The following is a 47,817-nucleotide window of genomic DNA, read 5'->3' as shown; positions in this document are numbered from 1 at the left end:
TAAAATGGTGGCTATGACGAGACTTGAACTTGTGACCCCCGCATTATGAGTGCGGTGCTCTAACCAACTGAGCTACATAGCCGAAAACTGTGGGCGCATTATCTTAACTTTCGCTACACACGTCAAGCACAATTTTCAAAAAAACTTAGAAGTGGGCCTATAAGCCGGGTTCTGTCTAGGACGATCATTCCTCTAGGCGTACAATCACTCATACACTCAAGCGACCTACCCGAATCCAGTACGGGCCGTACCTCAGGATTCCTATTTGGTCTTGCTTCTGGTGGGGTTTACCTTGCCGTGAACTGTTACCAGACACGCGGTGCGCTCTTACCGCACCCTTTCACCCTTACCTCACGAATGAGGCGGTCTACTCTCTGCTGCACTTGCCGTCGGCTTTCGCCGCCCAGGCGTTACCTGGCACCCTGCCCTATGAAGCCCGGACTTTCCTCCCCTGCTTCAGTCACGGAGACCTCCACAGCAGCGACCGTCCAGCCCACTTCGTGGCGCATCTTATCAAAGATCGAAGTTAATTGCTCGCATTTTTTTGTGCAGTTAATTTTTTATATTTTGCCATCAACTCATCTTGTGACTCGACATGCTGAGGATCAAGCGGAATACAATCAACTGGACAAAATAACTGACACTGTGGCTGATCATGATGCCCAATGCACTCTGTACAAAGTGCAGGGTTAATTTCATAAATCAATTCCCCCATATAAATGGCTTCATTGGGGCATACTGGTTCACAAACATCACAGTTAATGCATTCATCAGTAATATAAAGAGACATCTACCAACCTTGCTGATGTTTACGTTCAAATGCCTCAACAACAACAGCGGGCACAAACTTATTCACATCACCTTTCAATCGAGCAATTTCTCTTACTAATGTTGATGAAATAAATGAATATTGCTCTGATGGGGTTAAAAATACTGATTCGAAATGAGGATCAAGTTGGCGGTTCATATTTGCCAACTGAAATTCATATTCAAAATCTGAAATTGCTCTTAAACCGCGCAGTACCGCTGTTGCACGTTGTTCTCGAAAGAAATTGACCAACAAACCATCAAAACCAACAAACTCTACATTAGACAAATGGCTTAATGAAGCTTTTGCTAATTCTACACGCTCTTCTAAACTAAACACTGGATTTTTATGATGACCAATTGCAATTGCAACCACCACTTCATCAAACATTTTTGATGCTCTTGCAACCAAATCAACGTGCCCGTTGGTAATTGGATCGAAAGTCCCCGGATAAATCACACGTGTTTTAGACATGCGTTGTACTCTAGTTAATGAGATAAGGTACATATTTTAACAAATTTAGCTCTAAACGCGAAATTGCTAAACGATGGAAAAAGATTGCATTTTACGGCACAATATATGTAATTGTGGAAGTTTGAATTATGGCGCAAGCAACAGTAGTAAAAAATAATAATGGTTGATGTTTTTTATAGTTCCTTACAGTTCTCTTAAATAACATAAGCAATTGAAATAAAATAAATACTATTTTCATTAGTTCTTTTTAGTCTCTTTTAATTCCTTATAAAAACGGGTAATAATACGGGTAACATTTCATTCAAAGTACTTGCAATGGCTACTACAAAACTTTCAGATGCCAAAATCAAAAGTTTAAAACCAAAAGATAAATTATATCGATTACTAGACTCTGATCGGCTATATATAGAAATTAGACCGACTGGAGCTAAGGTATGGCGATTCAAGTTTATTTTTCAGGGCAAAGAATCATCAATGAGCTTGGGTGAATACCCTTCTATTAGTTTAGCTGAGGCTCGTTCTTTAAAAGAACAAATGAGAGCAAAGCTAGCAAAAGGGATACACCCTGTTGAAGATCGTAAAAATATTAAAGCCCAAGCATTAGCTGAAACAACCAATACCTTTGATACAATTGCTGCTGAATTTAAGCTGAAACGAATGTGTTCAAAGTCTGAAACCTATCAAGGGAAGTTTGATATTGCTTTAGAAAAAGATATTTCACCTGTGATTGGGAAGAAGAATGTAAACGAGGTAACAGCAGCCGATGTGCTTAAAATACTTGATAACACTGTAGATCGTGTTGTAAAAGAATCAAATGGAAGATTTACTGGTGCTTCTGCGGCACTTGAGAACAGAAGATTTGTTGGTGGTGTTATTCGATATGCTATAGCAACGCTTCGTGCTGAGAATGATCCTACTTATGCAGTACGTGATGTAATTAAACGTCCTCGTGTCAATCATGCAAGAGCATTAACGAAAGAAGAGCGATATAAAGCAAGAACAAGTCTACCTAAATACAATGGCACACAAACTGTGAAGAATGCAGGCTTTATTCTCCTATACACAATGCTGCGCGCTGTAGAAATCAGGAAGATGCAATGGTCATGGGTAGACTTTGAATCAAAATTAATTACATTTCCAATTGAAGTGATGAAGAAAGCTAGAATCCATGTACTACCAATTTCAGATCAAGCATATAAAGTTTTACGACAGCAGCATGAAATATCAGGTGATAGCATTCTGGTGTTCCCTGCTATTTTTAGCAAAAAGAGTAGCGGGATGCTTTCACCATCAACTTTAAATAGCATGCTGGAGTATATCGGTCTTAAAGATGTAACTACTCATGATTTTAGAGCCACAGCATCAACCTTACTATATGAAAAGGATTATGAGGAAGCGTGGATAGAGAAACAATTAGCACATGCTGAATCCAATAAAACTAAAGCATCTTATGATCATTCTAAACATCTAAAACAAAGACGGAAAATGATGCAAGACTGGGCTGACATTGTTGACAGTTGGAAAGACTGAGCCTGTAAATAAAACTGGTACAAGATAGTATTCAAGAAATGAGGGCATTTTCTGATGAAATTCTGTGCATTGCTATTCGACAGGCGTTAGAGAACTGAACAATGCCTGTCACCAACAAACAGGGGGACAGACAATCGTCTATAACTGTCTTTAAATCCGTAAATAGGTGCCCACTTATTGGTGAGTGGACACTATCGGGGAATTGTATCTTGAGCGAAAATGGTGGTTCACTGGAGGCTTACCCTTGATGATAACTAACCAAGTCATCACCGTAGGTATAGATCGCTGTCGGTTACTGATTTTGTAGTTCCACCAACCCATACAACCCATTGTAATAGTTTAAAGACCAAGAAATTTTTTATTAAATCGGTTGAGTTCTTTATAGGAAAAATAAAATCCTGTAGGGAATCCTGAACGAAATAAAAGAACAAAAGCTCCCATTAAACTAATTTTTTGAAATTCTTGTCCTGCTTTCATTTTGGACAGAAAACCTCGTTGAGTTTGATATTCTGCATCTTTAGAAAAATAATCTGATACGATTTCCAGAAATTTATCTATCGAAGTTGGCAAGTTATCTAACACATCATTACCTATTTTATTAAGAATACTTAAATAGACAAGTGTAGGCGTTAAGTTTGCAGGAATTCTATAAAGGTCTCGATGCAAATGTTCAAATGTCATAGGCATATCACAACTTTCAATAAAAATTTCTTTCCCAATCAATGGTTTTAAGTAAAACTCATAACATACTTTCTTATATTTATCATTTAAGTAAATCAAGCAAGAGATATTGTTTTCAGTATGCTTAAGAAACATGACATAAGTGTTATCTAAAAATGAATATCCAATTACAGAAAAGCCAGTATTTACTAATTCTTCTTCCAACTTTTGGGCTTCTTTATTTATTGGAAATGGCGTCTGATCTCTTCCAATAGAGTTCAATGCTATTTTGCTAGGATAATTTCCCTTATAAAACTTAAAAAGTAATATAAGGTTAAAACCAATTATACATATAGTAATAAAATCTAAAAAAAAACCAAGCACAAACCACCCTTAACATTGATTAATTTTAATACACTAGATTTACCAGCTCGGCATGTCTACGAACATTTTTGATAAACTTCCATGATATAAATTTTTCATTCCTTGCTGACTTAAAACTCTATCACAACCACCTAACAAATCAATAACATACATTTCTGCAAATGATTTACAGCGATAAAAGTTTCCATCCTCAAAAAACCAGGCTTCATACTCCCCATCTTGCGTTTTTTCAAATGGTAATAAAATTCGACTTAAATAATCCGTTAAATTAATCACACTCTTCTTAAAATGCTCATGTTCTGGTAAAGTTCCTCGACTAAAATAACCTATATCATCGGTATTTCGTAGATGAAAAGCATCTAAAATACCTGTTTCAGCATCTGTATATTTAAATAAATTAAAATAGTTTGGATATTTGTAATAATTTTCATAAGCCTTTTCCAATTCTTTTGGATTTTCTCTATATTCTTCATTATTTATTTCAATTATATCCTGATAAGAACTATATCCATCTCTATCTTTATACAAAAAATCTATGTTGTTTAAGGAGAAAAAATCACTATAAGTCAAAAACTTATAAATAAATTTTTTGGATATCTCAATACCACCTGCCAATATAAAATCTTTATATGACTTTGGTAGCACTAAACCTAATTTTTTCTCAGTCTTATCTACAAATTTACTAATTTCTGAACTATTAGAACTCTTAATGAAATCTAAATACTCTGACTTCAACTGACTGAAATCACTCTTTTCAAAAAGAATACACTCATCTTTATAATGCTCATAATTTTCAATAAATTCTATAAAAAATTCTTTCCATACGTCAGGTGTACCAGAATACCCTGAGTGAATATCATTTAATGGTGTTCTTGGAAATTCCATTTCTTTTTTCCATATTTTGGGTAGTTTCATCTTTTACTCCATATCTGGGTCAATACCCTTAGTCATTCTAATTTTTCCTTTACGAGTCCAATAAAAACTTAAGGGAACCATTGAGTGCGCCAATACAATATAAGAATCTCTACCAGCAACAGTCCTATCAGCTTTTAACATACCACCTAATAATCGCCCACCACTTCGATTATCAACCTAAACTTACACTCAAAATTGTAATAATTACTTTATATAAAAATTAATATTGAATTATTTTCAGCAATTCTTTAGAAAAATCATTTCTATTATTTTTAAAAAAATAAGTATAAACGATTTCTTGCATTACCATTTCTGCTATATTAGGGTATCTTTTTACTGTACTTTCCGATATGCTCCATAAAGCAACTTCATATTCCTTATTTCTAACATAACTATCAGTATTTATAAAAATTAAGGAACCATTAACTTCAACTTCCCCCTCAGCAATTAAATACATTCTTTTTAGAGAATCTAAGCTTGGTGCTACTAGCCCATATTCGTCATTAGGATATAAATAATATTCTTGTGATGATTTATCTTCAAATATTTCTTCCATATAAGATCTTGCATTAGTAAGCTTTTCATATATACCACAAGACTTTTTATAATCAAACACTTTACATGGAAGATAGAATACCTCTCCATAGTGACTACTATCTTTTGGTTGAAAACCATTTTTATGCCTATATTTTAATCTAATAAAAACTTCAATAAAATCAACCATCCCTGATAACCATAAATCAGAAAATGCTTTAGTTAATTTAAATGGATATTTAGATATTAAACTTTCATACCGCCCTCTATTAGCATTAAAATTATCTATTATTTTTAAAATATCCATTTTTAATTCAGATAATTCATCCTCATCAAAAAAATCTAACAAACTCCTATACCTCTCAACCTGAGATAGTTCCATCATAAGAGAAAGCCAAGTATCAATATTCCCAATATATATAGATTCAGCCATATTTATCTCCCAAATTTACCTTTCCGTGTAATATAAAAACTTATCGGATATAGATTACTTGCTAGAACCAAATAATTATCTCCATGTGATGTTCCATCTTTTCTGTACATTCGACCTAATAATCGACCTCCTGACTCATTAGTAGAGCCATCTATCAATTTTAAAGATACCTCTCCTAATAAGTAATTGCTTTCCCCTCCTTGTTGAGCTGATGCAAAAGGATATTCATCACATTGCTTACTTTCAGGGCGAGGAGATGGGCAAATATCTTTAACTAACTTTGTTGATAACCATCCTCTTTCATGGGGTTTATACTGTCTCTTCAATAAAGCACTAATAGGAGAACTATTACTACCATCTCCAAATTGAGCATCACTAATATGACTAGTTAATGCATAATGCTCCAAACCATAAAATATAATAGGGATTTGTGGTTTGCAGTCTTCATTCTTCTGACAATAATTTATTGCAGTGTTATAAACCAGACCTGCTAATGCGGCACCACTAACATGTGACATTGCCGAACTACCCAATAATGGCTTAGTCAAACCTCCTAACATTGTTCTACCAATGGAGACTGCACCATAACGCATAGTTGCCAAACCTGCTTGCATACTAATACCACTCATTACTCCTGACAGACTAAACATATACCCACTCGGATCGGTATACATCACAGGGTTGGCATTAGCATACAGATACTTATGCAAGGTAATCGGATTGTTGCTTTGCCCCATATAGCTGTCCATTTGGGTAAAGCGTCCAATGTTCGGATTGTAGTATCTCGCTCTTAAGTAGTAGTTGCCTGTACTGTCTTTCTGTTCTCCTGCATACTGGTATTTGTTATTACTACTACCCTGATGTTCGGTGTTTGCACCAAACGCATCGTAGTTATAGCTATCCGTCATCTGTCCATTTTCATTGGTCAGTCCTCTAGTACTGCCCAGCGCATCGTATAGATAGTATTGACTGCCTGTGCCTTGATGGTAACTGATCAAGTCATCACCATAGGTATAAGTCGCTGTCGGTTGCTGGTTTTGCAGTTCCATCAATACTGACGCATACGGCATGTTGTGGTCATTCAGATAATGGGTTTTGAATCCATTATTGTCCTGCTCTGTGCGTATACCGTTAAAGTCATAGTTGTACTGGATCTGCTGTCCTGCCTGCTGGGTTTGCGTTAGTTCATTTTCCGCATTGTACTGGTAAGAGGTCGTTTGTCCCTGTTTGGTTTCACTCAGTAGATTGCCTTGTGGGTCATAACTGTATTCAGTCAGACTGCCTGCCTTGTCTTCGGTTATAAGTCGGTCATTGCCATCGTATTGGTACGTGGTTTTGATGTTGTTCACGGTTTGTTCAATACGGTTGCCTACAGCATCGTACTGGTACTGGGTACTCTGTGGGTTTTGTCCGTTCTGGATGTTTTCCTCAAGTAAACGCCCTGCCGCATCATAGCTCCATATCGTGCTGCGTCCTGTATGTTCAATCATGCTGAGGCGTTGTCCTGCCGCATCCAGAACATAGGCATAGCTGGCAATTACTTGTCCTGCCTTGGCATGGGCAATCGCAGTCAGGCGGTTACGTTCATCATAGGCATAGCCTGTGATGATACCGTTCGGCTTAACTTCGTTCAGGCGGTTACCCACGGCATTGTAGTTGTAACTGGTTGTGCCTAAATGGTCTGTGGTGCTGATCAGTCGGTTCAACGCATCGTATTGATAGGTCGTGATCTTTTCATGTTGTCCATTTTTGGCTTTCACAAATAGCTTGTTACCTGCCAGATCGTAGCCATAGCTGAGGATATCGCCTGTGCTACGGTTTTCCTGTAATAGATTACCCATTGCATCGTATTGGTAGCTGGTGCTGGTGGTACCATCTGCTTTACGTTGTTGGCTTTGTAGTAATTGTCCTTCGACATCATAGCTATAGCTTTCGGTTTCTCCATCAGCAAAGCTTTTTTGTTTAAGGCGTTGGTTGCTGTCATAGCTGTAACGGGTCACCTGTCCATTAAAGTCGGTACTTTGACTCAGTAAGCCATTGCTGTCATAGCTTTGGCTGCTACTTTGCCCAAGTGGTAGTATGCGTTTAATTTCTCGTCCTAAAGCATCGTATTCCCAACGGGTTACTCGTCCCAGTGCATCGGTCTGACTGAGTTTATGTCCTGCATTGTCATAGCTGTATCGGGTGCTTTGTCCCATTGGATCAGTCACCTGAATTAAGCGCCCACCGAGGTCATATTGGTACTGGGTTCTGCGACTGAGTTCATCAGTGACCGCAATTTTTTGTCCCAAGGTATTGTATTCAGTTTGAATGCTGTTGCCATTGGCATAGGTGGTTTTGGTGCGTTGGTTTAAAGCATTGTATTGATGTTGGGTGATTTGTCCCAAAGCATCAGTTTCCTTGCTGACTCGTCCTAGTTCGTCATAGCTTGTTGTATAGACATTACCCAAACTATCCGTGGTTTTAACTTTACGGTTTAAGCCATCGTATTCATAGCGTGTGCTTTGTCCCAGTGCATTAGTTTCACTCAGGATATTGCCCACTGCATCGTATTGGGTGGTCAAAACTGCACCATTGGCAAACGTTGTTTTGGTTTTTCGTCCCGCAAGGTCGTATTGGTATTGTGTTACTCGTCCTAAACGGTCTGTTTCCTGTAACACCTGTTCTTCGGCATCGTAAACTGTTTTACTGCTTGTGCCATCTGCATAGGTCGTCTGGATTAGCTTTTTATTGACATCATACTGGTAAGTCGTAGTTTGTCCAAAGCGATTGGTTTCACTGAGAAGTTCATCAGCTATCCCGTAGGTTTTGGTGCTAATACCCCCATCAGCATCAATTTGTTTGACCAGTCTGCCTTTGCTGTCATATTCAAATCGAGTTTGCAGTTGGCGTTCCGCCCCTGAACCATCGATATAAATTACGGTCTCACTGAGTTTGCGTTTGTTGGCATCATAGCTGTAACGGGTTTTTCTGCCTGTTGGGTCAGTGGTTTCCGTCAGGTTATCACCTGTATACACATAGCTTGTAGTATGACCTGCCACATCAGTCAGTCCTGTCAAACCACTGCTGCCATAACTCATACTGGTGGTCTGTCCTGCCGCATTTTTCAGTTCAGTCAGTTGTCCTGAACTGTCGTAACGGTTGTCGCTAACAATTCGTCCTGTATGGTCGGTTTCGGTGAGCATTTTGCCATTGCTGTCATAGCTGTAACTGGTCATTTGCCCTAAATGGTTGGTCTCTGTCAGTTTATTGTGTTTGTCATCATAGGTCCATGTGATGGTATGTCCTAACGCATCGGTTTCGCTCAACTGATCATAGCGGTCATTAAAGGTACGTGTTGTGATATGACCAAGTGCATCGACTTCCTTGGTAATATTGCCGTAGTCATCGTAGGTATAAGTGGTCACTCGCCCTAATCGATCTTTGACCTGTTCGGTGCTTTGTTCAAGCTGATGAGTTAATTCAATGCGTTGTCCTTTACTATCTAACATCGCAATCAAGCGTCCATCGGCATCATACTCATAACCAGCAAGTAAGTTACTATCCTTGTCAGTAATCTTGAGTAAACGATGTTGTCCGTTATAGACATAAAGATTCTCTACACCATTTGGTGCAATCGCCTTGACTAAGTCACCTGCTGAATCGTACTCATATTTCCACGTTGTGTTATCTGGCAGGGTTGTAGTTGTAATTCGCCCTGAACTATCTCGTACAAATTGAATTGCAGTACCTGTACTGTGGAAAATGCCATTACGGTTAATGGTCAGGGTATTTCCTGTTGGTTCAACAATTTTAGTAATGCCCTGAGTTTTACTAAAGTAATAGCTCACCTGATCTTGGGTGGTAATACTAAATTCACTCGGGATATACCAGAGGTAGTCAACATTGCCATTGTCATCAATTTCTTGGACTGATGATGATGACCAACGTCCATTAATCACTGAAACTGTGGTTTCTCCTGTGATGTTAAAACGACTTTGGGTATCACCCACTGGCTTAAATGTCACAGGGAATGAATTGCCCTGAATGATCTCGCCTGTGTTGCGGTCTCGAAGTCCTGATGCACAACCCAATTCGACTTGGAATGTTTCAACATCACCGTTAGGTAAAGTCACAGTGACTGTTGGCAATGGTCTGCTATTACGTTGACGTAAGCAAATCGTACCCAACTGTGTACCCGAAGTTTGTAGCAATATACTTTTCATATAGGTTTCCCAACCTGTATGAATCGGACGGCTTTGGCGCATCTGCATTTGCTGGATGCCCAAACTCCATGCGTGACCAAAATCACCCACTCGATGTCCTAAACGGCTGTCATAACTTCGTTGTAAACTAATATCTAGACCTGGCATCGGGATCACAGCATCTTCCAAGGTAAATGCCAGTTCACCTACTTTCATCTTGCCATCGATAATAATGTCACGAACTACTTCTGTGACATTACCCCCAATATCAACCACACGAACCACAACTGTGTATACCCCATTGACCAATAAGGTTGGATCAATTACAGCAAGTTCGCCATTGATATTCCCCTGTCCCTCTTTGGTCCAAACGCTTCGCCCCTCACCATCAACATCATATAAGCTCACTGTCCAATGGCTTAGGTTCTGGTCAGAAATCTGTCCCATAATTGAGGTTGGTTTCGTAATCGTAGCTAGATTATCCAAACCATTTAATGTGACTTGTGGTGCTGTTGTATCAGAGGTATCCGTCACCCAAATATTGATGGTTTTGGTTTGAGTTTCAGTTCCATCTTTAGCAATCACGGTAACAGTATGCTGTCCCGATTGAGACAGGGTTAATGTCGTTTGATAATTATTATCTAAGGCAACCTCCACGCCATCAACCCAGAGTTGAACTGTGGTATTACTACTCGAACCACCGACTTGTGCCTTGATACTAAAGGCTTCATTGAGCTTGATTTGATCAGGTACAACGATTTCAACTGAAAGTGGTTGTGGTGGCGTTACAGTCAATGTATAGCTCTGAGATACAATCCAGCGACCATCACTGACTTTGACCACAATATTGTATTGCCCCTCAACCGCCTGTTCCCATGTCAACAATCCTGTTTCAGCATTGATCTTCATTCCTACAGGTGCGTGGTCAAGGCTATAAGTTAATTTATCCTGATTCGCGTCATCAGCCACCAACTGGTATTTGTACGGCTTAGCGGCAGTAGTGCTATAGCTCGGTTTTGAATGAATCACAGGTGCAACATTTCGTGCTTGTACTGTTAATTTCACAGTTTGAACTGTTGAACCATTTTCAGTATCTGTTGCAACAACTTGGAACTCAACATTGCCCTCTTGCCCTTCCTGTGGTGTCCATGACACTACATTGCCATTAAGGCTCATTCCTTGAGGGGCATTCGCTGCTAAATGATAGGCAATTGGGTCTTGATCTGGGTCTGTCGCCTGTAAGCTATATTGATACAATGTCCCCACTTCTGCCTGCGTAGGCGGTACAGATTGCCATTCAGGCAAGCGGTTTGGTGTATCCACCACCTGAATCTGAACTCGTCCAGTACCCACTGAGGTTCCATCACTCACTGTAAACTGGAACTCATCTGCTCCCACATAACCAGTCGCTGGGGTATAAACGAAATTCGGCGCTGTTCCTGTAATCGTACCATGACTTGGTGCTGAACTTAGCTGATAAGTTAGGTTGGCACTATCAACATCTGTAGCAGTCAGTACAATTGAACCCGTTTTATTTTTACGAACTTCAATCTCTTGATTATTGGCTACAGGTGCATCATTCACTGGACGAACAACAATTGTCACGATGGCTTTATGTACTAATTTGCCATCACTGACCGCATACTCAAAAGTGTCTGTACCACTAAAATTGGCATTCGGTGTGTAAACATAATCCTGTCCCTGACCTGTCACAACACCAGAAGCAGGAGGTCTGATAATACTGTAACTGAGCGTATCACCATCCACATCTGTGCCTTGCAGTTTTATTGCAACGAATTGATCTTCATCTACAGATATATTCAAAGCCTGAGCAACTGGGCTATCATTCACTGCCGCAACATTAAAGCTAATGGTTCCAACACTGGTTTCCTGACCATCACTGACTGTATATTGAATGGAGTCTGTGCCATTAAAATCTGGATTTGGTTTATATGTCCAACGTCTGCCCGATCCCTCTAACGTACCAGATGTTGGTTGTTGCGTGATCTTAAATACAAGTTGGTCAGTACTTGTTTCCTTATCCGTTCCAAGCAAATCGAAACCTACACTCGCATCTTCATTTAAACTATAGCTGCTGTCCTCTACGATTGGAGCATCATTTACAGGTGTTACACGAATAATGATTTTGCCCGAAACATATTGACCTGTTGCATGGTCATAAGCTTTATAGTAAATCGTTTCTGTACCATTGAAATCTAAAGCAGGTTTATAGACAAAATTCGGCAAAGTCCCTTCGATACCACCAATCAACTTAGAGGTATAGCTTTTTAGGAAATAACCTGTCATATCACTATAGTTATAGGGATTTACACCTACAGGGAAACTTTGAATTTGAGTTGAGCCTGCTGCATTAAACTGAATACGTGACACACTATTGCCATAATAATTAGACGCCCAAACTGCACCATTTTTATCAATAGCCACACCTGTCGGACCCGCTCCAACAACATAATTTGCAATAAATTTAAGGTCAAAGCTGCCATCCGCTTTGATTTGTTTTTTATAATGCCCAACAACATTTGAATTCAAACAACCTGCAATATAAATATCTCCACTGGTATTCAATACCATGCCCTGTGCATAACATGAACCAGATCGATTTTGCTGATAAAAAATCTTGGTTTGTGATGGATTTTTAGGATCATACGCAACAATTGCAGGTGAACTTAAAGAATCCGCCCAAACAATTCCTTCTTTATCCAGTGCAATCCCATAAAGATCTTGCCCTAAGTCAACCAGTTCTGATTGTTCAAAAGCAGCATCCACTCGAATAATGACACCACGACCTGAGTAACGTGAAATTGCCCATGTACGACCATACTGATCAACAAACCCACCATAAAAAGAACCAGCCGTATTCAACCCTTTAATGACTTCGCCTGTCTGACCATTGATCTTAAATACAGACCGAATATTTGTACCACCCACAATGACATTATTGTCTTTGTCAACTGCAACCATACGGATATCTGTTGGGGTTGCAATATTTTGTTTTTGTACCTGCACATGCAATAAAATACATTCATCTGAGGCATTGTTCACACCTTGACCATCACCAAAATAGCCGCCCCATGCCTTAATATCTTGAGATCCAGTAGATGTATCAATCACACCATTATGATTGCGATCAATACACTGTCCCTTTTCCTTTAAACCAATTTTAGTAATGGTATTATTGGCACGATTACCTACCCAAGCATGACCATCTAAGTCAACTGCAATTCTAGATGGATTTCCAGCAGTTGTTGGACCAGTACGGTAACGGGCAAGCTCTACACCACTATCTACATTGATTTTTGATATTGTTCCTTCACCTGAATTTGAAATCCAAATAAAATCATCAATTTGATTACGTGGATCGTCAAATTCATATTTAACAGGCTCTCCATCAACATCAAGCTCAGGCAATGGGAGTTTCACTTCTCCATCTTCATTGACGGTCAATTCGATATCTGGTGCAACAGGCATATCATTGACTGGTAATACATTGATTTTGACAATCGCCGTACTAGTGAGCTGCCCATCATTGACTGTATAGGTAAATTCATCTTTACCAAAATAGTTTGGGTGTGGAATATATTGAAGATTTTGTCCAAAACCCACCAAAATACCGTGTTGTGGTCTATTTGTTATTGTATAAGTCAAAATATCATTGTCAGGATCGGTGCCTTTAAGCTGAATTTCAACTGTTGTATCTTCTGCTGTCTCAATATCAAATGCCTGTGCTACAGGCGCATCATTGACAGGTGTCACCGTGATCTGAATCAAACCACTCGCTGATAATTCACCATCAGACACTGAAAATCTAAAACTATCCTCTCCAACATAATCAGGGTCGGGAATATATTGATATTGACCACCTACTTGAACCACCTTTCCATGTAAAGGCTGACTCTCAATGGCATAACTCAAATTAGGGCTATCAATATCTGTACCTGTTAAAACCAGATTAAGTGGATGATCTTCTGCCACTGTTAATTGTTGATTTTGGGCAATAGGCGCATCGTTCACTGGTTTGACTGTAATGGTTACTTTTGCTGTCGTACTTTCAGAACCATCATTTACCGTATAAAAAAATTCATCCTGACCTACAAAATTTGGGTCAGGAATATAGCTTAGGTTTGGCACACTGCCTTCTAATTTTCCATGTTTTGGTGGTGTACTCACGGTATAGGACAATGGATTATTGTCAGCATCACTTCCTTTAAGCTGAACTGCGACAGCTTGATCTTCATTCGTTACAACATCAATATCTGTTGCATCTGGTGGGGTATTAAAACAGTGTTTAAAACCTTTAAAGACGACTTTAATCCAAGGTATTTTTTTATTATTTTGATAAGTAAATCCAACATCTATTATATCAATAACGGCATAACCACCGATTTGATAGACTAATCGGTCTTCACAATGTCCTAAACCAATTTTGCAAGTTACATTACTTACCCATCCTACAATTTTATTCCACCCCCATTCTTCTTGTTCCTGCAAAGTAGATTGAGCTTTCCATAGTGGAACCCAAACTTCTTTCTTTTGATGGAAGAGTTTAAATTTTAGTGCAACGTCAATATTTTCAATATCACTTAATGATGCTGAATACATCCAATCATTTACATTCGGTGTTTTATCTTTTTGGTCAAAGGGATTATGGTAACTTTGAGATGGATTATTTTGCGCTAACTCGCTTAATACAGGTAATAGACCTTTTTCACCTTGCCAGTTGATCCATGAAAAACCTGTCTGGTTAATACTTGGAACATGCTGTGTTAAGGTAAATACTTGATTAATTGAAGCATCATTAAATTGATCAATTGGCAGTGCAATTGATTTAAATATGCACTCTTTTTTATGTTGATTTACGTGACATGAATGATGATTATGATGGTGATCATGTTTAGGAGTTAAAAATAAGCTGGCATTTGCGAGTGATTGTAACGTTAAGCTAATAACCAATAAAAAAAAGGCAACACAAAACTGCAATACACTTTTAGATCGCATTGAAACCACCCCTAAATACCCAAGTAAACTAAAATTTAAAAATAAAAACACATTGTTAACATTTACTTAACTATATGTTTTAAAAGATATATATTGCATTACAAATGTTAACAAAGTCAATAAAATAATTAAAATCATTTCTATTACTTAGAATAAAAATTGGCTTTGTTGCATAAATAAAAATAAAGATGAGTCAGTCTATCTTCCCGATATTTATGCAACAAAGCCATTTTAAATATATTGTAGCTTCTAAGTTAAAACTGACATATAAGAGTAAAATATGTATTTTTCTAAAAAAAATAAGGAGGCATAAGCCTCCTAGCTATTGATTGACTTCCCTAGCTGACCAAGTGACGCGATTAACAAATAATCCCATTAGTTTTGCTGTTACCAAATCAATTCAAAGCCTGCACCGACTGCTGTAAACCTTTCTGAATATCCTGTACATGAGTCAAATCATAGGCTTGCTGATGCTGTTCTGGTCTTGATTCATCCGTATAAAACTCCTCAACAATATCTAGACCCTCGTCACCGCCCACCTCAAAACTGGCATTGCCGTAACCCTGCCGTGCCACATGATCCAACGCCTCCTGATAAAAGCCTGCTGCCTTGCTCTGTCCATCAATTTGCTTGGCCGAGCTAATTGCCTCCTGCAAATTCACACCATCCCTTAAAGTTAAATCCACGTAATAGATCGGGGTACGGTAACTTTGTGTGGTGCTTTTACCTCTTAAAGTCAGTTGTAATGGCAAACACGAAAGCAAGTCACCCGATGCTGCATGATAGTAACGAAGCCGTGCCGCCAAAGTCCGTATGCTGTTAAAACCTGTGGTTCTAAAGATGAATGTGCCAAATTCATCTGATTCATCTAAATTGACGTAGAGTCTGCCATAAGGCTTACACAGCCCGCCCTGTGCCAATGGACATAAATCAGGGGATGGGCATAGATGCTGTTCAATGCCATTTTGCCCAAGTCGCTGACAGGTTTCCCCATTGCCTGAACAGATCAAGCGTCCAGTCTGGCGGTCAAATAGGCTGTACTCTGCCCGCAAGTTTAGTTCAGGATCATTAAAGATCATACGCACAGGAATGCTTCTTAACTTTTGGTGTTGGTTCGGTGCTTTAGCTCTAAGTTGTTCATCTAGTGGATGTTTGACCCAGCCATCCTTATTCTGGATTTGGCTGGTAATGGTAAATTGGTCATCCTTTTCAGGGATGCGTTTGCCGTTCTTTTCGACAATCTTGCCGATGCTAATACGACCTAAAACAGGTGGTGTAATTGCGAGACCTTTAATCATGGTGATGTCCTCTATATAGATGTTGAAATGGTGTTTAAATACGGGTAAATAAATTTTGGGCATAAAAAATCCCATACCTGTTGGGGTATGGGATCGGTTGGTTTGGATTTTGGATAATGGCTGAATTATCCACCGTTGGGATAAATCTGAAATCTTCGTGTCCCAGCCCTGGTTTGTGGAAACTGCTTGAGATATTCAGGGTGCTGTTTCAGTAAGGACTTACTATCTAAACTGATTGAATCCTGTGACTTTTTCCACGTAACTGATCCTCCTATAAATATAGCCCGCTCCGCATCTTTCATCATCATTTGTAGTTGATGTTTCAGCTCATCAAAATACTGTTGGTGCTGTTCAACCTTATGTCGCTCCTCTAACAATTGATTGAATAGATAGTTGGCTTGTTCATTTTGGGTCAGGTCTTCCACCAATAATGGAATCTGTTCAGGATAAAGTTGTTGTAAGGCTTTAGCTGCTGAGTCAGAGGCATCGACGCTCGGTGGAATCCCTGTTTCAACACATTGCCAGAAGTGACGTTCGGCATTAATGAGGTGTTGAATCACGGTTTCATTGCGTGTGACTTTGAAGATTTTAGTTTCATGCCCACAGATCAGGGCACAGATATGTGCTGCCTGTTTGCCTGTTACTGCCAGTTGGTGCTGCACTTGGCACAAAACATAAAGCGGCACACCATCTCGCCAAAGCTTAGAGCCGTGCTCACCTACGGTTTTACACTCTAAGATTTGCACTTCTTCATTGCCCACCACGGCATAATCCAAATTAGCCAACATAAAGTGTTTGTCGTCATCAGGATGTTGCAGCACCGCATTGACCCGTCGTACCTTGTTATTGGTGTGCATGCTGTAGTATTCGGCAACAAGTGGTTCAAGCTGTTTGCCCCAGTACAGGGGTGCATAGCCTGCACTTTCGTCCTCGGTGTTCTGTTGCATCCGACCTGTTTTTATCATCCACAGTTCCAGCATGCTCATGTAAGGATTAAGTCCACAGGCGGTGGCGGCATCACTGCTGCCAATACCCTGTTTCCGAACTTCCAGCCATTGCTGGTAGTTCATCTGTTTGGTGTTGGCAAGACGTTTGGCTGTGGGTATTTTTGCTTTTCGGGGTAGACGTTTGCTTCGTGTTCCAACTTCAATCTGCTGACTCTGTTGGTTTAGGTTCGGTAAATAAGGTTGTAGTGGTGGATGGTTTAGGGTGTTTTGAATCTGGGTATTGATATTCATTGGACTGTCCTAGTGGGTAAAATGGAAATTTGCGGCATAAAAAAGCCGCATCCGAAGATGCAGCTTTAGAAAATAAATTTGAGTTAAGTTTGCTTAGGCTAATTTAGGCAATCATTCTTAAGGCCTGTTCCAGTCCACGCTGTTTAATAGCTGCACCCGTACCGAACCAAGCCGAATCAAGACGGTAGTCCTGACTCATGGCTCGACGCTCGTGGTCAACAAATTCCGTGATACTGCACAACAAACCGTAGGCGGTATCCTTGGCTGAGCTAAGTTCAGCCCCTCGCCCATGTCCATTAAACATGGTCATGACTTTCGACATGGCACGCCCGTTGGGTTCAGTTTTATTGTCTGCTTTGGATGAGTTTGTTTGATTCGGCATGGCTGCATTTCGATAAAACTGAATAATGCTTTCATCTTGTTCAGCCATACTGAGATTGGTATTGTTAAATACCGCATCAAAGTAAGCTGCGGCTTCCTGCTGTGTCACTTTACGCTGGCTCAGTTGCTTCATTTCATACATGTGCTCATCCCATGCACGAACAGAGATGCCGAGTTGCTGTTTTACTTTTTCAGCATCAAATCGGGTACTGTGGGGAACCTTGACCACACCAGCATTGTTCGCTGTGCTGTTGTGTGCTTTGAGTGCAATCGCTAAAGTGTTGTTGCATACCACACGAATCGAAGTAAATTGTGCTGTGGTGGCAAGCGTGCCATCACAGGCAGTTGCCAATAAAATGTAGCCATTACTGATATCCTTGCCTTTTAAAGCTGAGCTTTGTCCTGTTTTAGCTAGTGCCCAGAATTTCTTGCCACCTTTCAGTACCCCTGCGGTTTCCAGTTCAAAGCCTGATTGTTCAGTCAGGTCTTTGTAGAAATGCAGGATTTCCATCGGCTGGACTTCCTGAAAACGCTGGCTAACCACAGATAAAGGAGCATGGGTATCAGATCGGTAAAGTACACGTTGCTCCTCAAACGGCATGATGATGCTCTGCCCTTTTTCATTCTGGGCCATGTAATTGACATCAGAGGATTCAATTCGCCAGTCCATGCCTGCCTGTTGTGCCCAGATTTCTAAAGGTTGATTAGGTGTAAGTTCATTGCCTAGGCCATGCCAAGGGGTTTGTCCTACAAATGCCATAGTTTCAACTAAATGTGCCATACGGTTTTCCTTTTAAAAGATTGAAATTGCATGATGCAAATTCAGATTTTGTGCATAAAAAAAGGCCTGCTGGGGGAGCAGGCCAAAGTGGGAAGACATCAAAATGCTTTTGAATACATTGATTCACCTAGATGGTATATATCTGAAATTTTTTTAAATTCATTTTGTTCATCATTTAATTTTTCTGAATCAATAAATTGACGTGTTCTTTTTCAGCGATTATGATTCCCATGCTGGCCTACATTGCCAGTCGGTTTTAGCAGACCGTTCCGAAAAAACATTAAGAGTTCATTCTTTTAGTGTGTATTCCCTCGTGCCCCCTCTGCGGTGGAACGGGAGGGGGACGCGTCCGCGCGTGCTGGGATTTTTCGGCCAGTCTGCTAACCCCCTTTCGTTCTGCCACCATAATAATGTTTTGGTAGAACTTCTTTTTCCTTAAGAGAATTCTATTAACATGGAAAAATATAAGTTATCAATCCTTTGCGGGGCTATGTTATTAACTGCTTGTGGCGGTGGTAATAGTGGCAATAACAACTCTACAGAAGTAAAACCTGAACCAATTCCTACTCCAACCTGTACAAATACCCAGTATCTTGAGGGAAATATTTGTAGGGACAAAGTCGCTCAAACCATCACAGGTTTAACCTTACCCAACTCAATCAATGTAGACCAAACAGTATCTTTATCTGCTCAATCCAGTGCAGGCTTAGCACTTACATATACCAGTAAAACTGTTGATCATTGCCGTATTACTGGTGATCTTGGTCAGCAAAAAGTTGAAATGTTTAGTGTTGGCGTATGTACCATTGAAGCCAATCAGGCTGGTAATGGTAAAACACTTGCAGCACTCCCTGTTTCCGCTTCATCCACCATCTTGCCAGTGCTGACAACAACAGGTATTACCTTGTGTGGTACAAATGATAAAAATAACCTTGTTTGTAACGCATCTAATCTGAGTGAATTGCTCGGCTTAGGACAGGATGGTGAAGTTCAGGCTGGGAAAAAAATGACCTATAGCCTGATAAAACATAACAATGATGAGTGTATCAAGGATCAGATCACTGGTTTAGTCTGGGAACAAAAAACCGCAGATGCAAAATTACATGACAGTAACTGGCGTTACTCTTGGTTCAATGCAAATACTCAAACCAATGGTGGCAATGCAGGTTCGCAGGCTAGCTCGACTACGTGTGGCTCTACGCTAACAAGTTGTAATACAACTGCTTATATCGAAGCCCTGAATAAAGCTAACTATTGTGGTTATAGTGACTGGCGATTACCAACCCGTAGTGAACTGATCAATCTGACAGATTACTCATCAACTCAACCCTCTTTAAATCCTATCTTTACCAATACGACTGTTGTAGATCGTTATTGGTCATCAACCACGAGTGCAAAACAAAGTACTCAGGCATGGATGTCTGACTTTAAGGATGGTGCAGCCAGTCCTGCTTTCAAGGACTATATGGGACATATCCGTGCGGTACGTGCCAGCCAATAACAACACCACTTAAAGATAAAAAAGGATTCTAAAATGAAAGCATCTTATAACGCTTTGTTGATTACTGTTATGAGTACCTTATTGGCTCACACCACTTATGCACAAACCTGTAACAGCCAAATCAAAAAAGTTGTACCTGACACACGTTACCAAATTGTTGAAGGTAGCAATGGCAGCGAAGTGAAAGACATTAAAACAGGTCTGATCTGGCAACGTTGTAGCGTAGGGCAAATGTGGGCAAATAATCAATGTTACGGTACGCCACAAAGCTATACATGGTCAGAAGCATTACAAAAAACCAAAGCTTTGGGTAACGGTTATCGCTTGCCCAATGTAAAGGAATTACAAACTTTGGTTGAAGAAGCCTGTGTAAGCCCTGCCATCAATGAAACAATTTTTCCGACAACTGCCATCAATGACTATTGGTCATCATCTCCAAAGGCCAGTGATAACCGTTATGCGTGGTCAGTCAATTTTGAGGAAGGTACAGTCAATAGTGATTCCATTTACTACAAGACTGCCAAAAAATTTAATGTCCGTGCTGTTAGGAATTCCAATTAAAACATTTTTGTCGATTGCCTGAGTGCTGCTTATTCAGGTGATCGTCATGCCTTATGGAGGAAAGGTCTATGAATAAGCCAAATATGGCATGGATGATCTCAGCATCTTTCCTGCTACTGACCGCTTGCAGTAAACAGGAACCTGATATTAAACAGCCTCAAACAACTGAAGCTAAACCAGCCGAACATTCCAGACTTGACCAATTGAAGTTAGATGCGATTAAACAAATGTATGCTGAAACTCAAAAAGTAGAATCTGGAAACGACACACTCCCTCGTTATTCCACAGATAGATTTAAGGCAATCCTAGAGATGACCAAACAGTTTCCTGGGGAAATCTGTGGATACAATAGCGACGTTATCATGATGTCACAAGCTCCTGACTATACCAAAATGAATTTCAGCTATAGCTTGAATCAACAAGGTCAGGTTGTTGCCAATCTTGGTCGGGAATCCATTGTTTACGAATTAGTGTGTTCTGCCAATTCTTGTTTGGTAGATGATGTGATTTTTCCTGAATATGGAAACAGGCTAAGTTCAGATATTCAAAAAGAGTGTGGTGAACTGGCTCAATATCATCAAGAGCAACAAGCGGCACAAGAACAACCCCATTACCAATTTTCTTATCATATTGAAAGTCAAAACATGAGTTTTGGAAATCAATCTACCACTATATACACCCTCGTTATTTCATCAGAGTCAGATAATCCCGTAGAACTTAACAAAATTAGTGTCAATCGAGGTAACTGTCCTGTTCACATCATTGGAGACCAAAACAATATTCTTCAATTTGGGCAGAATTTCAAGTTAAGACTACATTGTGATGGAGTCGATGTTAAAGAGGTACGTCTGCTCGTTGACAAGGACAAAGAATTCGTAATGAAGTCTCGGTACTAAATAACGAACGTATTGCCATGAGTAAACAACATGGTCAACAGCCAAAAAGGAATTAAATATGAAAAATATAAATGTATTCAAAACCACTTTACTCGGTGCATTGTTAGCAACCTCATGTGGCCTATATGCAAATCCACTACCAAGCTATAAAGGCATCCCCAAATCAGACCCTAAATTCGCACAGTTTATGCAAAAAAATAATAATAAACTGGTTCAACTCGACCTTACCATTAAAGACCCTAGTGAATATGATGACATCAGCTATGGATATAAAGGCGTAAGTCCAACGTTCTATATCCCACCTAAAGGCAAGCTCTATTATGATATCTATATCGATTGTGACAAAATTGATAATCCAAATGCGGAGAATAGCATTCAGAGATGCTCGCCATATGTAAAATGGAATACACAGACGGGTCGATTAACAGGCAAGTTTAAGGTTCTGGACAAAGGTAAAAACGGAATGGGTAATAGGCTCTTCATGCTTGTTGCAGTTAAATAAAGTATTTATGATCCTCAAAAAACAGGGAGGCATAAATTGCTTCCCTGTTTTTCTTCAGTAAAAGGATTGCCCACAATGCTGGCATTGAAAGCAGGACTGCACAGTTTGGGTTGAAGCAGAACCAAACACTGTACCCAGTAAACCACCGACTACGGCTCCAGCAATCCCTCCAACCAGAGGGGACACAGGTAAGGTTTTTGATAATGCTGCACCCATCGTGGCAAATGATGCTGAGGATGCCAGACTTTGGTTGCCAGCTTGTGAACCACTATTTTGCACAACACGGATCACATGTTCTGAATGGCAATATGGACAATTGATTTGCATAAGATGTACCTCTTAAATAAGAAAGGCTTACCGTTGTGGTAAGCCAATAAAGAGAAGATGTTTCTCATCTAGATGGTACATATCTGTTTAGAGTTTCAATTAACGCTGTGACATGCCAAAGGTACGCATCTTACTGGAGGTTTTCACACGGAGATATTGAAGCTTTTCAGGCTGAGCCAGATACGAGAGCGTTGAGCGCATATTCTTTGCTTGATGATGAAGATTACTAAAAACAACTCCAATGCCAATATTGCCCTGCTTTTCGTATTGCTTTAAGTATCTAGGATCATGACAGTTAAAATAGCTTCCATCACCATCTGTAATACTTTCCCAAAATTTACCTATAGCCTTGGCAATACTCCATGCACCAATGCGCTTACGCTCATCAAAAACTAATGCCACATGGCAATGGTAACCTTTCCGTTCCCCCTGCTCTAATGCCCATACCAAAAGTAATAAGTCATCTCCATAGCTAGAACGACTAATCTTTCTTCGTAATTTTTCTAAATCGGCATCAACCTGTTCAATATCTGGATTCACTACATACGATAAATCCAGACGAACAACAAGCAAGGCTGAATAACTGCTCAGCAATTCACGTAGCCGATTATCAAGTTTGTCAGTATTTAAACTTTCATTATAACGATGCTGACTCAATTCATTAAAGTGGTCAGCTCTGACCTGATTGAAATAGTTTTGCCATTCTCTAAATGATCTCTGATTTAAACGATGGTAGAGGGATGTAGATGATTCTCGTTCCAGATCATAGTCATACAGTAAACTACAAAACAGCGTGATTAAACATGAATAGCTAAAATCAGGATTATAGACCTGATGAAAATCTAAAAGGTAATTGCTAAAGTCTTCATAGAAAGACCGTGGCTGTCGTGTTGCATCCAAGCTTGAAAGAACAAAGCGTTCAATTTTGATTAATAATGCTGATTCATTAATTTCATGGTGACTAACATTTAGTCGCATGCTCATTTACCTGTAGTTGTTTAGGACTACATGAAATGGCTACAGGGTAATTAATTACATTTAGACTTTGACATGATTGTTGATTAGATGAAATTTAATTGTGTTCTTAATTTGATGGGTTAATACGTTTGTTTATTAGTTCTGAATTAGATCATAAATATATTTATACAAGTACTAGGTTAGTAGTATAAACAAATATTAGATTAGTATTATGAACTATGTCATTACACCTACACTACAATCTATTTTAACAATGTAAAATATACTCCTCAAGTTGGTTTTAATGTCAACAACTGTGATATACAGGTAGTTTACATCCATGATAAGCTATCTGTTTAATGTCAAGTTATCCGAGGCATAATAGGTAATCCCCCCTAAAAATAAAAGGATGTAAAAGTAGAATTTTCTCTTAAGATAGAAGCAGGAGATTCTGCATGAAAACATCTAAATTTACTGACAGCCAAATCATGTCCATCTTGAAGCAAGCTGAATCAGGTACACCTGTTGCCACTCTTTGCCGTGAACATGGCATGAGTAATGCGACTTTTTATAAATGGCGTGCCAAATATGGTGGTATGGATGCTTCATTAATTACTCGACTGAAAGAACTAGAGGCAGAAAATGCCAAGCTTAAAAAGATGTATGCTGAAGAGCGGCTCAAAGCTGAAATCATTCAGGAAGCTATGTCAAAAAAGTGGTAAAGCCATCTTGTCGTCGGCAGATGGCACAACAAGCCGTTGCTTATCATGCTATCAGTATTCGCTTGGCCTGCAAGGTATTTAGTATCAGTGAAACTTGTTATCGCTATCAGGCAAAGCTAAAAGATGAAAATGAAATTATTGCTCATCATTTGATAGAGCTGACTGAGCAACACACCGATTGGGGCTTTGGATTATGCTTTGATCATCTGCGCCATATTGAGCAAGAATGTTGGAACCATAAACGTGTATATCGTATTTACTGTGAGTTGGCGCTGAACTTACGCATTAGACCAAGACGCAGATTGAAACGACATGCACCTGAGCCACTGAAAGAACCGATCCGACCTGATCAAGTATGGTCTTTAGATTTTATGCATGACCAGCTAAGTGATGGACGAAGTTATCGCTTACTGAATGTGATTGACGATTATCGTCGTGAGGGTTTGGTGATTGAGGCTGGGTTATCATTGCCAGCACTGCGCATCATCCGTACATTGAACCAGTTGCTTGAATGGCGCAATAAACCTCTGGCGATTCGCTGCGATAATGGACCTGAATTTATCAGCCATGAATTTGTTAACTGGGCAAAGTTGCATGACATACGTATCGACTATATTCAGCCTGGCAAGCCACAACAAAATGCATATATCGAGCGCTACAATCGCACGATGCGTTATAGTTGGGTAAGCAAACATTTGTTCGATACATTGGAACAAGTGCAAGACTATGCAACAAATTGGTTGTGGTTCTATAACCATGAACGACCACACAAAGCCAATGGAGGCAAACCACCTTTGATGGCTGCTTAACCTCTACTTTTAACTTCGGTTATTTATGGGAGGATTACCAATACCCTTACTGGTTGTATTCGATTCCATTAAAATTGAACAGAGCAACAACTAAGCTAGAGCCTGTCCCATTTGTTGCAGATATTTTGCATAGCATAGCCGCTACAATTTGAGAGCATGCCCCTTATATACGTTATGCCAAGCTTATAAGAAAATCATGGGAAATCAACTGAAATATCCCTAGAAACTCCCCGAAAACTCCCTCTACATTTGGCTAAACTGCACGTAAAGCTTACTGTAAGAAGGAAATTATCATGTACCAAAGTACTGCACATAAAGAACTTAATCAGCTTATTAAAGCATCTACGGATGATGATATGATCTGGTTTCTACATTTAATGAATAAAGATAATGAGGAGCATCGTTGCAATATTAATATTAGTGATACAGATGACCTGTTAATACAATCCACTATTAATATATTAAACACATTAAAAAACACTGATGAGATTAGAAGAAAAATTCTAGATAATTATACAAATATTAATGAGAATAGCATTTTTAATTTTATGGATAGTTTAAAAATATTTAGAGATAATCTTAATATACGAGGAAAAGACATTTCAGACTATAAAACGAATAAGCGTTTATTATATTTTACCTTTCATTCGATGTCATCTGATAGAGAGATTTCGTGGCGTACTATGTTAACCATCCAAAATGATTATTTTAGGTTTCTTTATATGCTGTTTATCTCACCTTCATTTTCACGATCCAACCGATTTCTTAACAATATAGAAGAACGCTTCAGTACAATACTAGCCAAGAATGAATTACATTTTAAGAGTTTCGACAGCAATGACTTTTACTTATGGGCTAAAAATTATATGGATCAAGACTCTGAAAATGCCAGATTCTATAATAGTCGAGACTATACGCCTGTTATTCCTCAAGACTATAAAATTGTCGTTAATGCCATTTTTGATGTTTTGCTAGATACAAATCCTCACATCTATAAAGCTCTAAGAGATAAACTATCAAATGCTTGGTATCAGAAAAGTTACCGAAAGAAACACAAAGGGCGTAAACATTATTACTTTTTTACTGATGTAACCTTTGAGTGCTTGCAGATACTTGCAAAAAAATACAATTTAACTGAAGAAAAAGTGATTGATCGACTTATCAATGAACACTACGTAAAAGAGTGTAGAAGTAATGACACGGGCAATCATTATTATACACTATAGTTTTTACACCTATAGACATTCATGGATAAGGTATCTCATCCATGAATCTTAAAACAGCATCAGTATATCTATCTTTTAACTTTTTCAAGTAGCTCAAGTAAATTTGTAGACATGTCTCCATGATAATAGAAATGACTAGGCAAGTCAGGGACAAGAAAACCATGCTTTGGTTGTTCTACAATATCAAGCATCGTGGATCGAATAAGATCATAGATCTCATAAAGTTTCACATAGTTTAAATATAAGCTTTTTGCTGTAACGCTGAAATCGAATTGCTCAAACAAGATTCTTTGGGCTATATCACTACAGCTACTATTATTACTCTCCTCTGAATAAATCGACCTGTCAAGATCGATCTCCTGTTCATAGATCAAAAGTAAAGCCCCCAACAAACTAATCCAATTGGCATTAGAGTTTGAGAAAATACAATTATGAAATAGATGTTTGGAAATCAATGAAAGGTAGTCTACTACTTGTCCCTTATCAGCCAAATCAATGTCAACATGAAGTACTGTAACATCCTTATGGTCACTAAAGATTAATTCCAGATACTTATGGTAATAGGCTTTCTTCTTCAAATTAATTTCACTTGAGGTAAAGCGCGATGTGTCCACAACCAAATCGCCAGCAACATGTCGGTAGTAAAGCCCTTTTCGGAAAATTTCAAACTCAATCAGTAACAATGCTCTTAAAAAAACATATTCATGATGAACCTCATCATAACGACCCTTTGCCGTATCCTTAGAGCTGTTTAATATCCCTAGAGTAACTATTTTTCGATATACATGACAGGTAATACCATGTTCAGTACCAAACCAAAGTATCTGAGCCACTAACTTATGGCAAACTGAGTGAGAAGCCTTATCTATCTGTGACAATTTGATAAGATCATAAACTTCCTTGATGAAATCTCCCTCAATTCGGCAGCTTTCCTTTAACCGTTCTTTCAAATGCCTCAAAGGAATTATCACATTCTTTTTATACATCTGATCTTGGACTTCACCTTGCTGTCGCTCATTTAAAGTCAGTTCTGGTATTTGCCACTCCCTGTTCTCATCAAAGCTTGAAACAATCTCCATACCGCACAAAAGATAGTGTTTATATATTTCTGCCTTCCGACCAGTGAGGTGCTTCTCTTCGAGCACCCCATCTATCAATTTATCTAATTGATCATAAAAATATTTTTTTTCTTCAGTGAAGGTTTGAAGGGCAACAATATCATAGAAGTACAAGTAGTCTACAATCTCAATAGCTGTGTTCTGAACATCATTAAGCTTAGGCATAATTAGTCTAGTGTCAAAAAAAGGAGTTCCGATTTCGTAATTTTCGCCACGATTTCCATTTTTTACAATGCTCCATAAGCAATCTTGAGAAATATTCACGTAGTGACGAGATATTTCAAAGCCATGCTTTAAGTCATTGTACAAATATAGGAGTCTCACAATGTACGAGCTAAAGACAATTGATTACCTATTTTTAAAGTATCGAACTCCTCACATCAAGTTAGAAGATATTACCAAAGAGTTTTATCCACATCTATGCAAGGAAAGGGTCTTAGAAAAGGCTCGCCAGCAGAAATTCCCATTTGCCTGTTTTCGCCTTGATGATAGCCAAAAAGCTCCTTTTTTTGTCCGCCTCGAAGAGCTTGCAAATGCCTTTGATGAGATTTATCGTCAGAGCCACTCCAGCTTCCAAAACACGATGCAAAAAGCAATCAAAGCTTCATAAGTGGGGATAATTACATGAATACAATTTCTGAGGGCAAAATTACAAGCATCATCGGAGAAGTTACTTCTACTGGTAAAAAAATTCACCAATGGGCAGAAGTATCGGTACTAGTGAGGTAAGGTAGAATGGGAGTTGCACATAACTTTAATATTGATCGTAGAGTTCGAGCAAAAGAGTTTATGACACTGCTTTCTATTGGCAGAACCAAATTTTATCGAATGATTAAAAAAGGTGAAATTCCACAGCCAATCAGAGTTAGCGAGAAAGAAGTCTTTTGGTACGAATCAAGTGTTAAAAAAGTTGTAGAAAAACACAAGTAAAATTCTGATATGATAGCCTGCTAAATGCAGGCTATCTTTTTAAATTAAGAGCCTTTTAAAACGGGTAACCAAACGGGTAACTCAGAAAAACTATAGAATTTAATTATTCTTTTTCAAAAGGTTAAAATGAACAAGATTGTTGTAAAAAAACATAATGGTGGCACGATTGCTCAAAATAAAAGAGCACGTCACGATTACTTTATCGAAGAAAAATTTGAAGCAGGCATGTCCCTCCAAGGTTGGGAGGTTAAGTCTTTACGTGCAGGTCGTATGACTCTGTCCGAAAGTTATGTCATTTTTAAAAATGGTGAAGCCTTCTTATTCGGTTCACAAATCCAGCCGTTATTATCGGCATCAACGCATGTGGTTCCTGAATCTACACGAACACGTAAGTTATTGCTTTCTCGTCGCGAACTAGAAAAACTTTTGGGTGCTGTCAATCAAAAAGGCTATTCATGTGTACCTTTAGCATGTTATTGGAAAGGTCATTTGGTTAAGCTAGAAATCGCACTTGTTAAAGGTAAGCAATTACACGACAAACGTGCAACTGAAAAAGACCGTGATTGGCAAAGAGATAAAGCGAGAATGTTGCATAAATAATAAAAAAACCTCCATTTATTGGAGGTTTTTTATCGCTCAGATTAAACAGCAATATGTTTTAATCTCAGCCCCGCCAAATATTTGCCAAACTTGCGTGCAGTTTCTAAATCCCCTTCGGGCGGTGTAATTTCAACGCTAGCGTTATCGGACTGCGTCATTAAACCCAGAAAACTCGACATTCGGTTGATATCCAATGGACTTCTTCCTGTTGGCATAAATGGCAAACCAGCCCATAACATGCCATGTTGCATCGCAAATAAATTAATTTGCTGTAATACCGCCAATTTGTCTCCGCTGAGACCACCACCGTTAGTAAAACCAGCAGCCAATTTCCCCTGCCATGTACGTGCCAACCAACGTTTAGAGGAGTCCTCCATAAACTGTTTCAAAGCAGAAGTTAAGCTTCCCATATAGGTTGGACAACCCATCACGATCACATCGGCCTGATCCAATAAATCCCATTGCGGTGCAGCCACAGAAAGTAGATGCACTTCGGCTCCCGCTTGTTCAGCGCCTTGTGCGATATATTGTGCAACCTTAGCTGTGTGCCCATAAGGACTATGGTAAATCACACAAACTTTGATTTGGGGAGTAATTTGCTCAATAACAGACATGGAGAATTTAAAAACCAATGAATTGAATCAAGTTTAACATTTTTAACGAATACAAGGCGAATCAATAGTACAAAGGATAGATTTATTGCATAAATACAAATGTTGCCATTCGTCCAGTTTTTGCATCACGACGATAGGAGAAATAATCCTCTGCTTGCTGATAAGAACACTGATCACCACCCAATACTGTTTCCACACCTAAACTGTTTAAAATAAATCGGGCAATTGCATACAAATCAGCCTGATATTTACCTTCAGTTTGACCTGAAATAAAAGCAACGGCTAATTCAGGATATTGCTCACAGAAAATGGCTTTTACTTCAGCACCGACTTCAAAGCAAGGTTGGCTGATCGCAGCGCCTAACCACGCCCAAGTTGGCTGAGATTTCATTTCCGTCACGGTATTTTCGATAATTCCATTAGCCAAACCACGCCAACCTGCGTGTAGATTGGCGACTTCTGTACCTTCATTATTACCCAAAACAATAGGCAAACAATCAGCAGTCATCATCATTAAAGCATGACCTGTGCGCTGTGTGACTAAGCCATCACCTTCAAGCGCAATAAATGGAATTTGCTCGTTAATTGTATGACAAATGCTGCTATGCGTTTGTGTCATCCACGTGATTTTATCTACACCAAATGCAGACAACTCATTCAACAAGAGCATTCGATGTTGCTGAACACGTTGTGCATCATCATTCACGTGCAAAGCCAGATTAAATCCTGATAGATTTTCATTTTGAGTTGCAATCGTTTGAGGATGCTGAATACCAGTTTGCCCAACATATACCCCTTTGGGCAAACCTTGTACAAATTCCATAAAATCCGTCCTCTTACCAGAATATATGCCTTAGCTTTTGAACGGGAGAAGCTAAACACATCCCCCTTTATTTAAAGAGAATTTTTTAATACGCTTCATTCTCTTGGCGAAGTACTTCCACCAGTTGAGTGAAATCCTCTGGCCATGGTGCTTCAAACATCATTTCTTCGCCAGTACGTGGATGCACTAAACCTAATTTTGCTGCATGTAACGCTTGACGTTTAAAACTGCGTAGCATGTCAATTAAGACTTCTGATGCGCCAGCAGGGAAACGTACACGATTGACATAAACAGGATCACCTACCAAACCATGTCCAAGATAACTAAAATGCACACGAATTTGATGGGTACGTCCTGTTTCAAGTTGCGCCTGAATACGCGTGAAGTCGCGGAAACGCTCTTTCACATTGTAATGTGTTACTGCATCACGCCCACCAGGTAAGATTGCCATTTTGACACGATCGACTGGGTGACGTTTAATTGGCTCATCAATCGTGCCACCCGCAATAATATTTCCATATGCAACTAAATCATAAACACGATAAACGGTTTTTTTCGCAAGTTGTTTACTGAGAGAAAACTGGGCTTCCAATGTTTTTGCAACAACCAATAGACCGCTGGTATCTTTATCAATACGATGTACTAAACCTGCACGTGAAAGCTCAGCCAGTTTCGGTGCATGATAAAGCAAGGCATTAACCAAAGTACCTGTAGGATTGCCAGCACCAGGATGAACCACCATCCCAACCTCTTTATTAATCACAATAATATCGTCGTCTTCATAGACAATATTGAGGGGAATATTTTCAGGTTGACTCGAGGTTTGGGCTTCTAATTCAACATTCAGCGTAAGCAATTCATTGCCTTCGCAACGATATTTAGGTTTTACAATGTTACCATTTACCAACAGATGTCCATCTTTCATCCATTGCTTGAGCTTTTCACGAGAGAACTCGCTCCAAACCAATGCAGCAACCTGATCAATACGCTGACCTAGATACTCTTCATCGAGTTGAATTTGCAACGATAAACGTGTTGCAGTTGTATCAGAATTATGATTATCTGCATCGACAGAATCTTCAAGTAAGAAATCTGTCTCAGAAAGGTTTGAATTGGAAGATTGTGTTGAAGTCATTTTGATGATCGATACAAAAATGGTTTAATAGCACCATTGTAGCTTATTGTCCCAAAAGCAGAGGAATTTTTATGTCGCTACCCCATTATAAAATTACCATATTGGCTTTATCTTTAGGCGTAGCGTCTGTATTTGTTGGTTGTAGCAGTAATCCAAGCAAAAAAGAAGTGGTTGATAAAGGCCCACAGTCAAGTGAACAAGTCTATTTTGAAAAAGCACAAAAATCACTTGAACGTAATCAATATACGGATGCTGTTAAATCACTTGAAGCGATAGATACGTATTATCCAACTGGACAATACACTCAACAAGCACAACTTGAACTCATCTACGCCAAATTTAAACAAAAAGATTATGAAGGTACGATTGCACTGGCAGATCGTTTCATTCGTTTAAATCCACAACATCCAAATGTTGATTACGCCTACTATGTTCGGGGTGTAGCCAACATGGAAATGAATTATGACAGTTTGATTCGTTATACCTCATTACAACAATCACATCGTGATGTGAGCTACATTAAAGTCGCTTATCAAAACTTTGTAGATTTGATTCGTCGTTTCCCAAGTAGCCAATACTCAGTAGATGCTGCACAACGTATGAAATTTATAGGTCAAGAATTGGCTGAAAGTGAAATGAATGCGGCACGTTTCAATATTCAACGTCAAGCATGGTTGGCTGCTGCTGAACGCGCACAATGGGTCATTGAACACTACCCTCAAACACCACAAACACCTGAAGCACTTGCAATATTAGCTTATAGCTACCAAAAATTAGGCGATCAAGCCACGTCTAAGCAATATATTGATCTCTTAAAACTAAACTATCCAAATTTAGTTAAGGCAAATGGTGAAGTAAATCTTCGTGCTGCTCGTAAAGAAGGTAGTTGGGTCAATCGTGCCACATTAGGCTTGCTTGGTCGTGAATCTAAAACGGTACAAGTAAAAGAACAAACCAATGGTGAAACTGAGCAACGCAGCTTAACAAATCGTTTGAGCCTTGGTTTATTAGATAAACCGACAACCGAAGAAATTGATTCTGCTCCTATTGAAGAACCAACAGATAAACCAAGTTGGATGAACCGTTTAAGCTTCGGGCTATTAGATAAGCCTGAGACCAAAGAAACTTCAGGGGCTGATGCTGCAAATTAATTTGCACTCATCAAAACCACAAAACAGGCAAGTCTACCCTTGCCTGTTTTTCATTTTATGCAACAATAAATTCTGACACACTGACTTCAATGAAGATGTTATCTCTCAGTCCAAAATGGTTAAATGTACATGGCAATTCCACAACATACGATTGATCAAATCTTAGATCGAACTGATATCGTCGATTTAATCGGTCAACGTGTGAAGTTAAAAAAGACTGGGCGTACTTACTCGGGCTGTTGTCCATTCCATCAGGAAAAATCTCCATCATTCCATGTATATAGAGATAAGCAGTATTATCATTGCTTTGGGTGTCAAGCGAATGGAAATGCGATTCGCTTCCTCATGGACATTGATAGTCGGAACTTTGTCGATGTGATGAAAGATTTGTCTAATCAGACAGGCATCGAATTACCGAAAGATAATCACGACAATAAAAAACTTTCTTATAAACGTAGTCCTCAACAAATTGCAGCGGCTCAACCAACAAATACGTCAGTCGCTGAAAATCCAGCACCTATTTCTGTAGCAGACGAATTTATCGATGGGCATTTTGTCGATATAGATCGCGTTATGGATGATCCTTTTGCTCAATTTGATCCATCCTTTTATATGGATGAACAAGTTCAAGAAGGTAATCTCTATGACTTATTGGAAAGCGTTGCTCAGTTTTATGAACGCCAACTCCCAATGAGTCAAAAAGCACAAAATTATTTCAAACAGCGTGGCTTATCGGCACAAACAATTCAATTTTGGCGTTTGGGTTATGCACCAGAAGATTGGCAGCATTTAGAAAAAACCTTCCCACAAGATATTGAAGGTTTGAAACAGTTGGGTTTGATTCGTTCTAGTGATAGCGGTCGAGATTTTGATTTATTACGTGAGCGGGTAATTTTTCCGATCCGCGATCATAAAGGCCGCGTGGTTGGTTTTGGTGGTCGTGCGCTCAATGATGAAATTAAACCTAAATATATTAACTCACCAGATTCAGAGGTCTTCCACAAGAATCAATTGCTTTATGGTTTATATGAGGGTCGTAAACTCAAAGCCAACGATTGGTTAATGGTCGAAGGCTATATGGACGTGATTGCCTTACAGCAATATGGGATCAATGGTGCTGTCGCAACACTAGGAACAGCCAGTAATGCAGATCATTTAACCACCCTATTTAAACAAAATTCTCGTATTACCATTGCCTTTGATGGGGATGCTGCTGGACAAAAAGCAGCACGACGCACCTTAGAAATTGCGCTCCCCTTACTCAATGATGGGCGTGAATTAAAATTCTTTGTGCTTCCGAATGAACATGATCCAGACTCATTGATTCGTCGTGAAGGCTTAGAAAACTTCCAAAAATTATTACAACAGGCGCCACTTTTATCTGACTTTGTGTTTGCTCATTTAACAGGACAGCATGACGTTAGTACGCCTGAAGGTAAAAGTTTAGTCATGGGAGAACTACGTGAATTAACAGAGTTATTACCTAAGCATGGCTCATTCCGTTATCTGCTGAGTCAATCTTTCCGTGAGAAACTCGGTCTAGGCAAACGTTTTACCCCTCAAATCAGCCACGATGCCTCTTTATCTTTTAATATTCAAACCAAAGATGAAGATTTTGCAATCGCAATTTTAATGCATCACCCATTTCTCTATATTCATTTTGAAGAATTACTTGCAGTGATTGACCAAACTGAGCTGCTGGCTAAAGTTTTAGCAGTGCTCAACATTATCTTTGATGATTTACCGGATGATCAGGAATTAGCAACCTATTACGTACTCGGTGCATGTAGTCGTTATAGTCATGAGATTGCCGATGTTATGCAGAGAACCAATATTGAGTCATTAACTCAAGCACCTGAGATTGCTGATAAATTGGCTAAGGACTTTTCATTAAATCTACAAGAAAAATATTTAAAATTAAAACTGAGATCACCTATCTCACTCATCGAATCACGCAATTTACGTCAACAATTAAATGAGTTAACAAAACAGATTAGCTTGAAGTTATTGTCCTAAGCTAAGTTACTGTCTCGGTTTACGCTCATGCTCAAACACATCCTTTAGATGTTGCTGTAACCATTCAAAATAATCTGGATTTTCAGCTTTAGCAGCTTCTCTTAATAAAATAGAAGTTGGGTGCATAAGTTTCTGTGATAGGCGATGAGCAAACTCCTGCATCACCTGTTCTGCGGCATGACCATGTTGCAATAACTCTAATGCATGTGCCAACTCTTTTTGGCTGACTTCTTCACTGTGCTGACGATAAGCTTGAATGGTGCTACTCGCCTCTTTCACTTTTTGTTGGGTCATCAATTGAGTAGCCAATTGATTCACCATAATTTCAGCCTCAACAGCCGCCTGACGACGTTGCGCTAAATTTTCATCAATCACACTTTGTAAATCATCCACACCATATAAATACACGTTATCTAATGATTCAACTTTCGGATCAATATCACGTGGAACAGCCAAATCGACCATCAACATTTGCTGATAGCGACGCTTTTTAAGTGCGGCTTTAACATCTGAATATTGAATAACTTGATGTAAACTTCCTGTACAGCTCGAGACAACATCTGCTCTATATAAATTCTGGGCAAGTTCAGCAAAAGGAATAATTTCAACCTCAACTTGATGAGCAATTTCTTGTGCCAGTAAATCAGCACGCTCACGGCTACGGTTACAAATTAGAATTTTTGCCACACCCATTTCCGCTAAATGCTTAGCAACCAAACTATTCATTTCACCTGCGGCAACTACCATAACCGTTAACTTTTCAGGGCGACTAAAGACTTGCAATGCTAACTGAGCAACTGCATAACCCATTGAAACAGCATGGCTACCTACAGAGGTTTCTGAACGAACACGTTTCGCTGCATAAAAAGCATATTCAAAAACACTATTCAGTTCTGGCGACACAGTTTGTGCATCTTTAGATAAAGCCAAAGCACTTTTGACTTGTCCTAAAATTTGTGGCTCACCCAACATCAAAGAGTCTAAACCACTTGCAACACGCATCAAATGTGTAACAGCTTGGGCATTTTCGTAACGATAAACATGATGAATTAACTGTTTTACATCAATATTATTCACTTGGGCTAACCAAGTCAGAACACTATCAGCATCTTCTGTCATGGCATAAACTTCAGTGCGATTACAAGTTGATACAACAACTAAATCATTCAAAGCTGAATGTTTATTTTGTTCAAGCAATAGCGCAGCTAATCGCTCTGCATTGAAAGCGATTTGTTCACGAAGTTCAACAGAAGCTGTTTGATGGTTGACACCCAATGCAAAGAAAGACATATCAGATCATCATTTCGCTAAATTTATGTTATTGTGCAACATCGGTGTCATAAAAAGCATTACTTTGGATCAATAAAAATTGCGTCAGCTATATCGCCGTACCCTTTTTAGCGGCAAGACGATTCGACGGTATTCTACCACAATCTTGTTGTTAGGTAGCATGAGCTCGTATGTCTCTGCACAAGCAATACACGACATGTATGCAGATAAAAGCTTTGACAACGCATTACAACAAAGTATGGTTGCTGAATTTTCTCTTGCTTATGATGATATTGCAACTGCATTACACAATTATACAGTGCTGGCAATTCGAAGTAATTCAACCACAATCAAACAGCGTGCTTTAGATGTCGCCCTAGAATATAACGATTTTCAATCTGCATTAGATATTGCAACACATTGGGTAGAACAAGAACCCAAAGATGTTCCTGCTTTATTTTACTTATCACATATTGCCCTGAAAACTCATGAATATGAATTGGCAGCTAAAACATTAGATAAGATCTTAAATATTGACCCAACTGCTGATCTCGAACAAATTTTGGCAGGGATTGCACCCGAACAAGCACAAGATCGTGAAATTTTATTAAATGCCTTACGTACCAGTAAAGAACGTGAAAACCCATCTATCTTGGCTTTAATCGCTGGATTAGAAGCGCAAGATGGCTTATATGAGCAAGCATTAAATAATATCAATAAAGCCTTACGTAAACGTTCAAAATCGACCAGTTTCATTCTGATGAAAGCCAATCTATTAATGGCTTTACGCGACGATGCTGAAACACAAAAGTGGTTTGCACAAGCCAGTCGAAAAAATAAAAGCAATATTGATATACGATTAGCTGAAGCTCGCTATTACATTCAAATCAATCAACAACAGCAAGCATTAGATAAGCTTGAAAGTATTATCAAAGATTATCCAAAAACTGAAGAAGCCTTATTTATTGCCGGCTTAACCAGTATTGATTTAAAACAATACGAAAAAACTGAACAATATTTAGTTGAATTGCGTTCTTCAGCAAAATATCAGAATGAAGCTTATTACTATCTTGCAATCAATGCACAGCGCAAACAACATTATGAAACCGCAAAAGCATATTATCGGCTCGTGGATGGCAGCTTATATATTGTGTCTCGACGCAATATGGTCACTATTTTCGAAAAGCAAGGGCAATTAAATGATGCTTTACGCTTTCTTACACAAGAACGGGTGAATTATCCACAACATGCAAGTTTCCTCTATCAAGCTCAAGCTGATATTTTGAAAAAGATGGATAATAAAAAAGCAGCTTTAGTATTGCTAGATGAAGCGATTAAGAGCTTACCCGATGATCCTGAACTGATTTATGCAGAAGTATTATTGCTGGATCCTTATACCGATCGGGATAAATTAGATAAAACTTTGAAGCAACTTTTAATTATTGAACCCAATAGCCCGACCTATTTAAACGCTTATGCCTATACCTTAGCATTGCAAAATCGTCGCCTAAAAGAAGCGCGCAAATATGCAGAACTAGCGCTCAACTTTGCACCTGAACAAGCCTCTATTCTTGATACATTGGGCTATATCGCTTTTCTACAAAATGATTTTGATACTGCAACCAAAGTCTTGGGACAAGCCTATTCAATTAGCCAAAATATCAATATTGGAGTTCGCTATGCTAAAGCGCTGTATATGCAAGGCGCACTCACACAATTTAGTGAGGTGTTACAGCAATTGAAACAAAAACATGCAAATGCCCCACAATTACAACAACTTGATAGCTTAATCTTACCTATCACTGTAAAAAAGAGTTAAATACATGCGCTTGTTTTCAAAATTATGTGTCGCGATATGTAGCAGTAGTGTCCTAGTATTAACAGGCTGCCAACATCTAAGCCAACCAAATAAGATAATTGCTTCACCACAAGTGCAAGATGAAAATAACTTTAGCTTACAAGGTAAAATAGGTGTACGTACACCACAACAGTCTGGCAGTGCTTTTTTTACATGGGTTCAACAACAAGATCAATTTGATATTGAACTGACTGGAATTTTAGGTGTTGGGAAAACCCAAATTGAAGGCAAACCAGGTCAAGTCACCTTAAATAGCGCCAAAACAGGTCTGATTACGGCAGCTACACCTGAAGAATTATTAGAAAAAGCAACAGGTTGGCAGGCACCGATTATGCACCTTGCCTACTGGGTACAAGCGAAGCCTGCGACGCAAAATGCTCAAGCGAGCAAAGACGAACAAAATCGCTTGAAACAGCTCATTGAAGATGGCTGGACTGTTGATTTCAGCTATAACGATAAGCAAATCCTTCCAAATAAACTTTTGTTGAAGCAAGCACTTGCTGACGATAAAGAAAACTGTATTACAATGGTGATTCAAAACCGATAGATTAGATTCTTTTATGATTAGAGTACCTTCCCCTGCTAAATTGAATTTATTTCTGCACATCACTGGTCGTAGAGACAATGGTTATCATGAATTACAAACTATTTTTCAACTGATTGATTTATATGATTGGATGACTTTTGAGCCAATTGAGGATGGAATGATTCATATTGAAGGCTTAAACGAGGTTGCTCTTGAACAAAACTTAATCTATCGTGCAGCACAATTACTCAAACCCCATGCAAAAGAACCATGTGGGTTAAATATTCAAATCGAGAAAAATATTCCGATGGGTGCTGGTCTTGGCGGCGGTTCATCTAATGCAGCCACTACACTCATTGTACTCAATCAACTGTGGCAATGCGGTTTAAATGAACAGCAACTCGCTGATTATGGTATGCAACTGGGTGCAGATGTGCCTATCTTTATTTTTGGTCGAAATGCATGGGCAGAAGGCATAGGTGAACATTTATCATTCATAGACTTAGCTCAAAAACAATTCATAATTTTAAAACCTGATTGTTTTATCAGCACTCAATCACTTTTTTCACAAAAAACATTGACAAGAGATTCTAAGATCACTACATTTTGCGCCTATCAGTTAGAACCTTCTAGCTTTGGAAATAACTTTGAGCCATTGGCTCGACAGTTATATCCTGAAGTAGAAGAAGCAATGCAATATTTAGATCAATTTGGTCTAGCAAAGCTTACAGGTACAGGTGCTTGTGTTTTTACTGAAGTAACCAGTGAAATGGATACGAAGAAGATTTTGCAAAACGCACCTTGTAAAGCTTACTTGGTCAACAGTTTAGCAAAATCACCTTTAAGACATTTCAAAGTTACACGTTAGGGGCGTCGCCAAGTGGTAAGGCAGCGGGTTTTGATCTCGCCATCCGTTGGTTCGAATCCAGCCGCCCCTGCCAATTTTCACCTGTAGATGTATGTAATAGGGGCGTCGCCAAGTGGTAAGGCAGCGGGTTTTGATCTCGCCATCCGTTGGTTCGAATCCAGCCGCCCCTGCCATTACATATTATCAAATTAGGGGCGTCGCCAAGTGGTAAGGCACCGGGTTTTGATCTCGGCATCCGTTGGTTCGAATCCAGCCGCCCCTGCCATTTCTTTTAGACAGACTTGTTTTTCATCGGTATTTGTTCAAATATATTGACATTATCATGCAAAACGATTAAAGTTCTGCCGCATTAGGGGCGTCGCCAAGTGGTAAGGCACCGGGTTTTGATCTCGGCATCCGTTGGTTCGAATCCAGCCGCCCCTGCCATATAATAGATTGTTTCCAAATTACCCGTTGGAAAAATTAAAAATTTTTCCCTTGCGCTCGGTCGAAGCATTGCTTCGCTTAACCCTCGCTCAGGTGCTTCATGCCCAATCTTGTCGTTTTCAGTGGAAGTGCTCATCCACAGTTCGCCCAAAAAGTCGTAAGCCATTTACATATTCCACTCGGTGCTGCTTCTGTAAGCAAGTTTTCTGATGGTGAAATTTCAGTTGAAATTACTGAAAATGTTCGTGGTAAAGACGTTTTTATCGTTCAATCTACTTGTGCGCCAACCAATGATAACCTGATGGAAATCTTGGTTATGGCTGATGCATTGCGTCGTGCAAGTGCTGGTCGTATCACCGCAGTCATTCCGTATTTCGGTTATGCACGCCAAGATCGTCGTCCACGTTCAGCTCGCGTACCGATTACTGCGAAAGTTGTTGCAGATATGCTTACAACTGTTGGTATTGATCGCGTTGTCATGATTGACTTGCACGCAGACCAAATTCAAGGTTTCTTCGATATTCCAGTTGACAACATCTATGGTACGCCTGCGTTATTGGCAGACCTACGTCAACAACAACATGACAACCTTATGGTGGTTTCACCTGACGTTGGTGGTGTTGTTCGTGCACGTGCTGTTGCAAAACAATTAGGTGATATCGATTTAGCGATTATTGATAAACGTCGCCAAAAAGCAAATGAATCACAAGTGATGCATTTGATTGGTGATGTAAAAGATCGTGATTGTGTCATTGTCGATGACATGGTTGATACGGCAGGTACGCTATGTAAAGCTGCTGATGCACTGAAACAATTTGGTGCTCGTCGTGTCATTGCTTATGCAACGCATCCTGTTTTATCGGGTAAAGCACTTGATAACCTTCGAAATTCTGTCATTGATGAACTTGTTGTCACCGACACAATTCCTCTTTCAGATGAAGCATTAAACTTAGGTAAAATTCGCCAAGTTTCTGTTGCAAGCATGGTTGCTGAAACAATTCGTCGTATCAATAACGAAGAATCTATTAGCGCAATGTTCGATAGTTATCTATAATAGCCCAGCTTTTTTCTTAACCCCTAGCCCGCTAGGGGTTTTCTATCACTAAACTGGTCGCAAGTTTAGTCTCTTAAATCTCAATGAGGATATGCCCATGGCAAACTTCGTATTAAATGCTCAAGCACGTGAAGCTGCTCTACAAGGGAAAGGTGCGAGCCGCCGCCTTCGTCACGCAGCACAAATTCCAGCAATCATCTATGGTGGTAGCGCTGAGCCTGTAACAATTACTTTAGAACTTCGTCAAATCGTTAAAGCTTTAGAAAATAATGCTTTCTTCGAAGAAGTAATCGAAATCCAAATCGGTGACAAAGTTGAAAACGTTAAAATCCAAGCGTTACAACGTCACCCAGCTAAAAACACACCTATGCACGCTGACTTCAAACGCGCATAAGTGTTAAAGGCATAAATTAGTGTCAGATATTTCGCTAATTGTTGGTTTGGGTAATCCTGGAAAGGAATATGCCCAAACCCGCCATAATGCAGGCTTTTGGTTTGTTGAACAGCTTGCTGATCGTTATGGCATTTCCTTAAAAGCTGATCCAAAATTTCATGGATACAGTGGTCGTGGTCAAATTGAAGGCCATGATGTACGTTTACTCTTACCTACCACTTTTATGAACCGTTCTGGTCAAAGTGTCGTACCATTTGCCAAATTCTATCAAGTTGCACCTGAAGCAATTTTAATTGCTCATGATGAACTGGATATGGACCCTGGCGTTATTCGTTTAAAAACGGGTGGCGGACACGGCGGACATAATGGTCTTCGTGACATCGTTCCGCATATTGGTGCTAATTTCCATCGCTTACGCATCGGAATTGGACACCCAGGTTCTAAAGAACGTGTTTCTGGTCATGTGCTTGGCAAAGCTCCTAGCAGTGAACAAGCTTTAATGGATGCAGCCATTGATCATGCCTTATCCAAAGTGAAAATGCTTGTTGACGGACAAGTTTCACAGGCAATGAATCAAATTAACGCATACAAACCCGCTTAAATTTAAACTGAATTGTTGATCAATCACGCTTGCCATATTGCATTTTTAAGCGCAAAATGCGCATCAAACCGCCTATCGCCAGCGGGAAACGTGACAAGTCAACCAATAAGATATTCATCTTAGGTCTTACTCAGGAGACGCTAGCCATGCTATCTCGTTTATTAAAATGTAAAATTCACCGTGCAGTTGTCACTCATGCAGAACTTCATTACGAAGGTTCTTGTGCAATTGATGGTGTATTAATGGACTTAGCAGGGATTCGTGAATACGAAGAAATCCACGTATGGAACGTAACGAACGGCAAACGCTTCACAACTTATGCAATTCGTGGTGAAGAAGATTCTGGTATCATTTCAGTCAATGGTGGCGCAGCGCACCAAGCTGATGTGGGTGATTTAGTCATTATTGCAACTTTTGGTGATTTCACTGAAGTAGAAGCAGACCTTCATAAACCACGTTTAGTTTATGCAAATCCAGATAATACCGTGAATCACACAGCAAACTGTATTCCTGTACAAATCGCATAAGCAGTAAAAAATTCCTAAAAAGTCAGTCAATATGAACTGGCTTTTTTTATGGCTGGGTCAATACCAAATGCTGAATAGAACTCATCAAAACAATTTAAAAAAACAATGACTTCCCCACGACAAAGCCGAAACTTCATTTGCTTAAATTCATATTTCAATAGAACGATCCATTTCATAAATAGTTCCCTTTCCTCTCAAAAATCTAGCTATAATCGGAACACATCGCTTCAGGGCGGGGTGAAATTCCCCACCGGTGGTAAGTTAGGCTTTGATCATCACCGACCTAATCAGCCCACGAGCCTGTATATATATATTTATATACTCGCAGATTTGGTGAGATGCCAAAGCCGACGGTATAGTCCGGATGAAAGAAGACGAAACTACCAGAACAACTTTGGTTCGTTTTGGTGCGCGCTTATTTTTACATCAGTCCTGGAATGTTCAACCGTATCCTATTTACGAGAGCGTTTCATTATGTCGAGTTTAATTCAACCCGAACTTTTCTTTTCAGCCCTTTCTCCTGCTGAACAACGTATTCAACAAGCTTTAGAAGACATCCGCCAAGGCAAACCAGTATTGGTAATGGATGATTTTGACCGCGAAAATGAAGCCGACTTAATTATTGCTGCTGAAACACTCACTGTCGAAACCATGGCACGAATGATTCGTGATGGTTCTGGTATTGTGTGCTTATGCCTGACAGAAGAATTGGCAGATCATCTAGAACTCCCACCAATGGTGGTCGACAATTCTAGCCAATTTAAAACAGCATTCACGGTAACGATCGAAGCAGCTCAAGGCGTTACGACAGGTGTGTCTGCTAAAGATCGCGTAACAACAGTTTTAGCTGCCACTAAAGATGGTGCTATTGCAAGTGACCTCAGTCGCCCAGGTCATGTATTTCCATTACGCGCACGTGATGGTGGCGTATTAACTCGCCGTGGACATACCGAAGGAACCATTGATTTAGCTCGCTTGGCTGGCTTAAAACCATCAGGCGTATTATGTGAATTGACTAATCCTGATGGTTCTATGGCATCAGGTATTCAAGTTTTGGCTTATGCTCAAACACATGGTTTAACACTCATTAGTATTGAAGAATTAGTTCAATATCGCTTGAAGCATAATCTCTAATCAAAGAATAAAAAGCCTCGAATCATCGAGGCTTTCCATCACTTCAATGGTTATGAAACTTTTCGTTCCACATTAAGTTCATCAACTTTGCTGATCAATTGGCTGAATTGTGAGATTTGGGCAATCGGTTGTGCCTGAACTAATTCATCTGCTGTTCCATAACCATAATTTACAGCAATGGTTTCAATACCATTGGCACGCGCACCAATCACATCATATTGGCGATCGCCCACCATGATACATTGCCGTGCATCCAACTGCTCTTTTTCCAGAATATAAGCAATCAAATCAGCTTTATTGGTACGTTCACCTGTTAATTCACTACCATACATTTCAGTAAAATATTGATCTAATTCAAAATGAGCCAGAATGCGTTTCGCATAAACAGTCGGTTTTGCTGTCGCTAAAAATAATTGATAACCTTGTACTTGTAACTGTTGCAACGTTTCTACGACTGTTGCATAGACTTCATTTTCAAATAAGCCAGTCACTGAAAAACGCTCGCGATATGCCGCCAATGCCTGCTCAGCGAGAGCATCATCGTGAGTATTTAATAACTTCGCTAATGAGGCTTTCAACGGAGGTCCAATCGTCCAATCCAAATCAACCTCATCGGCTAAAGGATGACCCAGTTTTTCTAAAGCATAACGAATTGAGCGATGAATACCCGCTTTGGGGTCAGTTAAAGTCCCATCTAAATCAATCAGAATATTTTTGATCGTCATTCGTTCAATCTCTTAAAGCCTTACATAACATAGTCGAGAGTTTCTCGAAACTCCCATATACTAGCCTAAATGAGAGAATAAAAGGAAATGGCTGTGCGTCCTACCGTACTATGTTTTTCAGGTTTAGATCCATCGGGCGGTGCTGGCTTACAAGCAGATATTGAAGCAATTGGGCAAAGTGGCGCACATGCAGCAATTGCTTGTACTGCTTTAACCATTCAAAACTCGCAACAAGTCTTTGGTTTTGAAGCAACATCAAAAGAGTTACTACTTGCTCAAGCAAATGCGGTAGTGGGTGATTTACCCATTAAATGTGTGAAATCTGGCATGTTAGGCACGACAGATAATATCGCAGCCTTAGCTGAGTTTTTACGTCAGCATCCAGATTATCTATATGTGCTTGATCCAGTTTTAGTGGCAAATAGCGGGGGTTCATTGGGTGACCAAGCCACTTTAGTCAAAGCATTTGTTGAATTAATTCCATTGGCAACCGTGATCACCCCCAATACCGTTGAACTAAGAGCCTTAACAGGTATTGATGATATTGAGCAAGCCACTCAAAAATTATTTGAAATGGGTGCAAAAGCGGTATTGGTCAAAGGTGGACATGAAGATACACCTGACCATATTCGCAATGTCCTTTATGCTGATGGCAAAATGATTGCGGAAAGCCGTTGCCCACGCCTAGAGGGGCAATATCATGGTTCTGGCTGTTCTTTGGCAAGTTTTACTGCGGGGCGCTTAGCTCAGGGAGATTCACTCAAAATTGCCGTTCAACATGCAGAAACATGGTTATTTGGTGTATTAAAACAGGCTGAGACACCTGTACCCAATGGGCAAAAGGTTCCAAAACGCTTTTAATACTTTAGTGGTAATGAATAGAAATCTGCAGATTTCTATTCATTTGCTCAAGATACACTAACGATAGTTCACACCATTATTCAAATCAAAAACTTCACCACTTAAACAATTGGGGGCAGCATCTGCTAACCAAAATGCCATATCTGCAATTTCTTGTGCTTGGCAAAATTGCTGATTCAACGTGGCTTCTTTTAAACGTTTCTGTCTCTCAATCGGAATCTTTTGCATCATCTGAGTTTCAACAGGACCAGGTGCGATGCTAAAGGTTTGAATATGATATTGGGCATGACTTCGAGCTAAACTACGCATCCCATTTATCAACCCTGCTTTTGAAATTCCATACCAAATATCAGGATGTCCAATTTGCCCTGCAATTGATGCAATACTAATGATGCGCCCAGATTGCTGTGTTTTAAACATATTCTCAGCCACATCTATACTCAATTGCATGGTATGAATCAAATTCACATTCATAATGTTATACAGCTCATCCCACGTATATGAACTTGCTGTGAGTGTATTCATATAACCTGCATTATTAATCAGAATATCAAATCGTCCGATCTGCTCCATAACACTTTTAAGTTGCTTATATTGCAACATATCCGCTTGCCAATGATGTAAATGAGCATGGGTATATTGTGGTACTTGGCGAGAAATATTATGCACTTCATAATGCTGATCTAAGAATTTCTGGGCAATTGCCTGCCCGATCCCTTGACTTGCTCCAGTGATAACCACTTTTTTCATCATCAACCTATTATTCATCTAATTCAATAAAATGTGGTAATTGTTGGAAACGTGTTAGCCAAGCTTGAACATCTGGATATTGATCTAATTCAATGTTTCCTTGATGCGCTAAAGCGATGTAGGGATAACAGGCAATGTCTGCAATCGTAGCTGATTCACCAACCAACCAATGTCTTGTTTTTAAATGCTGATTCACCACTGCTAATGATGCATGTGACATCACAGTGGCATTCTCGATATCAATGTTCGGTTTCTTGATCAAATGAAATGCCCGAACTGCCGATAAACTAGAAGCAATTCTTTGGTTGGCAAAAAACAACCACTCTAAAATACGTGTCATTGTGATTGTTTCTTGTGGAAACCAAAGTTGATGAGCATCATATGTTTTGGCTAGATAGCATAAAATTGCCTGTGAATCATGAATATATCTCCCCTGATCCTCTAAAACAGGAATCTGCCCTAAAGGATTGAGCTTTAGAAACTCTGCCGTTTTTTGTTCTTGATGAAGTAAATTTACGGAGATTTGTTCATAGTCCAAATTCAAAAATGAAAGTAATAATCTGATTTTGTAACAATTTCCTGAGATTACAGTATTATAAAGTTTCATTGTCATCTTCTTTTGTGGTTATAGTTTCACTGTACCGAACGATCGGTACAAAAACAAGTGATCTGAGTAATTTTTTATGGATAAACCAACATTGATTCGATCTTTGTTAAGTATTTTTAGAGAATACGGCTATGAAGGTGCATCTTTATCTAAAATCTCAGAACGTACAGGTCTAGGTAAAGCCAGTTTGTACCATCATTTTCCAAATGGAAAACAACAAATGGCACAAGAAGTTTTGAGCTATTTAGAACAATGGCGCGAAGACAATATTTTTATTCATCTACAAAGCAGTACCCTACCCATTGAACGTTTAGAAGCTTTAACAAATTCATTGAAACAGGTGTATGAAAATGGTCATGTGGCATGCATTTTGGCAGTTTTGACCTTGAGTGAAGCTCACCAAATATTCTTACCTCAAATCCAACCCGTCTTTTTAAGATTGATTGAAAACATTGCACTCGTTTTACAAGATGCAGGAATGACAGAGGATCAAGCTTTAGAACGGGCACAAGATACCGTGATACGCATTCAAGGGGCTTTAATCTTATCTAGAGCATTACAAAGCTCAACACCTTTTTTACAACTGATGGATAAACTACCTAAACAATTATTAAGTAATATTTGAATTCTATAAAAAAGGCGCATAGCGCGCCTTCTTGACTTGACGCAATTATCATCTTAAATACGTCTTGTGAATCTATGTATATTTTTAAGTTAATTCTTCATAGAGAACCACAAAAAATGACTCTATGCTGCTTTCGATCAGCTCAAAGCATCATGCAATTTACGCATCTTCTCCCACAATATTCGCCATATAATCAATTGCAGATCGAACTGTGATAATTTTCTCTGCCTCTTCATATGGAATTTGAATACCAAATTCTCCTTCCAAAGCCATAATAAGCTCAACTACAGCTAATGAGTCAGCGCCTAAATCATCTGTAAAAGATGCATTAGGCAAAACCGTGTCTTCATCTACACGAAGTTGCTCAATGATGATCTCTTTAACACGTTTTGCTATATTCATAAAATTCCCTTTTGTTGTTATGGTTCCATAAATTATTTTAAATAGCATAAATTTTATACGCCTAAATAAACTCTTTTCATATTCAGAGTTTACTTTTTCTTGTAAAAATATGTATAAATCCTCTCAAGCGAAAGTTGAACACATAAAAAAGCCACCTTGCGGTGGCTTTTGATCATAAAAAATGATTAGCCAAGTTTTTTACTTACATAATCAATTGCAGATTGAACAGTCGTGATTTCATTTGAATCTTCATCAGGGATGGTGATATCAAAATCATTTTCAAAAGACATAACTAATTCAACTAGATCTAAAGAGTCAGCACCCAAATCATCCATGAAAGATGCTTCGTTTTTAATCTCTTCAGCACGAATACCTAATTGTTCAGCTACTGCATGTTTGATACGTTGTTCGATATCGCTCACAGGAATTCTCCTCATTGCTTGTGGCGTTTTAATTTGCCACTAGTTTAATTGAATATAAAATTTTTTAAAAGTTTATACATCGCCACTTAGGCCATGTATAAACCACCATTTACGTGTAAAACTGTACCAGTAATGTAACTAGCCTTATCGCTAGCAAGGAAACTCACTGCATTCGCAATATCTTGAGGTTCACCTAGACGATTTAAAGCTACTTGATCACTCATTTTTTTACGAACATCTTCGC

The 47,817-nt window shown here is 39.2% G+C and carries 44 protein-coding genes, 5 tRNA genes, 1 other RNA gene and 1 riboswitch (1 of these 51 cut by a window edge); of the genes, 26 read left to right on the top strand and 24 right to left on the bottom strand.

Annotated features, from left to right (window positions below):
* Positions 1-5: 5 nt before the first annotated feature.
* From M5121_RS07680 to coaD, 4 genes are all read right to left on the bottom strand, one after another.
* A tRNA-Met gene (locus M5121_RS07680) sits at positions 6-82 on the bottom strand.
* A gap of 62 nt (positions 83-144) precedes the next feature.
* Positions 145-500: RNase P RNA component class A (rnpB, locus tag M5121_RS07675), an RNA gene on the bottom strand.
* Between the two features lie 26 nt (positions 501-526).
* Entirely contained in the window at positions 527-790 is a 264-nt protein-coding gene (locus tag M5121_RS07670; RefSeq protein WP_004663486.1) for a YfhL family 4Fe-4S dicluster ferredoxin, read from the bottom strand.
* Positions 791-1,282: a pantetheine-phosphate adenylyltransferase gene (coaD, locus tag M5121_RS07665; RefSeq protein WP_004663488.1), complete on the bottom strand. Its 492-nt coding sequence runs from the start codon at positions 1,280-1,282 to the stop codon at positions 791-793.
* Between the two features lie 315 nt (positions 1,283-1,597).
* On the opposite strand from coaD, the gene M5121_RS07660 reads away from it, so the two are divergent.
* On the top strand, positions 1,598-2,812 hold the full coding sequence (locus M5121_RS07660) for a tyrosine-type recombinase/integrase (protein WP_087537389.1): 1,215 nt from the start codon (positions 1,598-1,600) through the stop codon (positions 2,810-2,812).
* Positions 2,813-3,151: 339 nt separating this feature from the next.
* On the opposite strand, the gene M5121_RS07655 is transcribed toward M5121_RS07660, so the two are convergent.
* The 7 genes from M5121_RS07655 to M5121_RS07625 all read right to left on the bottom strand — a co-directional run bounded on the left by M5121_RS07655 (position 3,152) and on the right by M5121_RS07625 (position 18,636).
* Positions 3,152-3,856, bottom strand: coding sequence for a hypothetical protein (locus tag M5121_RS07655; protein WP_087537390.1), 705 nt, complete (start codon positions 3,854-3,856; stop codon positions 3,152-3,154).
* Between the two features lie 39 nt (positions 3,857-3,895).
* A complete protein-coding gene (locus M5121_RS07650) occupies positions 3,896-4,771 on the bottom strand; it encodes a hypothetical protein (RefSeq protein WP_087537391.1) in 876 nt (291 codons plus the stop codon).
* Positions 4,772-4,991: 220 nt separating this feature from the next.
* Entirely contained in the window at positions 4,992-5,738 is a 747-nt protein-coding gene (locus tag M5121_RS07645; RefSeq protein WP_087537392.1) for a hypothetical protein, read from the bottom strand.
* Positions 5,739-5,740: 2 nt separating this feature from the next.
* Positions 5,741-14,938 carry a tandem-95 repeat protein gene (locus M5121_RS07640; RefSeq protein ID WP_249570813.1) on the bottom strand — a complete coding sequence of 3,066 codons (9,198 nt, stop codon included), beginning with the start codon at positions 14,936-14,938 and terminating at the stop codon, positions 5,741-5,743.
* Positions 14,939-15,333: 395 nt separating this feature from the next.
* Entirely contained in the window at positions 15,334-16,236 is a 903-nt protein-coding gene (locus M5121_RS07635; protein WP_249570815.1) for a recombination directionality factor, read from the bottom strand.
* Positions 16,237-16,361: 125 nt separating this feature from the next.
* Positions 16,362-17,474, bottom strand: coding sequence for a YqaJ viral recombinase family nuclease (locus tag M5121_RS07630; RefSeq protein ID WP_249570812.1), 1,113 nt, complete (start codon positions 17,472-17,474; stop codon positions 16,362-16,364).
* A 103-nt stretch (positions 17,475-17,577) separates the two neighbouring features.
* The gene (locus M5121_RS07625; protein ID WP_249570811.1) at positions 17,578-18,636 is read right to left on the bottom strand and encodes a DUF932 domain-containing protein; all 1,059 of its coding nucleotides are present in this window, start codon (positions 18,634-18,636) and stop codon (positions 17,578-17,580) included.
* A 454-nt stretch (positions 18,637-19,090) separates the two neighbouring features.
* Between M5121_RS07625 and M5121_RS07620 the strand changes: the two genes are divergently transcribed.
* From M5121_RS07620 to M5121_RS07605, 4 genes are all read left to right on the top strand, one after another.
* The gene (locus tag M5121_RS07620) at positions 19,091-20,137 is read left to right on the top strand and encodes an Lcl C-terminal domain-containing protein (protein WP_249570810.1); all 1,047 of its coding nucleotides are present in this window, start codon (positions 19,091-19,093) and stop codon (positions 20,135-20,137) included.
* Between the two features lie 33 nt (positions 20,138-20,170).
* Complete coding sequence (locus tag M5121_RS07615) at positions 20,171-20,698, top strand: Lcl C-terminal domain-containing protein (RefSeq protein ID WP_087537520.1); 528 nt, start codon at positions 20,171-20,173, stop codon at positions 20,696-20,698.
* 68 nt (positions 20,699-20,766) lie between these two features.
* Positions 20,767-21,594 (top strand): hypothetical protein, encoded by an 828-nt coding sequence (locus M5121_RS07610; protein ID WP_249570809.1) that lies wholly within the window; start codon positions 20,767-20,769, stop codon positions 21,592-21,594.
* Positions 21,595-21,652: 58 nt separating this feature from the next.
* On the top strand, positions 21,653-22,096 hold the full coding sequence (locus tag M5121_RS07605; protein ID WP_087537522.1) for a hypothetical protein: 444 nt from the start codon (positions 21,653-21,655) through the stop codon (positions 22,094-22,096).
* Between the two features lie 54 nt (positions 22,097-22,150).
* On the opposite strand, the gene M5121_RS07600 is transcribed toward M5121_RS07605, so the two are convergent.
* Both M5121_RS07600 and M5121_RS07595 read right to left on the bottom strand, forming a co-directional pair.
* Entirely contained in the window at positions 22,151-22,423 is a 273-nt protein-coding gene (locus tag M5121_RS07600; protein WP_087536784.1) for a hypothetical protein, read from the bottom strand.
* A 99-nt stretch (positions 22,424-22,522) separates the two neighbouring features.
* A complete protein-coding gene (locus tag M5121_RS07595) occupies positions 22,523-23,401 on the bottom strand; it encodes a YagK/YfjJ domain-containing protein (RefSeq protein WP_249570808.1) in 879 nt (292 codons plus the stop codon).
* 434 nt (positions 23,402-23,835) lie between these two features.
* On the opposite strand from M5121_RS07595, the gene M5121_RS07590 reads away from it, so the two are divergent.
* A protein-coding gene (locus M5121_RS07590) for an IS3 family transposase (protein WP_249570807.1) occupies positions 23,836-24,911 on the top strand; the annotation gives its coding sequence in 2 pieces (ribosomal slippage) (positions 23,836-24,088 and positions 24,088-24,911; 1,077 coding nt in all).
* A gap of 293 nt (positions 24,912-25,204) precedes the next feature.
* Positions 25,205-26,137, top strand: coding sequence for a hypothetical protein (locus M5121_RS07585; RefSeq protein WP_087536782.1), 933 nt, complete (start codon positions 25,205-25,207; stop codon positions 26,135-26,137).
* Between the two features lie 68 nt (positions 26,138-26,205).
* Here the strand turns inward: M5121_RS07585 and M5121_RS07580 are convergent, their stop codons facing one another.
* The gene (locus M5121_RS07580; protein ID WP_162620829.1) at positions 26,206-27,519 is read right to left on the bottom strand and encodes a hypothetical protein; all 1,314 of its coding nucleotides are present in this window, start codon (positions 27,517-27,519) and stop codon (positions 26,206-26,208) included.
* 61 nt (positions 27,520-27,580) lie between these two features.
* Here M5121_RS07580 and M5121_RS07575 point away from each other — a divergent pair, with 61 nt between their 5' ends.
* The 3 genes from M5121_RS07575 (at position 27,581) to smpB (ending at position 28,785) form a co-directional block, all read left to right on the top strand.
* Positions 27,581-27,865 (top strand): pyocin activator PrtN family protein, encoded by a 285-nt coding sequence (locus M5121_RS07575; protein WP_087536780.1) that lies wholly within the window; start codon positions 27,581-27,583, stop codon positions 27,863-27,865.
* 125 nt (positions 27,866-27,990) lie between these two features.
* A complete protein-coding gene (locus M5121_RS07570; protein WP_087536779.1) occupies positions 27,991-28,185 on the top strand; it encodes a helix-turn-helix transcriptional regulator in 195 nt (64 codons plus the stop codon).
* 126 nt (positions 28,186-28,311) lie between these two features.
* Positions 28,312-28,785 carry an SsrA-binding protein SmpB gene (gene smpB, locus M5121_RS07565; protein WP_005217924.1) on the top strand — a complete coding sequence of 158 codons (474 nt, stop codon included), beginning with the start codon at positions 28,312-28,314 and terminating at the stop codon, positions 28,783-28,785.
* Between the two features lie 41 nt (positions 28,786-28,826).
* Here smpB and M5121_RS07560 read toward each other — a convergent pair whose 3' ends face one another.
* From M5121_RS07560 to rluD, 3 genes are all read right to left on the bottom strand, one after another.
* Entirely contained in the window at positions 28,827-29,399 is a 573-nt protein-coding gene (locus M5121_RS07560; protein WP_208727726.1) for a flavodoxin family protein, read from the bottom strand.
* An 82-nt stretch (positions 29,400-29,481) separates the two neighbouring features.
* Entirely contained in the window at positions 29,482-30,222 is a 741-nt protein-coding gene (pgeF, locus tag M5121_RS07555; protein WP_249570806.1) for a peptidoglycan editing factor PgeF, read from the bottom strand.
* An 85-nt stretch (positions 30,223-30,307) separates the two neighbouring features.
* Positions 30,308-31,357, bottom strand: a complete 1,050-nt coding sequence (gene rluD, locus M5121_RS07550; RefSeq protein WP_087546968.1) for a 23S rRNA pseudouridine(1911/1915/1917) synthase RluD — start codon at positions 31,355-31,357, stop codon at positions 30,308-30,310.
* Positions 31,358-31,428: 71 nt separating this feature from the next.
* On the opposite strand from rluD, the gene M5121_RS07545 reads away from it, so the two are divergent.
* Together M5121_RS07545 and M5121_RS07540 are read left to right on the top strand one after the other, a co-directional pair.
* Positions 31,429-32,508, top strand: a complete 1,080-nt coding sequence (locus M5121_RS07545; protein WP_249570805.1) for an outer membrane protein assembly factor BamD — start codon at positions 31,429-31,431, stop codon at positions 32,506-32,508.
* A 129-nt stretch (positions 32,509-32,637) separates the two neighbouring features.
* Entirely contained in the window at positions 32,638-34,524 is a 1,887-nt protein-coding gene (locus M5121_RS07540) for a DNA primase (protein WP_208727724.1), read from the top strand.
* 6 nt (positions 34,525-34,530) lie between these two features.
* Here M5121_RS07540 and hemA read toward each other — a convergent pair whose 3' ends face one another.
* On the bottom strand, positions 34,531-35,814 hold the full coding sequence (hemA, locus tag M5121_RS07535) for a glutamyl-tRNA reductase (RefSeq protein ID WP_178882750.1): 1,284 nt from the start codon (positions 35,812-35,814) through the stop codon (positions 34,531-34,533).
* A 79-nt stretch (positions 35,815-35,893) separates the two neighbouring features.
* On the opposite strand from hemA, the gene M5121_RS07530 reads away from it, so the two are divergent.
* The 12 genes from M5121_RS07530 to ribB all read left to right on the top strand — a co-directional run bounded on the left by M5121_RS07530 (position 35,894) and on the right by ribB (position 43,181).
* On the top strand, positions 35,894-37,612 hold the full coding sequence (locus M5121_RS07530) for a tetratricopeptide repeat protein (RefSeq protein WP_249570804.1): 1,719 nt from the start codon (positions 35,894-35,896) through the stop codon (positions 37,610-37,612).
* A gap of 4 nt (positions 37,613-37,616) precedes the next feature.
* Entirely contained in the window at positions 37,617-38,198 is a 582-nt protein-coding gene (gene lolB / locus M5121_RS07525) for a lipoprotein insertase outer membrane protein LolB (protein WP_249570803.1), read from the top strand.
* A gap of 13 nt (positions 38,199-38,211) precedes the next feature.
* The gene (gene ispE, locus M5121_RS07520) at positions 38,212-39,045 is read left to right on the top strand and encodes a 4-(cytidine 5'-diphospho)-2-C-methyl-D-erythritol kinase (protein ID WP_249570802.1); all 834 of its coding nucleotides are present in this window, start codon (positions 38,212-38,214) and stop codon (positions 39,043-39,045) included.
* Positions 39,044-39,118, top strand: a tRNA-Gln gene (locus M5121_RS07515). The genes ispE and M5121_RS07515 overlap by 2 nt, the downstream gene beginning before the upstream one ends.
* Before the next feature lie 25 nt (positions 39,119-39,143).
* Positions 39,144-39,218, top strand: a tRNA-Gln gene (locus M5121_RS07510).
* A 17-nt stretch (positions 39,219-39,235) separates the two neighbouring features.
* Positions 39,236-39,310: transfer RNA gene (locus tag M5121_RS07505), tRNA-Gln, on the top strand.
* Between the two features lie 86 nt (positions 39,311-39,396).
* Positions 39,397-39,471: transfer RNA gene (locus tag M5121_RS07500), tRNA-Gln, on the top strand.
* 100 nt (positions 39,472-39,571) lie between these two features.
* Positions 39,572-40,525 carry a ribose-phosphate pyrophosphokinase gene (locus M5121_RS07495; RefSeq protein WP_005056564.1) on the top strand — a complete coding sequence of 318 codons (954 nt, stop codon included), beginning with the start codon at positions 39,572-39,574 and terminating at the stop codon, positions 40,523-40,525.
* A 97-nt stretch (positions 40,526-40,622) separates the two neighbouring features.
* Positions 40,623-40,919, top strand: coding sequence for a 50S ribosomal protein L25 (gene rplY, locus M5121_RS07490; protein ID WP_018677862.1), 297 nt, complete (start codon positions 40,623-40,625; stop codon positions 40,917-40,919).
* Between the two features lie 19 nt (positions 40,920-40,938).
* Positions 40,939-41,520 carry an aminoacyl-tRNA hydrolase gene (gene pth / locus M5121_RS07485; protein WP_241335089.1) on the top strand — a complete coding sequence of 194 codons (582 nt, stop codon included), beginning with the start codon at positions 40,939-40,941 and terminating at the stop codon, positions 41,518-41,520.
* A gap of 146 nt (positions 41,521-41,666) precedes the next feature.
* Positions 41,667-42,047 carry an aspartate 1-decarboxylase gene (panD, locus tag M5121_RS07480; RefSeq protein WP_241335088.1) on the top strand — a complete coding sequence of 127 codons (381 nt, stop codon included), beginning with the start codon at positions 41,667-41,669 and terminating at the stop codon, positions 42,045-42,047.
* Between the two features lie 220 nt (positions 42,048-42,267).
* Positions 42,268-42,427: riboswitch (FMN riboswitch) on the top strand.
* Positions 42,428-42,521: 94 nt separating this feature from the next.
* Positions 42,522-43,181 carry a 3,4-dihydroxy-2-butanone-4-phosphate synthase gene (gene ribB / locus M5121_RS07475; RefSeq protein ID WP_249570801.1) on the top strand — a complete coding sequence of 220 codons (660 nt, stop codon included), beginning with the start codon at positions 42,522-42,524 and terminating at the stop codon, positions 43,179-43,181.
* Between the two features lie 50 nt (positions 43,182-43,231).
* On the opposite strand, the gene M5121_RS07470 is transcribed toward ribB, so the two are convergent.
* The gene (locus M5121_RS07470) at positions 43,232-43,906 is read right to left on the bottom strand and encodes an HAD-IA family hydrolase (RefSeq protein ID WP_249570800.1); all 675 of its coding nucleotides are present in this window, start codon (positions 43,904-43,906) and stop codon (positions 43,232-43,234) included.
* 93 nt (positions 43,907-43,999) lie between these two features.
* Here M5121_RS07470 and M5121_RS07465 point away from each other — a divergent pair, with 93 nt between their 5' ends.
* A complete protein-coding gene (locus M5121_RS07465; RefSeq protein ID WP_136695440.1) occupies positions 44,000-44,767 on the top strand; it encodes a hydroxymethylpyrimidine/phosphomethylpyrimidine kinase in 768 nt (255 codons plus the stop codon).
* Between the two features lie 57 nt (positions 44,768-44,824).
* Here M5121_RS07465 and M5121_RS07460 read toward each other — a convergent pair whose 3' ends face one another.
* Together M5121_RS07460 and M5121_RS07455 are read right to left on the bottom strand one after the other, a co-directional pair.
* Positions 44,825-45,517, bottom strand: a complete 693-nt coding sequence (locus tag M5121_RS07460) for an SDR family NAD(P)-dependent oxidoreductase (protein ID WP_249570799.1) — start codon at positions 45,515-45,517, stop codon at positions 44,825-44,827.
* Positions 45,518-45,527: 10 nt separating this feature from the next.
* Positions 45,528-46,124 carry a glutathione S-transferase family protein gene (locus M5121_RS07455; protein WP_249570798.1) on the bottom strand — a complete coding sequence of 199 codons (597 nt, stop codon included), beginning with the start codon at positions 46,122-46,124 and terminating at the stop codon, positions 45,528-45,530.
* Between the two features lie 76 nt (positions 46,125-46,200).
* On the opposite strand from M5121_RS07455, the gene M5121_RS07450 reads away from it, so the two are divergent.
* Complete coding sequence (locus M5121_RS07450) at positions 46,201-46,749, top strand: TetR/AcrR family transcriptional regulator (RefSeq protein WP_249570797.1); 549 nt, start codon at positions 46,201-46,203, stop codon at positions 46,747-46,749.
* Positions 46,750-46,908: 159 nt separating this feature from the next.
* On the opposite strand, the gene acpP (M5121_RS07445) is transcribed toward M5121_RS07450, so the two are convergent.
* The 3 genes from acpP (M5121_RS07445) to fabG all read right to left on the bottom strand — a co-directional run.
* A complete protein-coding gene (acpP, locus tag M5121_RS07445) occupies positions 46,909-47,151 on the bottom strand; it encodes an acyl carrier protein (RefSeq protein WP_005158385.1) in 243 nt (80 codons plus the stop codon).
* Between the two features lie 185 nt (positions 47,152-47,336).
* Positions 47,337-47,573, bottom strand: coding sequence for an acyl carrier protein (acpP, locus tag M5121_RS07440; RefSeq protein ID WP_005158388.1), 237 nt, complete (start codon positions 47,571-47,573; stop codon positions 47,337-47,339).
* 86 nt (positions 47,574-47,659) lie between these two features.
* Positions 47,660-47,817, bottom strand: partial view of a 3-oxoacyl-ACP reductase FabG gene (gene fabG, locus M5121_RS07435; protein WP_249570796.1) — the final stretch only. 577 nt of this gene lie beyond the right edge of the window; the window shows 158 of its 735 coding nt (coding positions 578-735); its start codon lies beyond the right edge, outside the window; its stop codon occupies positions 47,660-47,662.

The organism is Acinetobacter sp. ANC5681 (assembly GCF_023488045.1).
In the GTDB taxonomy this organism is placed as follows: Bacteria; Pseudomonadota; Gammaproteobacteria; order Pseudomonadales; family Moraxellaceae; genus Acinetobacter.
This window is presented reverse-complemented; position numbering and strand designations above follow the sequence as displayed.

Coding starts and splice junctions, on each gene's coding strand:
- M5121_RS07670 (WP_004663486.1), bottom strand. CDS start 790: ATGTCTCTTTATATTACTGATGAATGCATTAACTGTGATGTTTGTGAA.
- coaD (WP_004663488.1), bottom strand. CDS start 1,282: ATGTCTAAAACACGTGTGATTTATCCGGGGACTTTCGATCCAATTACC.
- M5121_RS07660 (WP_087537389.1), top strand. CDS start 1,598: ATGGCTACTACAAAACTTTCAGATGCCAAAATCAAAAGTTTAAAACCA.
- M5121_RS07650 (WP_087537391.1), bottom strand. CDS start 4,771: ATGAAACTACCCAAAATATGGAAAAAAGAAATGGAATTTCCAAGAACA.
- M5121_RS07645 (WP_087537392.1), bottom strand. CDS start 5,738: ATGGCTGAATCTATATATATTGGGAATATTGATACTTGGCTTTCTCTT.
- M5121_RS07640 (WP_249570813.1), bottom strand. CDS start 14,938: ATGCGATCTAAAAGTGTATTGCAGTTTTGTGTTGCCTTTTTTTTATTG.
- M5121_RS07635 (WP_249570815.1), bottom strand. CDS start 16,236: ATGATTAAAGGTCTCGCAATTACACCACCTGTTTTAGGTCGTATTAGC.
- M5121_RS07630 (WP_249570812.1), bottom strand. CDS start 17,474: ATGAATATCAATACCCAGATTCAAAACACCCTAAACCATCCACCACTA.
- M5121_RS07625 (WP_249570811.1), bottom strand. CDS start 18,636: ATGGCACATTTAGTTGAAACTATGGCATTTGTAGGACAAACCCCTTGG.
- M5121_RS07620 (WP_249570810.1), top strand. CDS start 19,091: ATGGAAAAATATAAGTTATCAATCCTTTGCGGGGCTATGTTATTAACT.
- M5121_RS07615 (WP_087537520.1), top strand. CDS start 20,171: ATGAAAGCATCTTATAACGCTTTGTTGATTACTGTTATGAGTACCTTA.
- M5121_RS07610 (WP_249570809.1), top strand. CDS start 20,767: ATGAATAAGCCAAATATGGCATGGATGATCTCAGCATCTTTCCTGCTA.
- M5121_RS07605 (WP_087537522.1), top strand. CDS start 21,653: ATGAAAAATATAAATGTATTCAAAACCACTTTACTCGGTGCATTGTTA.
- M5121_RS07600 (WP_087536784.1), bottom strand. CDS start 22,423: ATGCAAATCAATTGTCCATATTGCCATTCAGAACATGTGATCCGTGTT.
- M5121_RS07595 (WP_249570808.1), bottom strand. CDS start 23,401: ATGCGACTAAATGTTAGTCACCATGAAATTAATGAATCAGCATTATTA.
- M5121_RS07585 (WP_087536782.1), top strand. CDS start 25,205: ATGTACCAAAGTACTGCACATAAAGAACTTAATCAGCTTATTAAAGCA.
- M5121_RS07575 (WP_087536780.1), top strand. CDS start 27,581: ATGTACGAGCTAAAGACAATTGATTACCTATTTTTAAAGTATCGAACT.
- M5121_RS07570 (WP_087536779.1), top strand. CDS start 27,991: ATGGGAGTTGCACATAACTTTAATATTGATCGTAGAGTTCGAGCAAAA.
- smpB (WP_005217924.1), top strand. CDS start 28,312: ATGAACAAGATTGTTGTAAAAAAACATAATGGTGGCACGATTGCTCAA.
- M5121_RS07560 (WP_208727726.1), bottom strand. CDS start 29,399: ATGTCTGTTATTGAGCAAATTACTCCCCAAATCAAAGTTTGTGTGATT.
- pgeF (WP_249570806.1), bottom strand. CDS start 30,222: ATGGAATTTGTACAAGGTTTGCCCAAAGGGGTATATGTTGGGCAAACT.
- rluD (WP_087546968.1), bottom strand. CDS start 31,357: ATGACTTCAACACAATCTTCCAATTCAAACCTTTCTGAGACAGATTTC.
- M5121_RS07545 (WP_249570805.1), top strand. CDS start 31,429: ATGTCGCTACCCCATTATAAAATTACCATATTGGCTTTATCTTTAGGC.
- M5121_RS07540 (WP_208727724.1), top strand. CDS start 32,638: ATGGCAATTCCACAACATACGATTGATCAAATCTTAGATCGAACTGAT.
- hemA (WP_178882750.1), bottom strand. CDS start 35,814: ATGTCTTTCTTTGCATTGGGTGTCAACCATCAAACAGCTTCTGTTGAA.
- lolB (WP_249570803.1), top strand. CDS start 37,617: ATGCGCTTGTTTTCAAAATTATGTGTCGCGATATGTAGCAGTAGTGTC.
- ispE (WP_249570802.1), top strand. CDS start 38,212: ATGATTAGAGTACCTTCCCCTGCTAAATTGAATTTATTTCTGCACATC.
- M5121_RS07495 (WP_005056564.1), top strand. CDS start 39,572: ATGCCCAATCTTGTCGTTTTCAGTGGAAGTGCTCATCCACAGTTCGCC.
- rplY (WP_018677862.1), top strand. CDS start 40,623: ATGGCAAACTTCGTATTAAATGCTCAAGCACGTGAAGCTGCTCTACAA.
- panD (WP_241335088.1), top strand. CDS start 41,667: ATGCTATCTCGTTTATTAAAATGTAAAATTCACCGTGCAGTTGTCACT.
- ribB (WP_249570801.1), top strand. CDS start 42,522: ATGTCGAGTTTAATTCAACCCGAACTTTTCTTTTCAGCCCTTTCTCCT.
- M5121_RS07470 (WP_249570800.1), bottom strand. CDS start 43,906: ATGACGATCAAAAATATTCTGATTGATTTAGATGGGACTTTAACTGAC.
- M5121_RS07460 (WP_249570799.1), bottom strand. CDS start 45,517: ATGAAAAAAGTGGTTATCACTGGAGCAAGTCAAGGGATCGGGCAGGCA.
- M5121_RS07455 (WP_249570798.1), bottom strand. CDS start 46,124: ATGAAACTTTATAATACTGTAATCTCAGGAAATTGTTACAAAATCAGA.
- M5121_RS07450 (WP_249570797.1), top strand. CDS start 46,201: ATGGATAAACCAACATTGATTCGATCTTTGTTAAGTATTTTTAGAGAA.
- acpP (WP_005158385.1), bottom strand. CDS start 47,151: ATGAATATAGCAAAACGTGTTAAAGAGATCATCATTGAGCAACTTCGT.